General features: G+C 51.5%; 38 protein-coding genes (1 of these 38 running past the window's edge). 14 read left to right on the top strand and 24 right to left on the bottom strand.

The genetic code is table 11. The features are described 5' to 3' along the window. A protein-coding gene (locus tag Q1A69_RS06510; RefSeq protein ID WP_299582881.1) for a sulfite exporter TauE/SafE family protein crosses the window boundary here: on the top strand, positions 1 to 70 show its end. It extends 686 nt beyond the left edge of the window; only the last 70 of its 756 coding nucleotides appear in the window; the start codon falls outside the window, past its left edge; the stop codon is at positions 68 to 70. Positions 71 to 178: 108 nt separating this feature from the next. Here the strand turns inward: Q1A69_RS06510 and Q1A69_RS06505 are convergent, their stop codons facing one another. The 16 genes from Q1A69_RS06505 to Q1A69_RS06430 all read right to left on the bottom strand — a co-directional run bounded on the left by Q1A69_RS06505 (position 179) and on the right by Q1A69_RS06430 (position 34,625). Next, the gene (locus Q1A69_RS06505) at positions 179 to 604 is read right to left on the bottom strand and encodes a GTP pyrophosphokinase (protein WP_299582879.1); all 426 of its coding nucleotides are present in this window, start codon (positions 602 to 604) and stop codon (positions 179 to 181) included. Next, the gene (locus tag Q1A69_RS06500) at positions 604 to 2,157 is read right to left on the bottom strand and encodes a hypothetical protein (RefSeq protein WP_299582876.1); all 1,554 of its coding nucleotides are present in this window, start codon (positions 2,155 to 2,157) and stop codon (positions 604 to 606) included. The genes Q1A69_RS06505 and Q1A69_RS06500 overlap by 1 nt, the downstream gene beginning before the upstream one ends. Positions 2,158 to 2,674: 517 nt before the next feature. Continuing rightward, the gene (locus Q1A69_RS06495) at positions 2,675 to 2,938 is read right to left on the bottom strand and encodes a hypothetical protein (protein WP_299582874.1); all 264 of its coding nucleotides are present in this window, start codon (positions 2,936 to 2,938) and stop codon (positions 2,675 to 2,677) included. After that, on the bottom strand, positions 2,935 to 4,176 hold the full coding sequence (locus Q1A69_RS06490; protein WP_299582872.1) for a fibronectin type III domain-containing protein: 1,242 nt from the start codon (positions 4,174 to 4,176) through the stop codon (positions 2,935 to 2,937). The genes Q1A69_RS06495 and Q1A69_RS06490 overlap by 4 nt, the downstream gene beginning before the upstream one ends. 417 nt (positions 4,177 to 4,593) lie before the next feature. Continuing rightward, positions 4,594 to 9,837, bottom strand: coding sequence for an OmpA family protein (locus Q1A69_RS06485; protein WP_299582869.1), 5,244 nt, complete (start codon positions 9,835 to 9,837; stop codon positions 4,594 to 4,596). Next, positions 9,837 to 22,874 carry an isopeptide-forming domain-containing fimbrial protein gene (locus tag Q1A69_RS06480; protein ID WP_299582866.1) on the bottom strand — a complete coding sequence of 4,346 codons (13,038 nt, stop codon included), beginning with the start codon at positions 22,872 to 22,874 and terminating at the stop codon, positions 9,837 to 9,839. Before Q1A69_RS06480 ends, Q1A69_RS06485 begins: the two co-directional genes overlap by 1 nt. 308 nt (positions 22,875 to 23,182) lie before the next feature. After that, positions 23,183 to 24,562 carry an AgmX/PglI C-terminal domain-containing protein gene (locus Q1A69_RS06475; RefSeq protein ID WP_299582863.1) on the bottom strand — a complete coding sequence of 460 codons (1,380 nt, stop codon included), beginning with the start codon at positions 24,560 to 24,562 and terminating at the stop codon, positions 23,183 to 23,185. A 9-nt stretch (positions 24,563 to 24,571) separates the two neighbouring features. After that, positions 24,572 to 25,123 (bottom strand): biopolymer transporter ExbD, encoded by a 552-nt coding sequence (locus Q1A69_RS06470; RefSeq protein ID WP_299582860.1) that lies wholly within the window; start codon positions 25,121 to 25,123, stop codon positions 24,572 to 24,574. Continuing rightward, the gene (locus Q1A69_RS06465; RefSeq protein ID WP_299582857.1) at positions 25,120 to 25,725 is read right to left on the bottom strand and encodes a biopolymer transporter ExbD; all 606 of its coding nucleotides are present in this window, start codon (positions 25,723 to 25,725) and stop codon (positions 25,120 to 25,122) included. The genes Q1A69_RS06470 and Q1A69_RS06465 overlap by 4 nt, the downstream gene beginning before the upstream one ends. Continuing rightward, a complete protein-coding gene (locus Q1A69_RS06460; protein WP_299582854.1) occupies positions 25,725 to 26,510 on the bottom strand; it encodes a MotA/TolQ/ExbB proton channel family protein in 786 nt (261 codons plus the stop codon). The genes Q1A69_RS06465 and Q1A69_RS06460 overlap by 1 nt, the downstream gene beginning before the upstream one ends. Positions 26,511 to 26,579: 69 nt before the next feature. Continuing rightward, positions 26,580 to 26,900 carry a hypothetical protein gene (locus Q1A69_RS06455; RefSeq protein WP_299583088.1) on the bottom strand — a complete coding sequence of 107 codons (321 nt, stop codon included), beginning with the start codon at positions 26,898 to 26,900 and terminating at the stop codon, positions 26,580 to 26,582. Next, positions 26,900 to 27,484 carry a tetratricopeptide repeat protein gene (locus Q1A69_RS06450; protein WP_299582851.1) on the bottom strand — a complete coding sequence of 195 codons (585 nt, stop codon included), beginning with the start codon at positions 27,482 to 27,484 and terminating at the stop codon, positions 26,900 to 26,902. Before Q1A69_RS06450 ends, Q1A69_RS06455 begins: the two co-directional genes overlap by 1 nt. 23 nt (positions 27,485 to 27,507) lie before the next feature. Continuing rightward, positions 27,508 to 30,651: a tetratricopeptide repeat protein gene (locus Q1A69_RS06445; RefSeq protein ID WP_299582849.1), complete on the bottom strand. Its 3,144-nt coding sequence runs from the start codon at positions 30,649 to 30,651 to the stop codon at positions 27,508 to 27,510. Next, complete coding sequence (locus tag Q1A69_RS06440; protein ID WP_299582847.1) at positions 30,648 to 32,672, bottom strand: hypothetical protein; 2,025 nt, start codon at positions 32,670 to 32,672, stop codon at positions 30,648 to 30,650. Before Q1A69_RS06440 ends, Q1A69_RS06445 begins: the two co-directional genes overlap by 4 nt. A gap of 2 nt (positions 32,673 to 32,674) precedes the next feature. Then, positions 32,675 to 33,184, bottom strand: coding sequence for a hypothetical protein (locus Q1A69_RS06435; RefSeq protein ID WP_299582844.1), 510 nt, complete (start codon positions 33,182 to 33,184; stop codon positions 32,675 to 32,677). Positions 33,185 to 33,611: 427 nt separating this feature from the next. Continuing rightward, on the bottom strand, positions 33,612 to 34,625 hold the full coding sequence (locus Q1A69_RS06430; protein ID WP_299582841.1) for an NADP-dependent oxidoreductase: 1,014 nt from the start codon (positions 34,623 to 34,625) through the stop codon (positions 33,612 to 33,614). Positions 34,626 to 34,771: 146 nt separating this feature from the next. Here Q1A69_RS06430 and Q1A69_RS06425 point away from each other — a divergent pair, with 146 nt between their 5' ends. The 5 genes from Q1A69_RS06425 to Q1A69_RS06405 all read left to right on the top strand — a co-directional run bounded on the left by Q1A69_RS06425 (position 34,772) and on the right by Q1A69_RS06405 (position 39,280). After that, the gene (locus Q1A69_RS06425) at positions 34,772 to 35,680 is read left to right on the top strand and encodes a LysR family transcriptional regulator (RefSeq protein WP_299582838.1); all 909 of its coding nucleotides are present in this window, start codon (positions 34,772 to 34,774) and stop codon (positions 35,678 to 35,680) included. A 243-nt stretch (positions 35,681 to 35,923) separates the two neighbouring features. After that, the gene (locus tag Q1A69_RS06420; RefSeq protein WP_299582835.1) at positions 35,924 to 36,550 is read left to right on the top strand and encodes a hypothetical protein; all 627 of its coding nucleotides are present in this window, start codon (positions 35,924 to 35,926) and stop codon (positions 36,548 to 36,550) included. Positions 36,551 to 37,440: 890 nt separating this feature from the next. Then, positions 37,441 to 37,767 carry a hypothetical protein gene (locus Q1A69_RS06415; protein ID WP_299582832.1) on the top strand — a complete coding sequence of 109 codons (327 nt, stop codon included), beginning with the start codon at positions 37,441 to 37,443 and terminating at the stop codon, positions 37,765 to 37,767. A 669-nt stretch (positions 37,768 to 38,436) separates the two neighbouring features. Further along, the gene (locus Q1A69_RS06410) at positions 38,437 to 38,742 is read left to right on the top strand and encodes a DUF1330 domain-containing protein (RefSeq protein ID WP_299582829.1); all 306 of its coding nucleotides are present in this window, start codon (positions 38,437 to 38,439) and stop codon (positions 38,740 to 38,742) included. Further along, the gene (locus tag Q1A69_RS06405) at positions 38,726 to 39,280 is read left to right on the top strand and encodes a M23 family metallopeptidase (protein ID WP_299582826.1); all 555 of its coding nucleotides are present in this window, start codon (positions 38,726 to 38,728) and stop codon (positions 39,278 to 39,280) included. Before Q1A69_RS06410 ends, Q1A69_RS06405 begins: the two co-directional genes overlap by 17 nt. A gap of 35 nt (positions 39,281 to 39,315) precedes the next feature. On the opposite strand, the gene Q1A69_RS06400 is transcribed toward Q1A69_RS06405, so the two are convergent. From Q1A69_RS06400 to Q1A69_RS06390, 3 genes are all read right to left on the bottom strand, one after another. Next, complete coding sequence (locus tag Q1A69_RS06400) at positions 39,316 to 40,701, bottom strand: MFS transporter (protein WP_299582823.1); 1,386 nt, start codon at positions 40,699 to 40,701, stop codon at positions 39,316 to 39,318. A 116-nt stretch (positions 40,702 to 40,817) separates the two neighbouring features. Beyond that, a complete protein-coding gene (locus Q1A69_RS06395; RefSeq protein WP_299582820.1) occupies positions 40,818 to 42,215 on the bottom strand; it encodes an MFS transporter in 1,398 nt (465 codons plus the stop codon). Positions 42,216 to 42,260: 45 nt separating this feature from the next. Next, the gene (locus Q1A69_RS06390; protein ID WP_299582817.1) at positions 42,261 to 43,649 is read right to left on the bottom strand and encodes an MFS transporter; all 1,389 of its coding nucleotides are present in this window, start codon (positions 43,647 to 43,649) and stop codon (positions 42,261 to 42,263) included. Positions 43,650 to 43,902: 253 nt separating this feature from the next. Between Q1A69_RS06390 and Q1A69_RS06385 the strand changes: the two genes are divergently transcribed. Beyond that, complete coding sequence (locus Q1A69_RS06385; RefSeq protein ID WP_299582814.1) at positions 43,903 to 44,337, top strand: DUF4174 domain-containing protein; 435 nt, start codon at positions 43,903 to 43,905, stop codon at positions 44,335 to 44,337. A gap of 3 nt (positions 44,338 to 44,340) precedes the next feature. On the opposite strand, the gene Q1A69_RS06380 is transcribed toward Q1A69_RS06385, so the two are convergent. Next, the gene (locus Q1A69_RS06380) at positions 44,341 to 45,912 is read right to left on the bottom strand and encodes a hypothetical protein (RefSeq protein ID WP_299582811.1); all 1,572 of its coding nucleotides are present in this window, start codon (positions 45,910 to 45,912) and stop codon (positions 44,341 to 44,343) included. A gap of 111 nt (positions 45,913 to 46,023) precedes the next feature. Then, positions 46,024 to 47,247, bottom strand: a complete 1,224-nt coding sequence (locus Q1A69_RS06375) for an alkylhydroperoxidase-related (seleno)protein (RefSeq protein ID WP_299582808.1) — start codon at positions 47,245 to 47,247, stop codon at positions 46,024 to 46,026. A gap of 440 nt (positions 47,248 to 47,687) precedes the next feature. Between Q1A69_RS06375 and Q1A69_RS06370 the strand changes: the two genes are divergently transcribed. Both Q1A69_RS06370 and Q1A69_RS06365 read left to right on the top strand, forming a co-directional pair. Further along, positions 47,688 to 48,338, top strand: a complete 651-nt coding sequence (locus tag Q1A69_RS06370) for an NAD(P)H-binding protein (RefSeq protein WP_299582805.1) — start codon at positions 47,688 to 47,690, stop codon at positions 48,336 to 48,338. 226 nt (positions 48,339 to 48,564) lie between these two features. Beyond that, positions 48,565 to 49,149: an exopolysaccharide biosynthesis protein gene (locus Q1A69_RS06365; protein WP_299582802.1), complete on the top strand. Its 585-nt coding sequence runs from the start codon at positions 48,565 to 48,567 to the stop codon at positions 49,147 to 49,149. A gap of 47 nt (positions 49,150 to 49,196) precedes the next feature. On the opposite strand, the gene Q1A69_RS06360 is transcribed toward Q1A69_RS06365, so the two are convergent. The 3 genes from Q1A69_RS06360 to Q1A69_RS06350 form a co-directional block, all read right to left on the bottom strand. Beyond that, positions 49,197 to 49,796, bottom strand: a complete 600-nt coding sequence (locus Q1A69_RS06360; protein ID WP_299582799.1) for a CPBP family intramembrane glutamic endopeptidase — start codon at positions 49,794 to 49,796, stop codon at positions 49,197 to 49,199. A gap of 71 nt (positions 49,797 to 49,867) precedes the next feature. Next, complete coding sequence (locus tag Q1A69_RS06355) at positions 49,868 to 50,389, bottom strand: GDYXXLXY domain-containing protein (protein ID WP_299582796.1); 522 nt, start codon at positions 50,387 to 50,389, stop codon at positions 49,868 to 49,870. After that, on the bottom strand, positions 50,386 to 51,702 hold the full coding sequence (locus tag Q1A69_RS06350) for a DUF2157 domain-containing protein (RefSeq protein ID WP_299582793.1): 1,317 nt from the start codon (positions 51,700 to 51,702) through the stop codon (positions 50,386 to 50,388). Before Q1A69_RS06350 ends, Q1A69_RS06355 begins: the two co-directional genes overlap by 4 nt. Before the next feature lie 276 nt (positions 51,703 to 51,978). On the opposite strand from Q1A69_RS06350, the gene ahpC reads away from it, so the two are divergent. The 5 genes from ahpC to Q1A69_RS06325 all read left to right on the top strand — a co-directional run bounded on the left by ahpC (position 51,979) and on the right by Q1A69_RS06325 (position 56,677). Then, positions 51,979 to 52,545 carry an alkyl hydroperoxide reductase subunit C gene (ahpC, locus tag Q1A69_RS06345; RefSeq protein WP_299582790.1) on the top strand — a complete coding sequence of 189 codons (567 nt, stop codon included), beginning with the start codon at positions 51,979 to 51,981 and terminating at the stop codon, positions 52,543 to 52,545. Between the two features lie 743 nt (positions 52,546 to 53,288). Further along, complete coding sequence (locus Q1A69_RS06340; RefSeq protein ID WP_299582787.1) at positions 53,289 to 53,516, top strand: hypothetical protein; 228 nt, start codon at positions 53,289 to 53,291, stop codon at positions 53,514 to 53,516. Between the two features lie 69 nt (positions 53,517 to 53,585). Continuing rightward, positions 53,586 to 53,744 carry an ATP-binding cassette domain-containing protein gene (locus Q1A69_RS20350; protein WP_366525555.1) on the top strand — a complete coding sequence of 53 codons (159 nt, stop codon included), beginning with the start codon at positions 53,586 to 53,588 and terminating at the stop codon, positions 53,742 to 53,744. A 213-nt stretch (positions 53,745 to 53,957) separates the two neighbouring features. Then, positions 53,958 to 55,283: a cytosine deaminase gene (locus tag Q1A69_RS06330; RefSeq protein WP_299582781.1), complete on the top strand. Its 1,326-nt coding sequence runs from the start codon at positions 53,958 to 53,960 to the stop codon at positions 55,281 to 55,283. Beyond that, complete coding sequence (locus Q1A69_RS06325; protein ID WP_299582778.1) at positions 55,280 to 56,677, top strand: FAD-binding oxidoreductase; 1,398 nt, start codon at positions 55,280 to 55,282, stop codon at positions 56,675 to 56,677. Before Q1A69_RS06330 ends, Q1A69_RS06325 begins: the two co-directional genes overlap by 4 nt. Positions 56,678 to 57,671 lie beyond the last annotated feature (994 nt).

Below are 57,671 nucleotides of genomic sequence, written 5' to 3'. Positions count from 1 at the left end.
TTTCTCAGGATTAATATTGATTTTTCGTGTTGGCGCGCAATTGCTGGAGACGGTTTCAGAATACCTCTAGCGTGATCAGTATCACACCCTAAAAACAATAGAAAGAAGGAATAACAGCGATCAATCGAAATTAAGCCACGCCCCCACCAACAAACAAATTTTTCCCGGCTGACCAGCCTTATCGAGAGGCTCTCAAGTAACTGAAGGCATCGTAATATTTTTTAACCCTACGTAGATCCGACTCCCCAAGCAGCTTCAACCTGGTTACATCTAGATTATCCTGAAGATCACACATCTTAATTTTAGCAGCAAGATTATTTCCTTTAATTTTTTCAATGTAATCCATATAACTCTCCCCATCTTGCTTGGTTAGACAAGCTAAAGCATCGACAACCCTGCGGGAAAAACCATAGCTTTTAAGATCCTCAACACCCGTACTGCTATCTTCTAATACATCGTGTAGCACAGCAACAATCTGTTCCTCTTGAGAAGACATTTTTAGTGCCAAGCGTAATGGGTGCAGTATATATGGCTTACCGGATTTATCTTTCTGACCAAAATGGGCTTTATTAGCAATCATAATTGCTGTATCTAAATCAGACATCAATTTCCCTCCCCTTTACCCTTTAAGTAAAGCTCCCTAGAGATCGCCTCCCCATATAACAGTGCATCATTGAATAAACGGTTATCATGCGGAACAAAATCTAAAGACTCACTTTCACCATAAAACTTTCTAAATATTTTTCTTTTTTTACCCCCCCTTCGAAACATAACAGACTCGTATGGATAGTCAATATAAATATCCTTAGCGTCTAAGTTACTACTCTTTTCAAATGGCATTACTATAGGCCTGATTTTGTTATAGTAATTTTTACTTTCAGATTCTATTTCTTTTCTGCGTGGATCATCCACCTCTAAAGACCGCCACCTTTCATAATATATATGTCCTTTTCCTCCTTTTACAGGGGCCCACTCTTCTATCGAATCATATGTAACTTCCCCCAACAAGATCCTTGCTATTTCTGGTGCTTCTTTTGCGTAGATCATCTCGGGTGAATTCACTTGTATTTCTCCGGTTAAACCAATCCTTGTTTCGATTTTTGAATTGATGCCACTGTAACCCAATGGATCTCGGGCTCCATCTATAACCTTTACACTGGCACCTTTAGATCGAAGCAGTGCAGCCACTGTTGGAATTTTATCCTGAGAAACGATAATTGTATTCCTCGCCAGATCACTTATACGCGTTGGATCACCACCATAGTCATTAATTATTTTATTTTGGGCTCTCTCTAGCGACTTAATTGGCACTTTAGCAACTAGGCCATTCGTCCTGGCGGCTATTTCATCCGCTAAAATATCAATTTCCATTTTTGCCGCTGGTGCCTTTGCATATATCTCATCAAAACCCTCAATCCCATTACAATCTAACCCCGGTGGATGAGCACAAGTAACCAGATTAGACATAGAGCGACTTTTATTTTCCCTATCCCATAACCTATTCAGATGCGGCTGGCTACTCCCTCCGTATTGTCGGCTATAGTACTTGGGTTGTTTATAATACAGCCTGACTTCTTCATCGGACCACAGACTCTGAAAGGGAGCAGGCTGGTCCACTCGAATACTATCGAACGCGATAATATTGTCATAAGGCTTATAATCATGGCGCCATGACGATTGTGCTTCCTGGCTGGTGAGGTTTTTACATCTATCACCACGGCAGGTAAGGAAACCGACTTTTACATAGGTGGCATGTTCCCCTTGCTTGAAATCAGCTGTGGAAACGAATGAAGTACGAGCATTGAAGGCGGGAGGGGATACAAATGGTTTGGCATTACGACCCTCTACCTGAGTCAACTGATCATAGATACCGTAATTGGCACTATTAATCACTTTGCAGTGCCCGGTGAAATTTTTTCTGGTGATATTAAAAGTTAAGAGGATGCTGGGCTGTACACCAACGCGCAACCACCGTTTTGCCCCATCAACATCAAGGGCTCTTGGTAATGCCTGAGACGGTAAATGCCACGCACCTATAACCAGTCGGTTTTGTGAGCCTCCAGACTCAGCAACAGCATGTGACGGTACCAATAGGGCTTGGATTGAATAAATGACAAGTAGAAATACTCGGCAATAGAATACTGAACAGGTTCGCATTTACCAACTCCGCCAGCTAAAACTAAGTTTGTTTATAGTTTAGCTGGGCAGAGAATTGCACTGCTTGAAATATCCAGAATTACAATCACATAAAGCGTTTAACAAATTAAAGAATCGACATATTACGTCGACTAGTAGTAGCTAGTCAGTCAGATGGCCAAATCCGGCCGGAAAGGTTGATTGCGATAGCTACTCACCCAGAAATGTTAGACAAGGGATATATCAACAATGGCGCCTCATAATAACCAGTCAATTGACGCAATGTTTAAACGGACAATCCGGTTGTGCCGATAGCTCTAGAAGTACCAGAGGTGTCAAACATAAGACACACAAAAACTATGCATAGTCAAGATGGCAGTGTAAGAGCTTCTCGATCATATTAATCACCTCCAGAGCACAGACTGTAACTTGTATTTAGCATGAGGTAAGCTGTCAGTCTTTTTTTGAGTATTCGGAGTTAAGAGAAAGATATTTCCTCCGAAATTAAACAGCGAAGTCATTGAACTGCAGATAACCACTACTCATAGATTCTGGCAGCATAGATAATTTCAGCAAAAATTTTCCAAGGGACATCCTGAGGAACATCTCTACCTAGATTTATATAATAACCATCCATATCTTTGGACCAGGCTGCCATCGCCTCAAGAAAGCTTTCTAAATCCGTATTCTCCCAATTTGAAGCATTTTCTTTATAATCATCAAGGATATCCATGACAAATTCAGAAAAATCGCTTTTTGATCCAATCTTTTGAAGGCTTTCATCTAAATTGAATTCTTTCATAAATCATCCTCTCGTATATGAATGGATGTACCATCATTGCGACTCGTAAATTTAAATGATCGTGTTGCAATCTCTAATGGTGTGGCAGGCCTTACGCGTATCGGACTTCCAGCTTCCTGGAAAGCTTTGAGCCTTCGGTTATCTAAAGAGTAAATTTTCCCAGCACGGATCAACACCCGTATCGGAGGTACATCATCTGCTGTTAATTTTCCACTTTTAAGATCATATGATAAGTCTCTAACTTTCTGGCCATTTTTAAAGGTTGACTTAATGCTATCCTGAGTAAATCTGATCGCCTTAGGGTTCATCAATCCCTCTCGAATTACTCCAACTCTTGTAGTTGTTACCCAGTCGCTATAGACCCTAGAATTATTGCTTTTGAAGTAGGCTCGGATACGATATTGGTAAGAACCACTTGCCAATGGTGTACCCCCCTCACCTGTCAGGGTTATTGGGCCAACACTTGTTCCCGAATAAATGCTGGTCCAAGTTGAGCAGTCATCTTTACATTGCTCAATTTCATACCCTGTAACTTTTTCAGCAGAATTGGGAGTATCCCACCGAAGACTGATAGTCCCCTCTGATTGCGAATTGTCAGTGGGCGTGATTAAGGTTAAAGGTATTGGTTGCAGAAGCGGCAATACTATTTGCTCTCGCTCCTCCCCTCCTCCATAGGCGATAACATTAATTGGTGCGGGAGGAGAGTTTATTTCATTATTTTGCCTACCCTTTGAGCAGCCACCACAACCAGAGCTACTAATGAACGCAGCTTTAGAACCCAAAAATTCTATAGATTGCCTTTTATAATAAGGCAAGCGCTGCGAAATTTTAATGGATCTCAACCAAGAGTTAGCAAGTCCTCCTGCTTGGCTTATTGTTGTAGCACTTGCGGCACTTGGATCCCCTAAAATAGAGAAGCATATTGTCACTGACTTAGTATCGATCTTGTCGAAGATCGTATTGAGATGTCTATAGCAACACCGGCTTATATCGATTGTGTATATATAAATCGCACTGTTAGTAAGATAACCGGCCCTTAAACAAGTACTATCTTTGCTGCCTTGTGCCTCCCTCCTAAGAGCATCAATACCACCCCCTACATCTAGTGCATGGGCAGACACTTTAATCTCATATTCACCTGATTTTGAGATTATAAATTCAGAGTGGCTGCTGGCAAAGACTAGAGAAGAATGAAGAAAAAAGAATAAACACAGAATAAAACGTAAACTTAAAGACACAACAACCACCAAAAATTCTGCATTAGTGAAGGTGTATGGTTGAGAAACGCTCTTAAGCTACCCAAAGCCTATTTTCTAAACGGGAATTATAGGTTAAACCGGAAGGGAAATAGTGAAGCAGAAGGAATATACAGTCAGATTCCAAACAGGCTTATTTATAGACCATGCAGCTCGATCCACATGAATTATGATTAACAAACTGAAAAGTGCGTATTTTTCACTCTATGCAAAAGCTGAATAGTAATAACGGTGTTATTGCGGAATGATAATTGAAGGCGTAGCCAGGGGAAGAGTGTAGCAGGCTCCCCATTTTAAATAGAGAGCCTTAACGTTATGCGATGGAAAATAATTCGTGAAAGTCATTTCGATTTTTCGAAAACTAAAATGGGAAAGCCCGGCTTCCGCCGGGCCCCATCATCACAACTTCCCTACAATATTCACAAACACCCCCTGGCTGTCGTAATCCAGCTGGGTGAGATCATCAGAGAAGTCGGTAAAGTTATAGCCCACCCCCAGCTTGAGGTGATCGCCGATATGGCGATATAGGCCAATTAATGCACCGCTCTTACTATCCTGGGCATCGGGTAAGTCGAGCAAGCGGCCTTCAATTAAGAGGTCCCAGCGTTTTACAAAATGCCAGTCGGCACGCAGCACGTAGAGGCTGGCACGGCTGTCGAAGAACTCTGGATCTTCTCGGTCGAGGCTGAGCTGGCCGAGGCGATAGGCGTACTTGGCACCCAGAGTCCAGCGGTGGGTAAGATCATAGCTGGCGTCTGCGGAGAAAATATGGCTCTTTTGGATAAACTCCGCCGAGGTGTTCTCTACCGTAACCTGATCTTGTGTGGGTACGTTATAGAAATAGGTGTATTTCAATAGCGTATTGAGGCGGTCGTGATTGACCGGGCGGTAGGCATAGCCCATAACGGCTTCGGTAAACTTGCCATCGTAAAACTCGCCCTGGGAACTTTTACTATCGGAGTAATTGAATTTTCCGACCAAACGCCAGTCGGGATTGAGTTGATAACTCAGGGTATTTTTCAGCAGCCAGGTATCACGCTCAGATTCCAACACGGTGTTTTCGTCCAGTGCGGTTTCCATGGCATCGGTGCGGTATTCCACAGCAGAGGCGAGACGGATTTCGTCCAGACTGTAGCCCATATTAAAGCCAAGGGCGTTGCGCTCGGTTTCAGCACCGGTACGCGGGTCTTCCAAGGTGCCCGCTTCTACCGTGGTGCCGTAGGTCCAGCGGTCGTTGGGCGCCAGGTCCATACCCAGGGCGTGGGTCAGACCAGTGGATACGTCACCGTGGCTGTAGCGCTCTTCGCCGTACATGCTCAGTGTATCGGAGTAGCGGCTGCGGAAACCGGTACTCATATTACCCTTGCGCGCGCGTACGCCGGTATCACTGCGCTCGTTATCGAGAGTGTAATTCATGTAAAGACTGGTTCGGTCACTCACCAGGAAATCCGTTCCCAGGCGCGCGGCCATGCCGGTATCGCCACTGGAGACTTCGCTATCCATGGTGAGACGATCGCTCACCCGGTAGGCGCCACCCAATCCCACACGATTATTTTCCTCACGGGTGCCCGTCACCTCCATGGTGCCCTGCACAAAACCGAAGGCGCTCCAGTTTTCACCAGAATCGTAACTGGCCTCCACGGCCATATCCGTGCGGTCACCCTGAGTTTGCGTAGCGGCAACCACCGTGGAATAGTCCTCGCGACTGTCGGTGCGCACCCCGGAGCTGAGTCGCCAGTGGTCATTGAGGCGATAGCCGAGCATCAGGTCTGTGGCACTGGTGTGCAGCCCAAATTCCTCTTCTTTGTTATCCGCCTTGAGTCCTACATCAAAGCTTTCACCGAGAGGCAGGTTAAAACCCGCTCCGAACTGAGTAGTTTCGCCCTGGGCGAATTGACCGGGGCCGGAAAATCCCGCTTCGCGCAGCTGGTGATAGAAATTACCGGAACCACGCAGGCTTTCGAAAAAGTCACTGAGCTGAAAACTGCCTTCTACCTTGCTTGCCCCCGCTGAGGCCTCAGGGTCGAAGATTTGACCATTGTCAAAAGTGAAGCCGCCATCCAGAGAGCTTGTGCTATCGAGGTTGCCGCCTTCGCTGTTGGCCACTTCAACTTTTAGCCAGCTGCCGGCGGTTTTGCGCAGGGTCAGATCAAAGCCCTGCAGAGCGGTTTCGCTGTCATCCTCATCCTGTTGCGTACCGCTGATACCCAGTTTTACATGGTCACCAAACCAGTAGTGGGCGCGCCCACCAAAGGCCAAGGTGTCCATATCCTCAAAACCGGGCGTGTATTCGTAGCGGGCCACCAGGTATTGGGGGTTGCCGTTATAGGAGCCATCCTGAATCAACAAATTATCGTTAGCCAGGGCGGACAGAGGCTTGTTCAGCAGTACCCGGCCTTGAATATAATCAACATCGTAATCAATTACCGGGGAGAGATTTTTTACGGCCAGTACCAGGCCGGAGTCTTTATCCCGCACTTCAACACGCAGACGCTCGGAGCCGTTGAGAATATCCTGGTGGCGCAGGAAATACAGCGAGCCGCCAGTTCCACGGTATTCATCGCGACCGGCAATGGTACCGGGCTCAGCGCCGAAGGCATCCACCTGCAAACGCTTTTCTCCGAAGCTGGTCATGGCATCACTTTCGAAGTGGCCGTTGGCTCCATAGAGCGCACGGTCTATCTGCGCCAGTTCATTATCGGCATAGGTGGCTTTGAAGTTACCCCATAGACCGTAGTCATCGTACTTGGACAACTTTACATAAAACTTGCCAGAGGTGGGGGCGTCTTCAACGACGGTGGAGTCATCGCCGAAAGTGGGGTAGTAGAGGTCGCTGTCTAATCGACGGAAAAGTGCCTCAGGGGACTTTTCCATAAAGTTGGAAAAAAGATCATCGACCGGCCCCTCTTCGGTATCGGCACTGGCGGCAAGACGCCAACCCTCACCGAAACCACCACTGGTGTAAAACGCCAGGCGGCCATCGTAGCTTACGGAATTGTCGTAGTGGGTTTCATCGCCGGTCACCAAGGCTGCGGGGCCATTGGTTTTATCGTAGCCGATTGTGAGGTCGGCAATACCCACGGTGAACCAGTCGTTTTTGGCAAATTCCAAATCGCGCAGGAACAATTCACCGTTGCCCTCGTCATCCAGAATGGCCACTTCAACAGTGTGCACACCGGGGTCAAAAATCTGCTCGGCCACAAATTGCCCCTGGTCATTGACCGGCACCGGATTACCCGCCAGCCATACCGTATGGTTCGACGGCACCTGAGCGCCGTTGACCAGCACACTGTTGCCATCCAGGGGAATATTTCGACGCGCTAAGCGATTCTCGCCGTAGCCCACCAAAAGCTCTTCGGCAACATCCACGTCCTCAGGGGATTTCTCTACATTGTCCACCAGCCACAAAGTCTGCTCGGCGGTTTCATCAAAGCGGCCTTTTTTATCGTATACGCGCAACACGTAGTGCAGTTTTTTCAGCGGAGCTTGAAATTCGGTAAATTCCGCAAACCACTCTCCTTCTCCGTGCTGATCCAGAGGCACCACGGCAACAGGGGTATCGCGCAGGGATTGCCCATCCTCGAACAGGCGCACCTCGGCCCAACCAATAAAGGAGGGGTAATTGGTATAGCTGCGAAATACTACGCGGTTATCGGCCACCTCGGTGTTCGGGTTATCCGCATAGCGTATGGTGTTGGGCCAGGCGGTAATATTCAGGCGCGGCTGCATTTTTTTGTTATCGAAGCGGAACTGGATATTGGCATTATCCAGGGCCACATCGGTACAGCGCTGTAGGTCGGCGGAATTTTTATAGGGATCGTATTCCGGGCTGCCATCCACGGTGATACGCATTAAATTGAGTGCGTAGGGATTATTGGCGATGGCCTCGCGGTTAATGCGCTCAATTTCCAGGCGGTCGCTCTCTGCCAGGATCGCCAGCTCATCGTAGAGCACCTGCACTTCCACTCGCGCGCCTTCATCCAGGGTAAAGCCGTTGGCCACTACATCGTCGGATTGCACATAGCCGCGCCCCTCGAATTCCACCTGGGCATCTTCGAGATCGAGAAGGTCTTTTACTTGCTCCATTGCGCGACGGGCGCGAGCGCCGGACAGGCCGACATCATCGCCGTAGACCATGGCCTCGCGGCGTTCCATACGCTTGTTTTCGCTGTAGCCGATAAAGCTCAAACGCACATTGGTCTTGCTGGCAATTTCCCCCATAGCGGCACGGATTTGGGTTAACTGTGCCTGGGTAATAATCGGATCGCCGTTATCAAAACGGATCGGAGCAATATCTCCACGCAAAGATTCATGCGCGATGGTAATGGTTTCCGCAGCCGCCGCCTCCGGGCAGGCCTGCACGCCATCTACCGCCACCTCAAGTGGATCGTCGTACCAGAATTCCACTTCCACACGGCGGTTAAGAGCGCGGCCCTTGGGGGTATCATTGGCGGCAATAGGCTGGCTGGCCCCCTTGCCGCTGCTCGTAAGCATGACATCCGGCAGGGCCAAAGCATCGCGCACCGCCAGAGCCACACGGCGGGCTTCGCGGTGGGATTTTTCCAGATAAGTATTGTGCTGCGCTTCAGAGCTTTCGCCTACCTGCAGCGGCAACGCATCGGTATGACCGACAAAGTGCACAACCAGATTATTTTTGTTCGCCAAATTGGCACGCACTTCGCGGATGCGCCGTATAAACGCTTCCGGCAGTTGCGCCTGCCCCGCCTGCCAGCGCAGGGGTGTCACCAGGTTTTTTAGGCGCGCACGCTGCTCGCTGCCGGCGGTATAGTTGAGCCGGCACACCGTTTCCTGACGGCACACTTTCACGCGGTTGAGTGCCAATGCCTCGACGCGGGCGCGAGCGGCCATGGCCGCTTCATCCAGCGCATCGTAGATCACCTGCACCTGCACTCGACGGTTCAACGCTCGCCCGGTTGTGGTGATATTGTCGACCATCGGCTCTACATCGCCACGGCCCTCCACCGCAATCATGTCCTCTGGAAGATCCAGGGCCTGCTGAAAAAAGTCCGCCACCCACTGAGCGCGCGCCCGAGTAAAGTCTTCTTTACTCTCAAAGCCCTCCATAAGCTCTTTTTTTATCGGGTCGGAATCGGTATGGCCGATAAAGTGCAACTTGAAATTGGGCGTTTCACCCAGCTCGTTCAGTTTCTCCCGCAATACTTCAATGGCTTCCGGGGACACTTCATCATCCACAGCGGAAAACTGCAGTGGTTCGATAAAATCTTCCACCACAATCGGGTCTAGCGGGGCAATAAAAGACCCCGCATCCTGTAACCACTGTTTTGCAGGCGTACCCAGTAACATGGTTTCTGTGTTACTACCGATGGGCATTTCTTCAAATCCCGCCTGGGGCTCCTCCACTTCTGGAGACAAACCGGGAATTTTTTGCCACACCTGCCACCAGCTGGTTTCCGGGGGCTCGCCAATATCCGCATCGGCTTGCTGCTGCGCCTGAACGGGCAGCGTCAGGGCCAGAGCGATCGCTGTGGCGAGACAGCGATCGCGACGGCGAAAAATACGGACCATTTTTTCCATTGAAGTCATGGAGCCATTGGTGTCGGATCTGCGTGCATCAGGCCGACCCAATGTATTGCGCTCTTTCTTGCACTCTGCAAAGGACATTACTCCCAGCCTCCTTTGCTGGGCGGCGCTCCGCGCCGCCAGAACACTTCAGTTTCAATAGTCAATTCGTAGTCGCCATAACTGCGCGCCCACTGCTCGGCAATATCGGCCTTAATTGTCTGCAAACGCTCTTCCACCAAATCCGGGTCTTCATTTTCCGCGAGGTAAGACAGGCGCAATACCGAGGGAGCCTCACTGAGTTTCTCCAACAACAGCTCTACACGGGACTGCCACTGGGGACGCATCTCGGTAGTGCCCGGCTCGAATACCGCCTCGGCCATATCCAGGCGCACCACCCGATGCAGGCTGGCCCCAAAGTTAAACTTCACCATCTTGCCTCGGGTCGCACGCACAACACGCGGGTTTTCTGTGGTGAGACGATAGCCGCTGGGCAGGCTGCGGTCGTCGAGCTTGAGCACAAAATTGGAACCGCGATCCGCATTCGGCACCACCGCACAGGTAATGTGGAAGCGACCGTGGGCGTCGGCGGTGGCATTCAGGCCGGTTGCGCTAACCACTCGCGCACCGGGTAGGCCGCCTTCACCGGCATCCTGGTAGCCGTTCATATTTTTATCGTCGAAGACTTTGCCGATCACATCGGTACAGTCGAAAGTGGGATCCGGCACCACACGCACAGTAGCCGAGGCTTCACCGGAAGCCACCTGGCCGGAGAGCTGGTTATACATGCGCGCGCGGTTAACATATTTGCCCTCGCCCACACCGGAGCCCACCACCAACAGCAGTTTCAGCTCGCGGGTCTGATCGGCTTCCACGCGCAGGTCAGACCAGATCAACTGCAGCCCATTCATCACCGGCTCCACCGGTTCACCATCGAGGCGTGCCGAGCCAGCCACGTACTTAAAGCCCGCGGGGAAGAAATCCACCAGCTGCAAATCCGTGAGTGGTATCGGCAGGGTGTTGCCAAAGGTGATGGTATAGGGCACCAGCTGGCTGCGTGTCACATTCAGCATGGCCGCAGTTTTGGTAATAGAGAGCGCACCTTCGATGTGCGGGTCCATAGCGATATGGTTATTGAACAGCTGGCTGTCTCCCGGAATCTGCTGATCATCCAGGGTCAAGCGCAGGTAGTAGTCCGTAGCCGCATCGCGTGCTTCAATATCCAGCGGTGGGTGCCAGGGGGACTGCTGCACTTCACAGTGCTGCGCGGTGCCCGGCACCATGTCGGCATTACTACCCAAACAGGCGCCCACATCGAAACCTGCCGTTTCTTTATTGGTCTGTGCCGGAATAATCAGAGATTCCCCGCCGACAAAATTGTCATCGGCGATTTCCACCTGAATCAGGTAATCGGCGTTGGCCGGACAAGCCGCATCATCGAAATTGATATCGAACTTGTAGTAGCCGCCGGCACGGGTCACCTGGCCTTGCTGTTTTTCGTCATCAAAACAGCGAGCTGGCAATTCCTGACCAGAGCTGGCTCGCAGCATCGTCAGAGCGGCGCCGCTCATGGCTTCACGCAGTACCGAGTTATACACTACGCCGTTGGGGGTAAGCGGCAGATTGAGGTTCTGCGGATTGGCTCCAGAGCCCACAAAGATCTCGCGGATACGCTGCGGACCATTGCTGAAGTCGGAAACCGGGTTACCCAAAGAAGCGCTGGTTTCCGTGGCGTCCGGTGCGGTGTAGCGCATCTCATAACTGGAACCGCCGGTACCATTGGGCATAAGCCCCTGGAACTGGAAGTAACCTTTTTCATCGGTTTGAATGGTTTCCAGCAGCGCATCGTTGAAATACAGATCCACGGCCCAGTTCAACAACAGGCGTTCGTCCGTATCCGCCCGATTATTGAAATTCACATCGTGCCACAGGTAACCCGCCAAATTGGCGATACCCGGCGTGCCCCCCACATCGATGGCAACACTGGCTTTCTCACTGGAGAAAGGTGTACCCCACTGTACTTCGGCGGTGTTCACCACTGTGTGGCCGATGGCCAGATCTTTGTTGAGCGTGGCGTGGAAGCGCAGAGTGACGGCGGCTCCCGGTGCTAAATCGCCATATTGGTCAGAATACGCCGCTTTGAGTTCAGTGCCGTTAACGGCAACGCCCTGGGGGCGGCCATTGAGCAGAGCGGAGCTGTCCACATAGCGGAGGGCCGTGCCGGCAGTGGCCAGGTCATCGATGATAAGGACATCGGATGCGGGTACCGCACCGATGTTTTCCACGGTGACCAGATACTCCAGCTGTGTGCCGGCCTCGGCGGCACCGCCACCGACGACCGCGACTTCCTTCACGATCGACAGCAACTGTGCATCCCCAACAACCACCTGGGTGGGCTGAGTACCATTGGTCGGGTTGCCATCGGCATCGGTTAGGGTCAGCGGTAAATCTTCTGCGGCAACGCTGCCCTGGTTGCTGATTACGGTACCGCGCGCTGTACCGGCATCCACCTGTACATCGAAAGTCACGGTAGCGGTGCGCCCAGTGGTAATCACCCCTTTATTCGCTGCAGGCAGGGGTGGCGTCAGGTCACTGGAGGAAACTGCCAGACCAGCGGATAGCGGTGAGCTGCCATCGGCGAGGTCTGTCAACACAATACCGTTCAACTTGGTACTGCCAGCCACATAAGTGGTGTTCGCCGGCACCTGATCGGTCAGTGCTACCTGCAGAGCATCGACACCGCCCGCGTTGCTGATAGCAATGGTGTAACGCAACACATCACCGGGATCGACCAGCCCGGCCGAGGTGTTGTCCACGGCGATCGCCACGGTTTTGTGCGCGTTCAATAGCGGCACATCGCCGACGATATCGATCGTGGGATCGTTGGCGGCCGGGGTTGCCGGATCATCCGAAGGTGCCTCTGCGGCGGGACCGCTACCGGCACCATCGGCATTGACGAAGCCCTGGTTGGAAATCACCGTGCCGTCTTTGACGTTATTGATGGTCACGTCAAACGTGACTTCGAGGGCTGCGGCGCCGGCACCGACAAAACCAGCGGCTTCACCGGCGGTATTAATCTCCATACCGGCGGCCAGGGGCGAAGCACCAGCCACATCGGCAATAGCTGTACCATTCAAGGTGGTAGAGCCGGCTACATAAGTGGTGTTGGCCGGCAGCTGGTCACGCAGGGTTGCGTTAACCATGTTTTCGTTACCGGTATTTTCCACCCGCAGGGTGTAGCGCAGGATGTCCCCAGCCATCAGCAGGTCGGCATCACCGGTTCTATCGGCAGAGGTTTTCTGTACCAACAGTACAGGCTCAGATTCGATCACAATCTGGGTGGGATCTTCATCGCCACTCACATCGGCATCATCAACACCGTTGATATTGGGATCGTCACTATCCTGCAAGAGCTGCCCCGGCAGTTGCGCCTGGGCCTGGTTTAGCACCGCCGTGCCGCTATCGATCACCTCGGCCAGAGTGACTTCGTACACCAGCTGTATCGCGTCACCAGCATTGCCATTGGCGGCCAGATCCAGATTCTTCACCTGCAGCAGGCCACTGCCGTGTGTGCCGGCCGAGGCATTGGTGCCACTGCTGTCACTGCCCGCCGGCGCCGTCACCAATTGCAGTGAGCCCGATTGGAACAGCGGCAAGTTGTTGAGGCGACCCAGATCATCAGTAATTTCTATACCGCTGACATCCACACCACTGATATTTTTCAGCGTGAGGGTGTAGCGCAGCACTTCTGCCGGGCTGGCCGCAGTGGCCGGGTTCTGTCCACGGCTTATATTTTCCACGGTTTTGTAGAAAGTTACCTTGGGCACGGAGGCATTTACACTGAACACATCCTCGTGATCCAGCACGGCCGGAGTGCCATCGGTGGGCGCCGGGCGTGTGTACTGGCGCGCTTGCGGTGCACTGCTATCCCAGCTGTGCCAGAGCTCTACCCCAGCGATATTAGTGAGCGTGTCACCATCGCGGGTATCCGCATCCAAAGTGGCATCGTAGCTCAGCCGTAGGTGATGGTCCGCAGCCAGCATTGCCCCAGCACCCATAGAGGTCAGGCTGAGGGTACAGTTGGTCCCATCAAAGGTCGCATTAAAGTCGGTGCCTTCGGTCAGCGTGGCCACCGCGGTACCCGCCCCATCAATAATTTGCGCGGCGAAATTATTGGGTGGCGTTTCACACATACCACCGGGATTATTGTCCGGCAGAATATCGGTCACCGTAATATCCCAGGCCGGACCCGTACCAATATTGTGTAAATCCAAGGTGAAGGTACCGGGCAAACCAGACTGCACACTGGCGGGACCGGTTTTGCTCAGAGTGATTGCCGTGGGTTCCACCACCTGCATATCCAGAGTGGTATTCCCGGCACCGGCACCCTGCCCCTGGGCCGGGTTGTCATTGTCGTAGTTGTAGCTGTAACTGGCGCTGTTACTAAACGTCAGGCCATCCACATTGGGCGGGTTGCTGTCGCGCAGACGCAGGGTGACATCAATCACCACCTGCTCACCCGCCGGTACATCAATACCGTTAGAGCTATCGGCAATAACTAATGCCGTCGCAGAGCCTGTATTTTGCGGAGTAAACGCATTTTTCCCGGACACTTTATCCGCGCGGATAAATTCCAGCTCCGCCGCCGAAGCACTCAGATCGAGCAGCACACTGACATCGTGCAAAGCCGCTGGCTGTGGCGTTTCTGGGATGGTGATGCGGTAATTAAACGGCTCGCCAATGGAGGCCGTTGTCTGAGCATTTTCAATCAACAGCGGAGCGGCGTTGGGGGTATTGAACCGCACACCCACTGGCGCCGTGGGGCCATAGTCCTCACGCATATCCACGCTAACCGCAGTCGCGCCCATAGATGGCAAATTATCGTTATCCAGGGAGTAATAGGTTTCGATATAGGCGGCATTTTGCAGATTGAGACCCGCCCCCAGATTGGCGTCCGCCTGTACGCGGTACACCATCTGCAGAGTTTGGCCGGGATTAATGGCATAACCCGAGCCGGCAGAGAAATCCCAAACCGCCGCGCCGGTGCCACTATCGAAAGTCAGCCCTGGTGCAGCGACCGCGGCACCGTTCACACTAATGGACTGTACGCTGACACCGCCCTGGCGCAGGCCGAGGGGAATCAAATCTTTCAAGACCGAATCGTAGGCCGGCGCTGAGCCATTGTTCGTAATGGTAATGGTGTAATCGACAAGATCCCCGGCAGACAAGGTGGTACCGCCGACGGGATTAGCCGTAATCGCGACCGCGAGATCCGGCTGTAACAGGTCCAGGGTTTCATTGTCATTGCGCGTTTCAACACCCGTAGCGGCATCGAAACTAAAAGCCACAGCGTTCGTCAGCGCCGTATTATTGGCCGGCCAGGGGTGTACATCGCGGTTTAAGACCCGCGCGCGGTAGCGCAGTACAAATTCATCGTTAGCCGCATTGTTGTCTCCCGTATTGAGCAGGCTGGCGATATTCCAGCTGAGCGTGGTCGGGCCCACGGCGGGATCACCTGCCTGAACCGGCTCGGCGACATCGCTGTGTACAAAGGGCGCTGAAGCTGCGAAAGGTGCGCTGGTATCGCCATTCATCGACAGAGTGCCCGCGAATACCATGCCCTGCGGCAGGGTATCGACGAACTGTGCATTCGGGGCTGTCCCTTCGGGGAGCGATAAACGCAGCTCGTATTCCACCAAATCACCGACACGCAACTGCGCATCCCCACTGCCGTAACTGTCGTCGACACGGGTTTTGCTCAGGGTACTGTCATTGGCAGCATTCAACTGTGCAGCGATATTTTCCAGCACATAATCATTTAAACCACCGACACCATCAGCACCGTTGCGCTCGTGAGGACTGCTGTTGTCTTCATCTAGGCTGGTCCACTCGATACGGGCATCGGCGGATAGCGTGGCCGCGGCCAACACCTCGTCCAGAACCACGGCATCAAAGACCAGCAGGCTGTTGTTACCGGCAGCGATATCCAGGTCGCTATTGACTCGATCCCAGACCAGGGTCTGCGCGGTATTGATCCCGTCGCCAGTCACCGCCGGATCGGCTTGGGCGGCACCGGCAACAGTCACGCTGCCGGGCACAAATTGCAGACCGAGAGAGAGTTGCTCACTGATAGCCAAATCGAAAGCCGCGGAATTCTGCGGGTTGCCCGCAGCGGCGAGATCCAGCGTAAAGCGCAGAATATCCCCCGCATCCGGATCGTTTCCGGGGTTGGTTTGGTTGGCCACCGTATTGGTCGCGGACAACTCCGGCTCGACAATGGTCAGGGTTGCTGCGCTACCGACACCGCCGGCCTGTGCAGCTCCACCTTTGGTTGCGGCATAGGTATAACTCGCTTCATTGTCGAAGTTATGGCCCGCTTGAGCGGTGGCATTATTCGCCACCCGCGCACGCACTTCAAAAATGGCGACGTCGCCGGCCGGAATCATATCCAAGCTCAGGGCGATATTGTTATTACTGGTGTTATCGGTAAATACGCGACCGTTAATTTCCTGTAACTGCACCAATGTCAGGCTGGGGTCCAGCACATCAGTGATGGCTACATCGTGAATTGCCGCAGTGGTCGCACTGCCAGGTACTTGGATGCGATAGACCACTTCTTCGCCTACGGCGGCCGTTTGTGCCGTCTGCAAGGTTTTCTGTGGCGGAGTGACCGCAGTGGCAACGGTGCCCATCGGATAAGGCGTAGGCAGGGGAACCGCCGCGTACTGCTCGGCGCTTTTTGCCGGAAGCGACCAAAATTCATTGAGCGTAAAGGTGTTGACCCAGTTTTCACCGCCGCCGATATCTGTGTAAAAACCAATATCGTAATGAATATCCAAACAGGCGCCCGCTTCGATCGGCACCTGCAAAACAAACTGCATAGCGTCACCGCGATTGGCCGGCGCGGTATAACCGTAGTCGGTGCCCTGGATCAGCGCTGTCCCATCCAGGGAAACCCGCAAATTGGCGATGGAGCCCTCATCCATCTGGGTAGCCAAAGCATCGGTCAGAGACAGATCGTAGGCTGGGGCCAAACCGGAGTTGCAGGCGTGCAGGGTAAACTGCATAACGTCATTGGCCGGGTCCACATTCATATGGGAGCTGGGCCAGGTAGCATCACTTTTCTGGAGGCTGTCAATTACCGGCTGCAACACGGTAATGCTGGCGCTGTCCTGCAGTGTACTGGCAGCACCGGTGTAATTGAGTTCAGCGGTATTGGTCAGGGTTGCGGTGGGTGCGGCAATACCCGCTCCAGCAACAACCTTGGCCGTGTACTCGATGACAAAGTGATTGAGATTGCCGAAATTACTGCGGATATCCCCCAGATTCCAAGTCACCGTGCCGGTGTCTCCCGCCGCCGGTATCGCAATCGCCGAGTAAGAATAATCGTTGAGGTTATCATCGTAGGGCGCAGCGGTATCGCCATTCACGCTGACAATAGAGTCGAACGCCAAGCCGCTCGGCAGCGTATCGGTAACCGCCACTGCGGGCGTGGTGCCCGCCTGCAGGTTTAGCGTCAATTGATAGGTGACCGTATCACCTACACGCAGTGTGCCCACCGGCGTGGCGGTATCGGAATCCGCGATCACCGTTTTACTCAGGTTGGTGTTATCCACCGTATCGATACTGGCGTTGGCAGGGCCCACACAGTAATCATCTGGTGCCGAAGTCGCCGGACAACCGGCGCCATCGCGCTCGTAGGCCCGATCATTAATGCTGCTGTTGTCGAGGGAGGTCCAATCCAGCATCACGCTGTTGCTGATGGGGGAACCGAAGACCCCATTTACCTGGGTGCGATAGGTGATTACCAGGGTTTCACCCAGTTGCAGATCCAGGCTGTTATCACCGTTATCGCGGCCCCATACCAGCGGACCGTTGGGCGCTGCCGCCGGTGTGGCGACAAAGCCCGGTACCCCAGCACCGTTAATTTGTGCGGTTGGAGTAAAGCCGGTATCCAACTGCAGCTCCGGCGGCAGTGTATCAACCAGGTTCAAATCAAACGCGGCGGCACTGGAGGCCCGATCGTGGGCCACGGTAATTTCGTATTCCAACACGTCGCCACCCACAGGCAGATTGCCGGGGTTGGTTGCATTGCTGACGGCCTTACTTACCGTCAGCAGCGGTTCCACGACCGTAACCGCTGCGGTGTTGTCATTGAGGTTTTCTGCCGCTCCGGTTTCACCATTGCTGTACGCCACCCCTGCACTGTTACGACGGGAATCACCGTCATTGGTGGCTAGGTCATTGGCAATACGGGCGAAATAGGTAATTCGAATCCGCGGTTCCAGAGTACCGCCGGCGCTGTCATTTTCACTGGCGGTATCCACGCTGCCGATATCCCAGCTGGCATTGCCGGCAGTATTATCGGCGGGGAAGCTTTTAAACGACGCTTCACTGGGCGCACTGCCATTAATCGTTTCAATACCGACAAAATCGTAGGTGATATCGTAGTCACTATTGTGGCTAAGCACATAGCCTTCGGGACTGCCCAGTTGGTCGGTTACCACTACATTCTGGCTGATACCTTCCGGCAGACGAATTTCCAACTGGAATTTCTTGTGGGCGCCAATGGTATTCACCACAGCCGGCTGCAAATCGGTTTTATTAAATTGCAGCGGCAACACCTCTGTCTGGGCGCTGGCATTGGTTTCGTAATCGTTGATTGCGTCGCCGCCATTGGGCAATACGCCGATACGCATACCGTCGGCGGCACCATCGTTGCCAATGGTATTGCTGCTGTTGAGTGCAACATCTTTACCCGGCAGGGACTGCCAGCGAGCCTGGATAGTGTTATCCAGAATTTCATGGGGCTCTACGCCCGGCTCTACGCGTACATCAAAGGTAAACGTCTTGGTATCGCCCACGGCAATCGTGTAATCCGCATTGTTGCGATTCCAGCTAAAAATCGGTGCATTGGCACCCACAGAAGTGACATCGACATTTTGCGGCGGATCATTACCACCGACATTGCGCACGTAAACCAACTTGGTACCGGTCAGGTCATCCAGCACCTGCAGGTTATAAGCCGCCGCAGTGCCGGTATTTTCCGCGGTAACAGTTACCGTGAGAATATCGTCCGCATCGCTATGGGTTACGGCGAAGGATTTGCTGAGCTGTATCTTCGGCTCCAGCACGGTAATTTCATGGGAGTCGAAAGGCACTACGATGTTTCCACCAGCCTCATCCACATAACTCACCTGGGCGGAGGTATAGCCACCACCATTACCCAGTAGATCGCCATCGTCGGTATTGCCGCTGTTTTCAATTCGCGCAATAAATTCCACTGGGAAATCAAACAGACTGCCGGTTACCGTGGTGAGTTCCTGATCACCAAAATCCCATTCCACATAATCCGCGGTACCGGTGCTGGTACAGGTCGCACTAAATGTACCACCGGGAATAAAACCGGCCGCATCATAGGGCGATGCGTTGAGGTTGACGGTTTGCCCCTCAATACAGCGCATACCCGCCGGCAGTTCATCGCGAATCACAAAATTGCGCAATTTAGCCGCCGGTATTTTCGCCGTTAACTGATAGCGAATTTCTTCACCCACAACCGCGGTATCAGCATTAGTGCCACTGGCAGTACCATTAGAAAACTCTAGGGCCTGCTTCGGTTCCGCTTTTACTTCAATAATCTGCATACGCGCTTCGGCATCGGCCGTTTTATAATGACGCGCGCGGCCTGAATCGGGTTTGCCATCGCCGATTCCATCATTATCCGCATCACTATCGATTTGCGTGGCAGTCTGGTGCCCGAAATCCCCTTCCAGGCTGTCGTAGCGGGCATAAAAGGTATTAAGGAATGTTTGCAACGGCGCTACGGAACGATGCGGCTTAACCCGATAATAAAGCGTGACCGAATCACCGGGATTAATTCGCTCCAGTGCTGTGGAATGCTCGTAGGAAAAAGTAATAATGGCTGGCGTACCGCCATCGCTACAATGGCTCGCCTCGGAATAGTTATTTGCACCAGTAGTGGTACCCACTAGACCGTCATCGCCGCTATTGGTCTCAGAGGAACCATCACCATCATTATCCAGGCTATCGCTGTCCAGAGCCTGTACACACATTTGTCCAGTGGGATCGAGGGTATCGGTTACCACTAGATCGTAGGCTGGTGCCCGGTTTACACCGCTATCGGAAGCACGATTCGTCAGAGTCAGGCGGAAAATATAGGTTTGGTCACGGTGGCCTTCGTTGGTGAAGTCCACAAAGTTGGTACAGCTGGCACCGAGGCCATACAAGCTTTCGTTACAAACTTTTTTATCGATTTCGATATGGGGTTCGGAAACCGTGACGGACTCTGACCACTCAGTAATATCCGGGAAACCCGGCACGGTGGTCGGTACGCCATCAATATTGGTCAGAATACCGCTGGTATTATAGTTGTCCACCACAATCGTTTCGGTATCGAATACCGCGGTAAATTGTGCACGCGCATAGTCGGTACTAATGTTCGCATGCTGGTTGGGATCTGTGTTCTCGGTATCCACCGGGTCATTCAGCAATCGCGTGGTCATGTCTGCAAGAAACCAACGGTTGCGCAAGGTTATTTTAGAGGTAACCTCCCAGAGGAAATCGGTCTCACTCAGGGGAATATTCAGCCCCCCGCTTTCCACAATATCGCCGCTGGGAATAACAACACAGTTCGCCTGGGAGATTGGGTGCGGCAAAGTAACATCCGCACAATTCAGTGACGCGTCGGCAATATAACCCTGGCCATCCGGCAGATCATCGTGCATATCGATATCACGCACTTCGATCAGGGTGAATCCGGGTGTGTCAAAACCAAACCAGCCACCGGCCTGGATTTCGAATCGACACTCTTCACCGATCAGAACGCTACTATTGGGAAACCCTGCTTCTGCCGTGAGTTCGTTACATTCATCCGAGCGCTCCTTCACCAGGTTAAAGCCCATCACCCGCGCACGCATACCGTCGAGGGTGTAGTTATTAGCAAGCTGCTCCTTGGGTGTTGTTTCAGTCAGCTCTACTGGATCGGGGGTACCCAGAGGGGTGCCATCAGATAGGGTAATTTCCCCCACTACATCGGCACGGAAAGTAAGATCGTCGTCAGTGGCTGAGTGGTTTTTCTCCACTTGGAAGACAATCCGCTCCGTCTTGCTGGGCTCAATCACGCCATCCAGGTTGGAGCAACGGTAAACCATGCCCGAAGCCGGCAGAAAATCCGGCTGATTCCACAGAGGGTGTTTCGGCACTGTGCCGGGATTGGGTTTACCGACAAGTGTACATGCCCGGTCATTGGACAGTACACGCATGGCTTCACCAAAGGTGACATACACATCGTAATTATCCGCATCATGACCACCATTATTGGTCACATCTACGGTCAACGCGGAGCTACCCACATCCCGCACAATATACAGGGGGTGAACGGTACTGATATCCAGGTCTTCTGGATCCGGTGTTACCGACTGGTTTTCAACCTGTGTAGGCGGATTAGTGCTGGGGCAGAAATCCTCATAGTCAATGGTTAATACATTGTCAGTAAGGCGAATATTGCTATTTGGGTCTTTGCCATTGCCTGCCGACTCCTCCTCCACATCAAGATCAGCCGCCTTGTCGAAAAAGCTGGGTTCCGTAGTAACAATTCGAAAACGAATTTGTATTTCATCTCCCTGACGCATCATATGCTGCTGATCCGGATAATTCGGATGTACAGTGCTACTCAATAGCCGAAACTCCGGCTTGTTGGTCAGAAGGGAATCGGGATCCCACTTCGTTTCCTCCCATTGATTATTCCTGTCGACACGCCACTGTAGAGTATCTACTTTACCTGGATATGTAGCGCTGTAATTCGCTCCATGACCGTCAATGCCGCGGCGCTCGCGGGTAATTTGCGGCAAATAAGTGGTATCGACCACATACTCATCCGGTAAGTCGCTGACGAACTGGATATCCTTGACCGATCCACGGGTCTGGTTATTGATAGTAATGGTTACAAAGCCGGCGGAACCCAGAGGTTGGCTCAAGTTGGTGCCGGTAATAACCTGGGTGATATCTAAAACATCATTAACTCGCGCATACATCGCTTCGGTATCAGACCCTGGTCCAGATCCCACAGCCGGGGAGGAAATCCCCCCCACACCAGTATCATCATCAATTTCACAACCCCACTGCACATCAGACACTGTATTAGTGCCATCGCTACAGGAGGTATTTACTTTACCCACCAAATAGATATTCAGGGTTGAGTTCGCCGGGATATCGGTTCGCCCAGAACCGCCAGAGAAGCTGCCGTTAAGCTCAAAATTATTAATATTATTACTGGCAGAAACACAGCCAGTAGCACCGGGATTATTCCCATTATTATTGGCAATAGATAATGCCGCAGTTTGACTTGAGCAAGCATAATTGATGTCCATATTCGGATTGGTCATCAAATCATCGAAGCGCACATCCTGCATATCTGCAGCACCACCATTCGAAATAGCGATACGCCAGATCACATCGTCATTGATATTGCCGTAAACATTATTGGTGTAATTGGTCTGACCCGCATCGATATTGCGCCCGCGCTTATCGATAGAAGGCAGCGGCTCACGGATAGCCAGCTCCATGCTGTCAGTATCTATGGCTGAATCGCCACAATAATCAAAAGAGGCCGTTGCATTGATAGTGCGATTGTTATTGACCAGATCCTCTTCACGATCAGCCCTACTGCGCACACCGAAAGTAATTCTCAAGCTCGTATTTTCATTGCGCGCGGCAAGTGCGGAAAGATCATTTTGATCCCAACGAAGTGTGGTACCGCTGATGGTAGGTTCGCTCAAAATAGCGCCAGAGCTCACCCAGGTGGAACCGGGAATATATTCCAGTTGCGAAGTCCCCAGATTTTCGGTGACTACAATATTCTCAATATGCTGAGTCCCATTAAAGCCACTGCGGATACCGGGTACATCAATTTCAATCGTAACCTGGCCATCACCACAGAGTTCACACCAGCTATTACTGTAACTATGATCAAGAATATTGAAAAAACTAGGATTGTCAGGCGACGAGGGGCAATTGTGATCCGCTCTGGCCTGCGACGAAAATAAAACAGCCCATATGCACAGCAGCACTAAACCAACAAGTGCATTACTCCAGGATTTCCGTCCAATTACTTCCGACATCATCGTCACTTATCAGCCGCCGCTTTTTTGTTTGCAAAATCCTTGACAGGGCCCAAAGGCACCGCCACCGCACAGGGTTTACCCGGTGCGCGAACTTTACTTGGAGGAAGAAAAAGTGGCCGTGAAGCAGGTCATAAATACCGCTCAGATAAGGGAACTTTTTTGGGGGTTGCCAAGTGGTTCTCAAGAGACCCCTGGGGAGCTGAGGGCAGGAAAAAGTAGCAGGAGGATTCCAACAAACGCCGCAAATCCAATTTAGTGAAGCCAAAATGACCCCTTCCCGCTGGCGCAGGAAGGGGGAACCCAGGTTAGCTCTGAGGCAAGAAATCGATCGGATAGAGAATGGTGATTGTTGGCACACCAGCCTTTTCACCGAAGTTAAACCGCTTGACCCGTGCAACAATTTTGGCATTGAGCGCCGGCGAATCCATATCGCTGGACTCCACTTGTGCAAGGGAAACGGAACCATCGGGTTCGATGGTGATCTTCAGGACCATCTTACCCTGCAGGGCCGGATTGTTTCGCAGCTCGCGGTTGTAGATACGATACAAAGCACTCTTGTAGCGATCGAAGACAATCTGGATTTCCTCGTCGGTACGCGATGGACCCACACCGTCGCTCAGCGGACGATCCTCACCAGCGAAGTCACCCTCGTTACCAATCGAACTCTCCGCACGGGTAAACTCAACACCGCCGAGGGAGGAACCAGTTCCAGCTACATTGCGACTCACATTCGAAGTGTTAATACCACCGCTGCCCTTGGCTGCCGCTGAAGCAATCAGAGAGCGCTGGCTGCGATCTTCTTTCTTACCCGCCGTACTCAACTGGGTCTGCTGGCCGAGGCGGTTATCCAGATCATCCTGGATAAGATCCTGGAAGTTATCCTTAAAGGCCAGAACGCCTGCGCGCTCCGCTTTCTTGCGTGCCTGCTTCTTCTCAGTTTTGGTGGGCTTAGGCTCTTGCTTAGCCACCTTCTGCTCAGGCTTGGTCTCGGGTTTCTTCTCCTCTTTTTTGGGCTTGGCCTTCTCCGGTTCGGGCGGAGGCTTCGGCTTGGTTTTCTTTTCGATAACCAGCTTGGCTAGGCGTTCAGGAATCTCAACCACCTGACTCTCGGGCTCCGGCAACGTGTAGAGCGGTACCAGATACCCCAGTAAAGCAGCCATAAACAATGAAGCAAAGACGCAGAGACGGAAACGTTTCTCGTCCTCACCTTGGGTATGCCAGGGCATAACCATCGGACGAAAATCCGGCTGTTCGAATTCACGGGTGACCTCAAATTCGTAGCGGGACTCCTCTTCCTCGCGGCGCAACTCATCGGCGCGCTCATCCAGGGCAAAAATTTCCTCATTGCTGTATTCAATTTTATCGAGGACATCGCGGCGACTTTGATGCAAGCGGTCGAGGTTGTCATTGAAGCTGCGGGTAGATTTCCCGACTCGCTCAATAACCTGCTCGGTGACGCCTTCCCGGTAGTCGTCAGCCCAGAACATTTCCCCGGCGCCAACCTCTTCGAGTTGGCGCAGGCGTTCAGAAATTTCATCGAGCAACTGGTACTTGGTGCCGTGGGCCTGTAATTCGGCCAGCTGCGCTTCGATCTGCTGCCGCTCATCCTCGAGCAGGTGCATGCGCTGGCGGACCGCCTCGAGCGAATCGCTGAGCGCCTGCTGTTGTTGAAGAAAATTATTCACAAACTTCCATTAACCCTGAGATGCTTTCTGAATAACCGCCAGTGATACCTTGGTGTAACCCGCTTCTGTACAGCTGGACATCACCTTCTTAAGCAAACTGAACGGGATACCTCGGTCCGCGAGAATATTGACTTCCGGTAGTTCCGGCTCAATGTCACCCTCGACCGCGCCCTCTTCTGTCTCGGCAGATGCCTGGGCAGTGGCCTGGGCCACGCCAATCGCCTTACCCATCTCTGCAATCATGGCCTGTTTGATGGCTTCGATAATGATTCCCTCACTCTCGAGCACCTCACTGGTAGCAATCACAGAATTGGATTCCACCAAGATCTCCTCATCCGTCACCATCAAGGTCACGGTTTCCCTGGGTTTAGTCTCTACAACCGAATCCGGCAGAGTGATCACCTTGGGCGGCTCCAACGCTTCATTACTGGAAGTGTTGGTTAAGAGGAAGAACACCAAAATGGTGAATACATCCATCAATGAGGTGAGGTTCATCCCCGTGGTTTTTTTGCGCTTATGGCTGCGCGCCATACGCTTCATACGTCGGCTTTCATGTTTCACGGCGCATCTCCTATGGAAATATCGGGAAACAACTCCACCCTCTCCACGGCATCCGGATCGCTGGAGTCACTACCCTCTACGCGCACTTCGGCTCCGCGTACAGTATCCATGACACCAACCAGATGCTCATAGGCAATATCCGCCTCCATCAGGAGGATGGAATCGGTTTTCTCCGGGTAGCTGGCTTTTACCTGTAACAAAAACTCAGTGAGTTTTTTCAGGTCGTACACCTCTGCCGTTGGTAGCAGCGCTAAAGCCTCGCCCTCTTCGGTCGCCTCTCCCGCCGAGGTTTCCCCAGCGGTAGCTACCGCCTGAGCAGGCTCTCCCTCCTCGCTGGCATTCAAGTTGGGGAAGCGCGCAATTACCTTCTCGCCGTCGCTGATTTCCAGTGCCTCCGTGCGCACAACAACTTCCACCGTGACCGCGGGATCATCCGGTGCTCCACCGCCGGCCCCACTGGGCATATTCAACTCCAGAATTGTGACCCGTGAGAACACGGCCGATACCAGCAGGAACGGCACCAGCACCACCATCAGGTTCAAGAAGGCGGTGATGTCCAGCTCCGGGGCTTCTTTATCTCTCCCGTGGCGCCGCCTTCTCATTACGCAGTTTCCGTTTGCAGTTCTTCGGTATTGGCCTCAGCCGCTGGCTGCGCTTCGGCTTGTTTGTCAGACTTACTTTCCGCCTTGCTTTTAGATTTGCTTTTATTTGCAGGCTTACTTTCTGTGCTGGGTGCATCGATTTCGAAACGGCGGCGGGTTGAGCTGTCGATCAGGTTGGAGGCTTTAACGGAAACCATTTCCAGGCTATCGATAATTTCACCGGTGAGGGAGTTGAGCAGTGCATGCACAATCAACAGGGGAATACCGGTCATCAAACCAAATGCAGTGGTGTTCATCGCTACCGAAATACTGGCAGAGAGCAAATCGGCCTTCTCTGCCGGGTTGGCGTTGGCTACCGCGGTAAAGGCCTCGATCAGACCCATAATGGTACCGAGCAGACCCAAGAGTGTGGCGATATTAGAAAACAGCGCTACGTAGGGAGTACGCTTTTCCAGCTGAGGAGTAATTTCCATCATGCTCTCTTCCATCGCGATTTCGATATCTTCGCGACGGCGTACCGCACCCTGACGGGCCAGGCCCATAGAAAGCAGTTTGGCCACACTGGAGTTATCCTGCTTGACCAGATTACGCGCGCGATCGAAATCTCCACTGGAAAGAATCGGCTGTAATTTATCCCACATGGCTCGGTTGGTGTGACGCTCGTAGTGCAGGCGAATAAATCGCTCAATGGCCACGGCGCCACCCAGGGCAGCCACCACAAGAATCGGGTACATAAAAGTACCGCCCGTCTGGAAAAAATCGATGACGCTATTGAAAAAGTCCATTACAAACCCTCTTGAGAAATACTGCAGTAATTGGTTGCTGCTCTGGCTTCCGCCAGAGAAAGGACGGCGTTAGTCGCCGGACAGGCTGAGCTGGTAGAACTCCAGCTCACGCATGAAAACTTCCTTGTCGAGCGGCTTGAGCTTGTCGTCCATCAAACTGGAAACAAGATCACTTTCGACACCCACCTCGGAACTTTTCCAGGGGACAATATAAAGAGACTTGGGCGCTTCCTTGTTACCAATAATGGAGATGCCCGACAGTTCCTTTACTTTTGAGTCCACTTTTTTTTCAGTGGATTGTGTTTCTTCTCCATCTTGTGACTGGGCTTGCGCCATAGGAAAGGCGGCGAAAGTAAAAATTAATGGCAAAACCCATTTAGACTGCACCATCACTTGTCCGCCCTCCGCTTAAGATCCGCCAGCCAAATGGATACATCCTGATCCTCTGGCTCCAGTTGCACATATTGCTGGAATTGTGCCAGAGCGCACTGGAGATCTTGCAGATAGAGATCACACAATATGCCTAGATTTTTAATTAAAGGCAGGTATTCGGGGTTTTCTGCCAAGGCATTCACATAAATTTTACGCGCATCGGCAAAGCGGCCCTGCTTGCGGTAAAGCACGGCCAGTTCATTGGTGGCAACCGGGTGCTCGGCATCGAGCGTCAAGGCTTTGAGAAAAGCCTCTTCTGCTTTTTTTTCATTGCCAACCTGATAGTGGGCAATCCCTAAATTAATAAAGGGCGCCGGCAGGCGCTGCTCCCGCTGCACCACCGTTTCCAGTAATTCGATCGCCTTGACAAACTCCTTATTGGCGATAAATTCCAGGGATCGCTCAAAATCCCGATTTACACTGCCGGACACCCGCACCGAAGAATAATCGGTGATTTTGCCATTAGCCCCCTGATTGCCCGCACAGCCACTCAAGAACAGCGCGACACTCAACAGGAATACGATTGGTAATCTTGCTTGCATAACCCTCAACTCCATTCTTGTTGTTACTGACCGGAAACTGCTTCACCGGCATCCATCTGCTCCGGTTGCGGCGGTAAAGGCACAATGTTTTGCAGATACCGACCAGCTTCCTCAGCCCGTGCATAACGGGCCGGCACCAGCCCAGCCAGCTTGCCGATACTCTTGTCGACCCAGGGGTTGTAAATACCCACCCCGAGTAACTCAACATTTTTCTCGTGCACGGAAATCGCTTTTTCCTCGAAGGGGTATATCTGGTCTTCCAGGGCCAACTCGTACTCTTCCAGCTCCAACGCACTCAAATTACCGGGACGCTCGGACTCTTTCAGGGAGACACTAAAATGCAGATAGATTTCCGCGAGGTAATAAGTCGCCGCAGCGGTCACGTCCGCCACCTGATAATCAATCAAGGCCGAAAAATCGCTGATCGCTTTTTTCATACGCTTGCGCTTCAAATTCAGGTTTTGCTCGATAGGCTTCACCAACGCCACCTGGGCAAAGGCCTTATAGCTGGGCTCAGCCAACTGCAGGGCGGCGCTACCAGCCAGGTAGCGGGTACGATCACTGCGCTGTGAACCGCCGCGCAACTCTATACGCACCATCTCGCGCAGCTCGCGCATATAGCGTTTTTGCTCTCCGGCCGTTTTATAGAGATCGGCAATTTTCTGCCGCGTCTCAAGCGCCGGTTCCATGGGGTTGGGGAACAGCTTCACGTAGCGACGCAATACCGCCAGAGCCTTGCCGCTATCCTTCGCCGCACTGTAGAGATCTGCCGCCTGGCTCAGGGCCTCACGGCGAATGTCTTCGTCCTCGGACTCGCGTTCAATTCGCTCAAATTCCGCAGCCGCCAACAAGAGTTCGCCACTCTCTTGGTAGACCACGGCCAGTTTCTTGGTGACATCTTTTGCCAACTCATGCTCGGGGAAATTCCTGCGGAAACTGTTCAATACCGAGGCGGCTTGACTCCAATCTTTCAGCACAATCAGGGAGGCGGCAGCATCGTACTCTGCCGTGGCCAGCAAAGTCGCACCGGGAGCTGCTGCGCGAATACGCAGGAAGTGCGCGGCCGCTGTAACATGGTCCTCTTGCTGACGCGCCATATCCCCCTGCTGATAAATAGACGCAGCCAGGTTATCGACAAGGTTTGCACGATCTTTGGCATCCGCCGCCGTGAGATTCAGAGTTTCCCCATAGGCCACTTCTGCATCGGCAAATGCCTGGGTATCAAAGGAGCCGTGGGCCACCAACATCCAGGCGGAGCGACGTATCTCCTGCTCTGCAGCGGGGAATTTTTCTAGCAACTGGCGGCCATTTTCTATGGCCGGTGCGTAGTCTTTGAGCCCGTATAGATCCTCGACCGCCCCCAACATCACCTGTGGCGCCTTGCCATGCTGCGCAAAGGTATCGGCAAAAGTCAGGGACGAGCGAATAATCTCGCGCAGCAGGGGTGCGCGCAGATCGACACCGGCATCTTTCAGTTTGTTGCCCAAATGCTCGCGATAAGCGTATACCGCCGCATAACCCGCCTCACTGGAATCCTTGTGGGCCGGATATTCGTAGGCGGTGCGCTCGTATTCCAGGGCGGCGCCGTGGAAGTCGCGATTTTCCAGCATCAGGCCAGCGAGCTGGTAGTTGATTTCCGGCGCGCGCTCAGTCTCACGGAAGGATTGCAGGTAGCTGCGATACCAGTGAATGGCCTCGCGGTAGTGCTCGCCTTTTTTATCCTTCAGCTTTTTATTCTGATAAGCCGCATGGTAGTGGCTGGCCAGATCAATCAGGTTAGCCTGTAGGAACTCGACCACTTCCCCATATTCATTAATATCAAATACGTTCCAGTACTCAGCACTGAGTGCGTAGGTGTTGGCGAAGGATTTCTTCGCATCAAGCACCAGCCGGGGAAACCCACCTTTGCCATAAATTTCAATAACACGAATGGAAAAGTCCGCGGAAACCCGGTGCAACGGATTGCGTTCAACAAAGGCGGTATAGGATTTTGCCGAATCCTGATAGCGACGCTTATCCAGGTAGTACTCACCCAGCTGGCTGTACACTAGGTATTCATACTCGCGCGCGCCCTTACGTGAAAAATAATCAACGATGGAATCCGGGCCTTCCATATAAGAGAAGCTCAAACTCACCACGCGGAAGGTATCCTCCACGTGCTTGCGCTCAACATTGTTGCTCTGCTGATCGAAATCGTAGCCCTGAGAAACTTTGTAATCGAGCATGGCGATATAATCGTCCAGTGCCATCTCGTACATATCTTGCTTGAATAGGGACCAGCCGCGCTTGTACAAAGCCAGCTCGTAGAAACTCGATACAGGCCCCATATCGATCACCCTGCCGTAAGATTCTTCGGCATCCAGGTATTTTTTACGGGTAAAGTTGTATTCGCCCAGACGAAACCAGGCCTCATCGATATGGCGGGAGCCGGGATACTTTGCTACCAGCTGACGCAACACATCGACCGCTGCATCAATTTGGCCGGCTTCCTCATAGGCGCGAGAGAGCTGGTACATCACCTGGTCATTGCGATCGTACAGAGGATATTTTTTCAGCAGATCGAGATACAGCTTGATGGCCTCACGGGCATTCGCCGACATGAGCGCATCGGGGTCCTCCGCAGGAGACTCCAGCGGTGCCGTATCTGCGGCCACATCCACACTCCCACTGGCGCGCGCCTCAAATTCTGCATCCGACTCCGCTCCGCCACGCTCCTCTGGCGTTACGGTTTTCGCCTGCGTAACGGTCGCCGCAACTTCAGCGGGCGCATCCAGCGTATTTTCCGCGGTCACTTGCGCGGCATCGATGGCCACAACAACACCACTGCTTGTCGTGGCGGTGGCAATACCATCGATGGCTTCATCTTCCGCGCGGTGTGCCTGCTTGATTTTCAGGTCGGCAATTCGGCGCATTGCCTCGGGAGTAAGGTTGGATTCCGGGGTTTCCTGCAGGTAGCGCTGATAACTGGCCAGAGCCTTCTCCAGGCTTCCGTCGATATACTCCTCTTCAATCTCGATATCGACTTTTTGCAAGCTGCCAATGGTCTTACCACTGTTTACCGCACAGGCATTGAGCAGCAGTACGGCAACGGCCAGTACGCAGCGATACAGGGCAAGGGAACGCCCCTGTTTAGCAAACGGTTTCACGTGTTTGGTTAAGGCTTTCACCCTTCACTCCCTGCGTTGTCCTGCACTTCCATTTCGGGCGGGTTGCCCTCGGGCAGCGCTTCCGGCTGGGCCTCGCGGAGCTGCTCAATCTTGCGTTCATCTTCGCGCTGCTCCTGCAATTCATTGGCACGGTCGAAACTGTCGGCCAGAGCAAAGCGCGCTTTAATCTGGTAACTCTCCAACTGAGTGCGCCGGCGTTCCAGCTCTTGAATAGCGAGCGCTTCAAGCATGCTGCCCTGGCGCGCCATCAACGTCTCAAGACGCCGCTGGGTAGCGCGAATCTGTGCGCGCAAACGCTGAATATCTTTGTTATACCCGGTGTAACTGTGGGTAGCGGCCTGGCGACTGCGCACATAGGAGCGGTAAACCGTTTGCAGTTTTTCAATCTCTGTATTTAGTGCCTGTAGGTGCTTATACGCTTCCGTTAGGCGCTCGTGATACTCGGTCGAGAGACGCAACGCCAAAATACCCTGGAGGCGCTCCAAGCGGCTGCGGGTCTCCTCGGTAAAACCCCGCGGGTTGCGCGCAATTTGCTTGTGTAACTGCAGTAGCTGCAGGCGGGCCTCCTGCTCTTCGGCGGTGGCAAGATATTCCGGGCGGCGGGAGACCAGCATCTGCTCAATACGACTGGAAAATTGATCCCGCTGCTCCATACGCAACTTGATGCGCGCATCCAGGGTGCGGAATTGATCGTCGAGCTGCGGCAATAGGGGTTCATAGTAAGCTCGGCGCACGCTGATAATATCTTCGTAAGCCGTGAGATTCTTAAGCCACTCTTTATTGCGTTCGAAAAGTTCGTTCAGATCGCGGTAATTGCGCAGGAACTCCTGATAATCATTGGAGGCCATCAGGTCGAGGAGATAGTGTGTCTCCGGCGCCTCGGGCAGATTGCGCAGGGCTACCACCCAGTTTTGCACCTGGGTGGCTTCTTTCCGACGCAGGGCTTCGAGAAATTTACCCTCGCGAATACTATCGATCGATGCCGTCAGCGTATCGATTTCACGGCCGAAGGCATCCAGGGCGCGACCGTAATTAATCGCTGCGGTACTGTGTACGTCCAGCTTGCCGTAGGCATAAGGCACTGCGAGCATGGCTTCTTGCGCAGCTTCATTGGTGCCCTTGCGGTTCTGCAACATTTTCCAGGGCACCAATGCACGATCGTAACGCCCCGCGCGGGCCTCAACCCAGCCGGCACCGAGTAGAGCCCTATTGGAAAATGGACCCTCGAGATTCACCCGGTCAAAATAGGGACGCGCCAACTGCAATTCGCCGGCCTCCATCAGGTGGGAACCGAGTAGCAAATTGGTTTTGTCGTACAGCGCCTGATCGGCGGGGTCGCTGCTGCGGCGCTTGCCCAGAGCCGTTAACTCCAATACACCGCGCGCCTCTTCACCGGATTTCAGCTGGGCAATACCCAGGTTGAATTCCACAAAGCCATCCAGGGATTCCTCACCTTTCAGATCTTTGAGCAGCTCCACGGCTTCTTTAAGACGCCCAAGCTCCATAAATACCCGAGCGCGCAGAAATTGTTCATCCGCACGCACACGTAGGGGTACCCGCCCTTCGATCATTTCCAGTGCATGCAGAGCATTGAGGGGTTGTTGCTTGTGATAGTGAATCTTGGCCAGGCGGTAGGCCGCCTCATTGCGCACTTCCTGGGAGACATTGCCTTTGAGCACCGCCTCAATCGCGCGGCCCGCTTCCCGGTGCATACGGTAGGAGAGCTCCAGGTCGCCGACGGAAAATTCCGCCTGCCCCAGATGTGTACTGAATGGGTCCAACTCCGGCTCATCCAGGCGATGGAACTGGGCCAACTCGGAATCCAGGGCCACAATCGCATCGAAGTATTTATCTTGGTGCGCGTAATACATAGCCGCACCAAAGAACAGGTCCTGCAGCGCCTCGCTATTGTCGGCATCAGCCGCATTGGAGACGAGTGGCAGACCACACAGGGTAAAACCGATAACGCGCAGGCCTGTCCCGACCGCGCCGGACAATACCGAAAGCAGAGATGTGCGCATGATTACCAGTCCTTGAAGTTAATCTCGGACTCAGTTCCGGAAATTCTGATCTCGACAAATTTTGGCCCCACAGCCTTGTCCACTTGGTAGGAGGCATTGGCCCGGTACTTTTTACCGGAGGGTGTCTTGCCAATAAAGCGCACCTGGAGCGGGTGCGCGCCGGCCTGCACGTTACCGGTGTAAATTTTTTGTACCCCACCTTTTTGCAGGGACTCAATTTCGCGATAGGTGTAGAGATGGTGCGCGACAATTTCACCATTGAGTTTGACCTCAACCGACTCAAGCTCAAAAGGCTTCTCATCGGCAATAGAGACAAACAGGGCTACCTGGGTATTAGAGGGAAAAAGCAGCTTTTCTTCTAACTGCGCCAGAGTCGCGGTTAGGTCGATCACGTCTTTTTTCACATCCTGGATTTGCTCATCCAGCCCGCGAATATCATCGCGACTGACACTCTGTGCGTTCACAGTGCATGCCAACACAAGAAGAAGTATTACCTGTAAAATTCTGAACATGTGGCCTACCTCTAACCCTACCCTTATCAATGAATAACAGCGATGTGCACGACCCTTGCGAGCCACATTGAAGTGCCTGTAAACAGGGACCTTTCAGCCAGCGGCATTGTAGTGAATAGAGGAATGGGGGGATGTGAGGGAGGTCAAATCTAGCAAAACCGACAATCGCTAATTTTTCGCACTGAAAAACCACACCACCGGCCAATATGTGAAGCATGTCGTACATTATTCACCCTAAAAGCCGCTCCGCTCTCACAGGATGTTTCCAAACTGACGGGGGTGGAGGCTTGTGTGGATGCCGCTTGAACGTCTCGCGAGGCCCATTGCCCACAGCCGCCAAGAGTATGTATCGCTACCGAAAGCCGCGACAGCCGCCTAGAATTTTTCCGGCGGCTACCGTCTTAGCGACCCAGCGTGCGCTGGAAGGTTACGTGGAGCCCCCCACAGAAATGACCACCTTGCCTTTTGCTCGCTTGGTGTTCAAATGGGAAAACGCCGCTATGCTCTGCTCAAACGGATATATCTTATCGATCACAGGGGATAAAATTTTATCCTGGTACAACGCTGCCAACTCACGAAGCTGATCGCCATTGGGCTGCATAATGACCATTCGATAAAGCGCATTTTTTTGCTTGGCGAGCTTTAAAATTGGTCCAGACCTAAGCCGGATCAATTTACGCAGCAACCAATTGATGCCAAGCTCTCTCGCCGACTGCGGATCCAGCACACCAGCAATAGAGACAACCCTGCCACCCTGCTTTAAAACTTTGAAGGCCTCTTTTGTGTACTGATTTCCCAGGGTGTCATAAACCACATCGATACCCGAGAGAAGCTCAAGGTAGTTTTCTTTCTTGTAATCGATCACCTGATCCGCGCCCAGTTTGCGCACCCACTCCACATTGTCACTGCTGGTTGTAGTAATCACATAGGCCCCATAGGCCTTTGCCAGCTGAATCGCCACAGAGCCGATGCCACCGGAACCCGCATGGATCAATACTTTCTCACCCTTCTTTAAACCAGCCACCTGAATCAGAGCCTGGTAGGAAGTCAAACCCACCAGAGGGACACTCGCGGACTCCTCGTGCGAGAGGTTCTCAGGCTTCTTCGCCAGATGTGAAGCATCAACAACCAAACTCTGAGCAACGGTCCCCACATGATCCTCACCAACTCTGGCAAAAACTGCATCACCGGTCTGGTACTCGGAAACTCCGCTCCCCACAGACACCACCTCCCCGCTCAAATCGCGGCCAATGCCCACCGGCAGGTTGAGCTTTTTTACGGCTTTCAAATCACCGCGCATCACCATCAAATCCACGGGGTTGATCGCGGCGGCGTGAATCTTGATCAGCACCTCGCCGGCACCCGGCTCAAGTACATCCACCTCCTGAAAAGCCAGACTGCTGTCGATATCCCCGTACTGGGTAATTTGGAGTGCTTTCATTAGTTTCTCTGCTTATCTGTTCACGAATGCGGGCGATTGTGCCCCCCGCCCCACACAGAAAACAGACAACATTCAATGGAAGTCTTTTGTCTTTTTGACAATAATAAATAGAAATTTCGAACTAAAACCCAAATAGAAGAGGGTTTATGGACAAAATCAGGGCTTTATGCTATTTCAAGCGTGTGGCGGAACTGTGCAGTTTTACCGCGGTAGCCGAGGAGTTCGATGTACCCGCCTCTTCCATCTCGCGACGGGTGAGGGACCTGGAGCAGTCCCTCGGCATTGCGCTACTACAGCGCAGCACCCGCAAAGTGGAAGTTACCGAGCTGGGTAAACTCTACTACTCCATGACCAGCGAAGCCATTCGCCAACTGGAGCAGGCCGACGAACTGGTAAGCCAGACCTTTGAAGCCCCCAGCGGTTTAATCCGCATTAGCTGTCTGCCCTTATACGGAGAGCAACACCTAACCCCTGTACTGGAGCAGTTCGCCCAACAGTACCCCAATATTATTTTTGACCTACACTACAGCGACGAACTAACCCATCTGGGCCAAGACCCGGTAGATATCGCCATACGCGGTGGCTTTGCACCCGATGAACATGTCATCGCCAAGCGCCTGGCCAAGAACGAATTCTCCCTGACCGCCTCGCCCGAATACCTAAATGCCCTGCAGCAAACATTACCCCTGAACAAACAGGCCATAGAATCCATTCAGGCCCTGCAATACCGAGGACCCAAAGGGCCCATAGACTGGCACTATTACAACGGCGAACGGTGGGAGCCGCTGAAACTAGTCACCCACCTGATCAGCAACAACGGCAAAGCCCTACTAGCCGCGGCACTCAATCACCGCGGTATGTTCTGCGTACCCACCTGGAGTATTTGCGAACACTTGGAATCCGGGGAGTTGGTACAAGTCCCAACCGCAGGCAAAGTCTCTGTCAGCCCAGGGGGTGATATCGGGATTTTCCTACTCTACGAACGCAGCAAATATCAAATTCCCAAAATAAAATTATGCGTGGATTTTATTTGTGCGCATTTGCAGGAACTCTAAAACCGAGAGAACAATCGCAGCCAACCCATAAGTTGGACATAAGTGTCAACTAACCGGTATTAATATTCACTGGGCACTACAATACTCTATGCATCTAGCGTTAAACCGATTACCCACCCCTTAACACAAGCACTTTATCGGAAGTATCTATTGAGCTCCCAGAGAAACAGGTCACTTTGGTCGCACATGCCAGGATGATATATCCTAGAATCTCAAATTCCATTGGCTAGCAAGGAAGAATCTATGGGTCTTGATTGGAACCCCGCCAATAAGGCAAAACCTGGACACGAAGAGGAGTTCAGAAAAATCACTAAAATGCTCTTAGGACGAGTTTGGTGGGGAAGAAAAAAACTAGAGCAAAGATTTTCTGAAATATCAATTCCGGCTTTAGAAACACTAAAAGTGCCTCAAGTAGGTATTGACAAAGCCGCCACCGAGTGGGCTAAAGAGAAGTACAGGGAATCAGCTCAAGAAATTACTGAAGATGAATTTGTATCCCAATTAATAGGATATTATGTCCTAGAGTTATCCCCACCAAGCGATGGCATACCCGATTACAGCAATAGTGCCTTTGGTTACGTTGATGCCTATTCATTCAGAGCTCAGTTTTTAAAAGAGTGCGAAGACATTATCGGGAAAGACCTACTGAATAAAGCATTTGAATACCAACAGCCCGCTGCACTGGTCAACTACGGCGATCAACTTATTGAATCAGCAAATAAATACTCTGCAACACATAGGCTTCAGATTCCAGAGCAGGCTCCAGATGAAATTGATACCCCTACTTTTTATCTGCATATCGTGGTCTCTGCTGGCCGATGGTGTAAATTTTGGGGGAGCAGGGGTCATATGTTAGAGCCATACTTTTAAGAGTGCGCGTAGAACCAGGAACATACCCAAGAAAAAAGTAAGCAAACTACCGGCGAAGTGCATAGATTGCCGTTATTGATACAAGCATCGAACAGTGACCAGCCCTCTTCATCATACCTTTTATAGTGGAATTGATGCAGATCAACTTCTCAGAGAGGAGAACACGTACCCAGCAAACTTTAGAGCCCTTAAGTGGCCAACTGAAAAACTCAAACAAACAGGGCACAGCAGAAATTAAGAACCACCATCAATAAAAACTCGATCTAACCTCCAAAGGAGTCAACCTTGAAATATAAACTTATAGGATTCAACCTTGTGGCAATTGCTTTAAGTGGCTGCTCTTCACTGATGGAGGAAAGCGTTTTGAAGCGGGCCCCCTTCGATTTAAATTGCAACACAAAATCCATGACCATTCATCAATTGGATAGACGTACCTATGGTGCTTCTGGTTGCGACAAGCGTGCCACATATATCATACAGGGCCCCTGTGCTGGCCCGGGAAGTCCATGCACAGCCATAATGAACACCGCCACTGAAAATCAACAATAGTCATTATTAATTTTTCTGGATAAAATCCTGCGAAACCAAGGCCAGCAAGGCACTACTTCGCAGGATAGCCCTGACCTATAGTTATTACCCAAATCACACCAAGAAGAAACTTCGAGCCAATCCAGCTACCGAGCAAACAACTTTAAAAATCTTTAATTGGCATCACTGTTCGCAAGCCTGCACAAAGTAGCCGTGACTCACAGGCACTTACGCGCGACACCAATAAAGTCGGGACATGAATGATCTCTAGCCTTAGAACAACTTCCAGCCTATACTGAATTCCTTCGCCGTGAAAATAGCGAGAAAACCACATAATCTTACATGTAAAATTGAACACTTCCATGAAAAATGGTCTTCGCTTAATACTCGGCACAACCGCGCTAATCCTATCATTGCTATCATTTATTTTAGGCTCCGCACCGTTTACTCCTGCTTTAATCCTAGTTTTTATTGCTGTACCGCTAGCTGCACTATCAGCAGCGCTCGGCTCATGGAGACTCGCCATACTCACCCTTTATTACTCCACCGCGGCCTGGTTCTCTATCCCCATCTCAAAGGCGCTATCTTTTAGAGTTGATTATCTGCTTTTAGGTCTGTTTATTTTTGGTGTAGCTTTTGGCGCCTATTTATATATAGGCTACAACCGCACCACCCACACCCCTAAATAATATTAGAAAGGCTAAGGATTTAGATTTCACTTTGACCCGATTAAAAATCTAGCCGCTTGACCTGAATCTTGGAAGTACCCCCCCCAAATACCTGCTTAATCTCCGATCTAAATATCGACCTACACCATGGCGCACTTACCCACGCTACGGGTACATCCGAATAAAGTTTTAGTGCATATATTATCTGCACGTATTTGTTAGTAGATACAATCCCTTTCAAAGGGTATATATTTCCGGGTTTTATAATTTTCAGGTAACCCTTAACCATGCTGGCCTTATCACTGATTACGGGCCCACCGCCAGAGAGAGCCTCTACTTAAGAGCACTGCTAATACCCATCATTCGCCCTACTGGCGCAACCGTCACGCTTAAGAATTCCATCACTTTGTACTAACTGGCTGCTAATGGCATTACTCAGGTATAAATTCCATACGCCAAATCAAAGGTTTTCCTATAGACCGACTAAAATAAGCGTCTATGAAGTTGCCCTTACTCTCCACTTTTCGCTATGATGACTAGGCATTCAATTATGCTACTTTGTCGAGAACCCTCAAAGCCTGAGACTCTTGCAATGTTGCTCTAAACAAGGTATTTCATAGGGGGCGAATTCGCAGACTATCATTTTCGCCAGCGTGTACTGCGCTAACTATTAATCAGGATAAGTTAGATATGTTATTTGAAATGTTAGTTGGACTAGAAGTTATTGATGATGATGCTTACCAGGCCTATAGAAGCGCGATGAAGCCCGTATTAGCAGGCTATGGAGGCTCCTTTGGCTATGACTTCAAAATAGCGGAGACACTTCTCTCTGAGACCCCCGATAACATCAACCGGGTTTTTACCATTCAATTCCCCAGCATGAAAATTATGGATCAGTTCTTCTCGGATCCAGATTACCTTTCGGCAAAAACAAAATATTTCGAATCTTCTGTTCGCAGCACAACGATTCTTGCCAGCTATGAAAAAAATATTTAATAAGGAAAACTCAAAAAAACACAGCCGGAATAAAGTCATTATTGTTATTTTCACTCTCTTCGGACTTGGCTTCCTAATCCCGGAAGAACCTCAAATACCGGTTTTAGGAGCAAGTCCAAGCGATTGGAACAAAGATACTTTCTGGTACGAGCCTTGGGGCCCCTCTGGTGTACACAAAGGCATAGATATTTTTGCCAGGAAGGGAAGTCCAGCTATGAGCGCCACCAACATGCTTATCCTATATAAAGGCAATACTTCCAGGGGTGGAAATATTGTCGTTGGTCTGGGACCAAAGTGGCGTATTCACTATTTTGCGCACCTGGAGAATGTATCAAAGGAAAGTAGGGTTTTCATTAGTGCCGGATCGATAATTGGCAGTATCGGAAATACAGGAAATACATCGGGGAAACCCGCCCACCTGCATTACTCAATAGTTAGCCTTTTTCCATTTATTTGGAAAATAGACAACACTACCCAGGGCTGGAAAAAAGCATTTTACTTAAACCCAATGGAGGTATTAAAAACTTCAAAGGGGTAACAAGTATCAGCTCCATCAAGATATATTGGTACTACTTACTCTGGCACTTCTTTCGATCTGTCGCGTACAAAGAATAGGCAGCCAATCAGACCGGCCAAAGCGAGATACGCATTCACAGTAAAAGCCCGGTCAATACCCACGGCAATACTTGGGGAATAGGCAACAATTGTTGCATTCATACCAAGGCCAACCGCACCACCCGACAGTTTAAACATATAGATAATAGCTCCGGCAAGGCTAGCATGGCTTGATGACACGGCCGTAATCCCCGCAGTTGTAATTGAAGGGTTGAACATACCCAAGCCCACCCCAACCACGATGAGTCCAGGTAGCAGCTGTAGAAAAGTTGTACTTTCTTTAAGGTGGGATAACATAAACATACCCACACACATGCAGAATATCCCAATACTCGCCAGTGACCTGGCACCTAAAAAATCATACAGAAGCCCAGATAGGTAGGCGAATATACTCGCTATTATCATTAAGGGAATCAAAGACATCCCGGCCTCCATAGCAGTATACCCCTGAGACTTGATCAGGAATTGGGGTATATACAATAGAGCCGAAAAATAGCTTGTTGCCATCAATAGAGTGACAACGGCAGTAGGGAGAAATCTTTTGTTTCCTATTACCACACCCGGAATCAAGGCATAACTACCCATCCTATGCTCAAACATGGTGAATGCACATATCGAAAGCAGAAAAATCGCCAAGAGTATAATAACGAAAGGCTGCTTAAAGCCGACTTGTGCTGAAATATCCATTGCGAAAAGCAGACAAAACAAAGCGAGGGAAAGCGTTAAAACGCCCCGGTAATCTATCTGCTCATCCGTTTGTTCGGGAACCTCAAAGGGCACGGCCTTCAAGCACATCAATAAAGCAATTGCAGCGATAGGAATATTGATAAAAAATATCCAGCGCCAGCTTAACAGTTCAGCCAATGTGCCGCCAAGTACTGGTCCTACGGCATTGGCAAGTGCGCCTACCGTCATAATTAAGCCACCAGCTTGGCCAGAACGATCATCGGGCATCAGATCGTAGGTCATCCCCAAAATGGACGGCCACATCATTGCTGCTCCAATGCCCATTAGGGCGCGGGAAACCAACAACATGCGCACATCCATAGCCAAGCCGCCGAGCAGTGAGAAGAATACAAAAACCAGGGTCCCATAAATAAACAAGCGGCGCCGGCCATAGAGATCCGCTAAACGGCCCCCAGTGATCACTAGCACACCGAACACCAATGCGTAACCATTGATTATCCATTGTGAGGTAGTAATATCCGCATTAAACTCCTCCTCAATAGCAGGCAGTGCGGGGGCAAAAGCCGTTAAATCATTCGCAACCAGAAATATAGCCATAGATAAAGCAATCAAGCCCAAATATTGCTTTCTGGTGAGAGATTCTTTGGATTTGACCATGAATCTACCCCTTCGTACCCAGCATGGATCGCTTAAAAGCTAAAAAATTGACACTTCATCTGACTTAATATCTCATATCAAGCTATCCATTCCACAATACATATAATGACCTTTCATCACTTTTCTTTCCCTCTGGAAAATATTGGCGGGATTGGTCCGGGTATAAAAAATACGGCAATAACAAAAGCGCTTAAGGCAAAATAGGCATTCACCGTATAAGCCCGACCAATACCACCTACAATATCTGGCGCAAAGGCTACGATAGCGGCATTAACCCCCACCCCCAGAGCGCCACCAGCAATTTTGAACATGTAGAGTATTGCACTGGCAAGACTAGAGCGGCCTGAGTCAACGACCGAAACAACAGCCGTAGTCGCCGCTGGGTTGAATAAACCGATACCAATACCAAGAAAGACCAACCCTGGTATAAGCTCCAGATACTCAGTATCTTGACGCAGATAAGAAAGGGAAAATATTCCGGCGCCCTTACAAAGAAGGCCCGAACAAATGAGCACTTTTGCCCCTAAACTTTTATGTAAACTACCGGAGAGATATGAAGTCAGGGCAAAGGTAGCCATCAAAGGTATTAAAGCCATGCCGGCTTGCAGCGATGAAAATCCACGGTATTCAACAAGAAACTGTGGCAGGAATAAAATAATTGAAAAGAATATCATCGCCGACAACAATGTCACCAGACCTACCAAAAAGAATGTTTTATTCATGAAAATACTCACAGGAATTAACGCTAAATCCTGATTATTCCGCTCCAGTAAAATAAAAATACAGATAAACACCAGAAAAGACATCAATAAATAGACAATCAAGGGATGTCTAAAGCCAATTTCAGAGGCCTGATTCAAGGCAATTAATAGACTAAATAATGCGGCGCTTAGTGTTATAACACCCAAATAATCAATTTTTTCCCGAGTATCCTGAGCCACATCCTCAGGTACCGCTCTCCAACATAAACCGATAGCGGCAAGCGCAATAGGAAGGTTGATAAAAAAAATCCAGCGCCAGCTCGCAAAATCCGAGAGTATCCCTCCTGCAATAGGCCCCACTATGTTGGCCAGACCGAGTATCGCCATCAAGCCACCACCCACCTGCCCTGCACGTTCTTGAGATACAAGGCTATAGGCCATCCCGATAATAGATGGCCACATCAGTGCCGCTCCGACTCCCATCAAACAACGGACCACCAACAACATGGCCATATCGACTGAAAGCCCCCCAACTAAAGAACAAAGTGCAAAAATCCCTGTACCCACTATAAATACACGCTTCTTCCCATAGATATCGGCTAAGCGCCCGCCCGTAACCACTAAAATGCCAAACACCAGGGCATATCCATTAATCACCCACTGGGAGGTAGTGATACCAAAGCCAAACTCACGCTCTATGGCTGGTAACGCAGGGGCAAACGCGGTCATATCAATCGCAATCAGGAAAAGCGCCAGGGCAACTGCACAGAGCCCATAGACTTGGGGCTTAGTAAGGGACAATGGACTTACCATTGCACACCTCTCCGAGTGCGGGAAGGGACCGCCCAAGCACAGTTTTCACCTCTCCCCCTCTTTTCGCTCTGGTATCCGAGGAGCACTCATATACAAAAAAGCAATAACGAATCCTACAAAGGCAAAACAGGCATTAACCTCAAAAGCCCGGCTAATCCCCATTGCGATCGTTGGGGAAAAACCAACGATCGCGGCATTAATACCCAGACCCATTGCTCCACCAGTTATTTTGAGCATGTAAATAATGGCGCTCGCCAGGCTGGCACGGTTAGGGTTCACTACCGATATCACCATTGTGGTTGTAGAAGGGTTAAACAGCCCCAGTCCAGCACCCAAAATAATTAACCCGTAAATATAGTCTGAATCCTCACTCAACCTGGACAAATAGAACATGCCCAGACTCATAGCCAAAGTACCAAGGCACACTAATATTTTCCCCCCACACTTTAGGTATAACTTTCCCGCAACAAAAGACATCAAACCGAAAGAAACCATCATAGGGACTAGGGTCAGCCCCGACTGTATGATGGTAAATCCACGGACGTTAGTTAAAAATTGCGGCAAATACAAAATAACAGAAAAGAAAGTGACCGAAGTGAATAAAGTGACCATCCCCGCAGCCAAAAAGCGTTTATTTCTAACAATATCTTTTGGAATTAAGGCAATATCCCGCTCTCGTATTTCGATAGCAACAAATGCAACGCTGAACACAAGAAACATAAGCAGAAGAATCACGACCAATGGATGCCAGGCACCGTGGTTAGATGCGTAACTCAAAGCCAAAAGAAAGCTGAACAACGAGCCCGTCAGAGTGATAACCCCAAAGTAGTCGATTTTTTCATTTGGGTCACAGGGAATATCTAGCGGTATATATTTCCAGCACAGATACACAGCCGTTGTGGCAATAGGTATATTTATAAAAAATATCCAACGCCAGCTAAGTAAATCAGTTAACAAGCCACCAACAATTGGCCCGAGCGTGTTGGCTAAACCACAGACCGCCATAATCAACCCACCGGTTTCCCCGGCACGCTCCTCCGGCATCAGACTGTAGGCCATTCCTAGGATTGAAGGCCACATTAGAGCGGCGCCAATTCCCATCACCGCTCTACTGGCCAATAACATTGGGACATTAGCTGACAGCCCCCCGAGCAGGCAAAACAGCAGGAAAATACTGGCTCCGGTGATAAATGTACGGCGTCGCCCAAAGATATCCGCGATACGCCCCCCCGTGACTACCAGTACTCCAAAGACCAGTCCATAGCCATTAATCACCCACTGAGAAGTGGTAATATTCATTTTCATCTCCCTTTCGATCGCGGGAATCGCTGGGGAGAAAGCACTGATATCAATAGCAATAATAAAAAGGGCAACAAATATTGCCAGTAGACCTAAATGTCTTGATGGAGAATTGGGCTCCTGTGCATAGGCCATGAACGATACCAGCTAAAGAGGCTGAAATGAGATAACCTGCTAGGCAGGGCCATCCCCTGCTTTTGGCTCACTATCGCCCGAAGCACACTCCCAACGTTAAGAGCATTTTGAAATAGAGAAACTATCCAGCCACTTTGCTTGGGTTGACAAACCTCTAGCAGTTGACAGATTTATACACTGACTCCTGAAGTTTAGTAGAACGGCTCAGCTAAACTTAAACGTATTTGACAACCCAAAAAGCAGAGTCTCAACTATGCGCTTACTATTTTCATTGCTACTCCCCCTCCTGGCGTTACAGGCTTCTGCCGAGGAAAATCCCATAAATAATCTAAATAATTTTCAGTGGAAGAATCGTATTTTACTGCTAGCCAATCCCCCCAAGACACCTGACACCCTGCAGACTCTACTAAAATTGGGACCACAATTTGCCGAGCGAAAATTACTCTGGTTTTTGTTTGTCAACGGTAAGATTGAAACCAATTATCCAGGTGAAATCACCATTGATTTTTCTAAAAACATTCGCGAAAAATACCTGCGAGGCAATGGGGAGCAGGTTGTACTCATCGGTAAAGACGGCGGAGTGAAATATCGCTCGGTAACATTCTCTCCAGTGGAAATTTTCCAGCGGATTGACCGCATGCCCATGCGTCGTCAGGAAAGACAAGACAACGCCCCAACTCGCCAATAAGGGCTAAGGCAGCCGGCTGTAACTGCCAGAGCACTGGCTGTTTTTCTCAGGATGGCTTGCGGACTGAGCATTGAGCAACAAAAAACTCATCACATGTAGGTCTTCAAATCTCTCTTCGTAGGGTGGAAAGCTGGTCACCCCCTGGGGAAAGGCGTTTAAGTGGCAGCGGGCACAGCTGAACCCTCTCTGGGTATAAGTCTCGAGTGTGGTATTCACCAGATTTTGGGTGCTAGACGTCTGCGGCCCGGAAATACCGGGCCCCAGGTGTGGATTCGGGTTTTTTAGATTTTTATTTTGGGCCCCAATCAGTTGGTAATAAGACCAAACACTATCTCTGAGTAGTGTTTGGTATTTCCAATTCACCCGCTGTACTTCAAAGGGGATCGCTGTCACCCTCGAGACATTGACCTGCTCCCGTTGATCAATAGGAATCAACGGCTCACCCGCTTTGTAGGCCAGCGGTATCACTCCAGCCACACCGCTCTCTCCATTCACCTCATAGCCGTTATCGTAGCGCACCGGGCGCCCATTGAAGTCGCCCGGATTCAGTGAAGGCTGCTTGGGTTTTGGTAGCGGATCAAACAATCTTTTACCAATATGGACATTGTCCACCTGCTCAAAAGTGGATGGCAGATGCCCAAAGGGGGTGACCCTATGGATATGGAAGCCCACTAACCCCATCAACATAGGCTCACTCAATGAACCATCGGGCAAAGGAAATCGCATCAACCGGCGGAAGTATCGGCCTGGAACATCCGGATTGTCCCCGTTGAGCTTCAGTACCTTCCACGCGGCCTTTACCTCTGTGAGCCCCTGACGAGCATAGAGCGGCAGCTGCTTAAGATAAAACTCAAGCCCGGTTGGCACAGGTTGAAAACGGCTCGCATTATCCGAGGGCATCTGGGCAGGCGGTGGGGCCCGCCCTTTTTTATTGGCGTAGCGAATATATTTCCTAACCGCCTGCTCCTGGGCATCAGAATCGTAATAACCAAACTGCTTGATATAGTCGAAATAGGAGCGCCCCAGGGTGACCTCGACCCGCAAGTACTCCTTATTCTGATCCACCACGGGCCCCGTCGGCACATTGGCATCGGTGTAGGGCTGATTGATGCCCGGCGCAAATGGCGTGCCGTACTGGTAATTGCCGCTATAGCAGGGCGGTGTACTGATCCTCACCAGACCGCTGGTGTCCGGCTTGCCCCAGTAGACGGGCCATTGCTGGGGCGGCACAAAGACCGTCTCGGGAGACATATAAGTTTCCCACACGACCAAGTCATCGGGCACCGGCAGGTTTGAGATCGGCGCCAACCTGGCGTGAGGGTTCGGCTGACCTCTCAGCCCATTTTCTTGATAGGGCCAGTTCAACGCGATAAAACTGCGCCAGGCGAATTCGTAAATATCCTGCTGACTGGGTTGTGAATTCGTGCCCCGATGGACCGCGGGAGGAGGGAAACGCTGGCTCACATCGAAGGGCATGATCCAGGGCTTTCCCGGCAATGGCGGATAGGCGTGCGATGCGGGAAGGCCAAACAGTAAGACCAGCGCAATACCTACGGTCAATTTGGAAATGTCCATTTCTGCTACTCCATGGTTTCCCTACCGCTCAACCATGCCTTAAGCGTAGACTTTCCCTAACTGCTATTCATTGTTCAGTGTAATAGCGCAAGCAAACTCTCCCGCTATTGCCTAGGTCCGGTCCTTAGCTCTCTTTCCCACCATTTTGAACAACATGGGGCGAACCTTGCCCACCAACCAACCCAGTGCCTTGCCGCCCGCGGTGGTCTCTGTTGCCTGGGCATAGGTATCCAGTGTCAGCTGACTTTGCGCCTGCTGGCTCAACAGGTCGACTTCTTTATCCAGTTCAATCCCTGTAGCGCTGGCGATGCGGTTCATCCTTTCGAAGCTGCCGATCAGTGCCGCCACATCCACCAGCGCGGAACTGCCGTGTTTGCTCTGAAGGTGTTCACGAGTCGAGCGAACTAACGCGATATCCTCTCCCATCACAGCATCGACAAAAGCGAGCAGTGCCGTATTATCGCCGGTTACCTGGGCGTTGCCATTCCCCGGCGAATCTTCAGAAGAAAGTAGGCTGGTAATATCCTGCGGCTTGCCCTGCACTTCACCACTCACCTGCAGCAGCATCGCGTGAGAGGCGGAACAGTAGAAGCACTCATTATTCATCGATACCCTGGTGGCAACCAGCTCTATCTCTGTGCGTGACAGTGCGCGATCATGGTTCTCCCCCACCTGCATAACCTGAGAGGGCAAAAAGTAGTAACGGTTTTCCATATAGCGCTGACAACGCACAGCATCCGGCACCAGGCTTAGTGCTCTGAGCACGTTGGTGGGTTTGGGAATGTCCGTGTATAAATCCTGTTCGCTCTCGGCGCATTGTCCCTGGCCTATCATCGGCACCCAGGCGGCGCCCTCTTGTAAACCTTTGGGCATATATTGCGAGGGGTGGTCATCTCCTAAAAATTCCAGAGCCGGAAGTTCCTCCAAGGCGAATCCCAATGCCCGGTGAAAGGTATCCACGTTCATTAAAAATACAACCACGGCCACCAACTCCACATACTGGCCGATGGAAATATCTGCCGACAGAATTTTTTTCAGCCAATCCTCACTCAGACGGGAAGTATCGGTCACTATACGGTGAATAGTATCGATAACCTCTTCGGGAAGATTTGAATTGCTGTCGTGTCGGCCCTCTACCTGATAGGGTGAAAGCGCCTTTTTTCTTTCCCGGCAAAAAGCGCAGGCATAAGCGGCGCGGACTTCTTGCGCAATTGCAAGGTGTTGCTGAGCAGACCACCAACTTCCAGTTTTTCCAATAAACTGCCAGGCCTTTAAGTTTGCATCGCGCAAATCTTCGCGAATAGGATATGGAGATTTCGAATAATCAAATAGCATTGCTCAAATACGCTCTTGTGATTAATTAATTAGACAACTTTAAAACGGGCCCCGCGAGAGAATATTATGTAACGCCACAGTAATGCCACTCTTAAAATAGAAATTATTTTTTTAAATAAAACGAACTTTTATTTAAAAAAATCTGGCAAAGCATTCAAAAACCACTTGCGTTATTCAGACGCCACCAAAGAATTACGCATTACCACTGACTGCCAGGGCAGATCCCAACCCCGGCTAATCCTCCAGGATTTTTAAAATCTGACACACCGAGTGTGGTTCGCTCTAAAAGCCACACAGGGCGGGGTCCTAGAAAATCCACAAACTGCCTCCAATGTGGATAAAACCATTAGGAAATTACTCAGGGTATTTTTAATACTTGACAGTCATACCCCTTCTCGGGAGATCATCCTTCAACATCCTAAATAGATTGATTTAAGACCATGGCTAAAAAGGCAATTATTCTTGGCGCTACAGGGCTCATCGGCGGCCATCTGATTGAGCAACTGGTGCGGGAGGCCTCTATCGATCAAATCATCACCCTAACCCGCCGCCCAGCTCCGGCTTCTCACGACAAGGTATCGAATGTGGTTGTGGACTTTGACCGCCTTGAGGAGTACGCAAATCTATTCCAGGGTGACTTGCTTTTCTCATGTTTGGGTACTACCAAGAAGCAGGCTGGCGGCCTTGAACAGCAGTATAAAGTGGATGTGGAATATCAATTTCACGCGGCGCAACTGGCTGCAGATAACGGGGTACCCCACTACCTGCTGGTTTCCTCCAGTGGCGCCAATGCTAAAAGCAGCAGCGCTTATCTGCGTATGAAAGGGGAGCTAGAACAGAAAATCCTGGCTCTGCCCTTTACCCGTGTCAGTATTTTCCGGCCCTCACTGTTGATGGGTGAGCGCCATGATTCCCGCCCCGCAGAGAAGCTTGGCGCCATCCTTATGCCCTGGATCTGCAAACTCCCTGGACTGCGCCGCTACCGTCCGATTAGCGGCGCGCAGGTGGCGGCCAAAATGATCGGTGTGAGCCAAAAGGCCGGCCAAGGCGTGGAAACCTTTACCTTGGATGAGTTATTTTCCAGCGAGTAATAGATACTGGGCTGGCGCTCAGCGCTCCGGCAGCACAGACTATCTCTATAGGTTTCCCCTTTCCGGTGAACACCATGCTGATTTCTGCGCAATATTTACCTGCAACACTATTTCGCCCGCTGTCATTCGCTGTCACAGCTGAGTACCGGCAAGTTCGTCCGTATTTCAAGCACTGGGGCCCCAACTGGCGCAAACGGCGCCTTTCCTCAAATTGAGCCCCAGCGCTATGCCTCAAGAGTTTACCGGCCTGGGCCAACTGCTGGAGCAAATCGAAGCCAGCTGCCAACACTCTGAGCGGGTCTCTCTGCTACTGGTCATTGAGGTCATTGGGCTCCGTTCTTACGCACCCTTTTTGCTGGTGGTTGGGTTGATCCTGTTTTCGCCCCTGAGTGGTGTGCCCGGTGTATCTACGGCCATGGCAGTGTTGTTGCTCCTGGTCGCCATTCAATTGCTGCTGGGGCGCAGGCATGTGTGGTTGCCCCAGTGGTTATTAAATCGCTCCATTTCCAAGAAAAAACTTATCGGGGCTCTGCACTGGTTGCGGCGACCCGCAGAACTTGCCGACCATTGGATACAGCCCCGCCTGGACTTCCTGGTGAGGCGCAGTGGAACCTATGCAATCGCCACTACCTGCTCGCTGATTGCCCTGGCCATGCCACTGATGGAACTAGTGCCTCTTTCCGCGACCACAGCGGGCTTAGCCCTTACCATTTTCGGACTGGCCCTGGTAGCGCACGACGGCCTGCTGGCCCTCATTGCTTTTACCATCACCGCCCTGCTCTCTCTGCTATTGGCCCATACCCTGCTGTGAAGCGGGCCCCAGGTGAAACCAACCCGCGGGGAACAACCTGCCTCTGCCTATTTGGCCACCCACTGATCCGCATGCAGCAGTTGCGGGTAATAGGCGAGAGCAGCCAGGGCGAAAAAATCGTAGAGGGCATGCCAGACAATCACCCCCAGCAGGCTGCCGCTCACCTGATAGGCGAGACCGAGAATCAGTCCAAAAAAGAAAATCAGCAATACATAAATAAGTGAAGCCCAGTGCAACAGCGCGAATACCAGCGAAGCACCCAATAGGCCCAGAACCGGAGAACTCAGCTGTGATAACCAGGTCTGCAGGAAGCCGCGGAATAGAAGCTCCTCACACACGCCTGCCGCGATAGACAACAGCACTATCTGCACAAGGGACACCTTGGAGAAAATTGGGGCCAATTGGGCACAGTACCATCGCAAAGTGCGGCCCAACCGATTGTGGGCGCGAGTCAGGCCCAAAACGACAACAAAGCTGAGCGTAGCCCCCAGAATCCCCCAAACAATCGAGTGCCAGGTGGTGGCCCCCATCAGGTGAATGGTCACCCCCGAGAGGTGGATTCCGACCAATGCCAGCAACAGGCAGGCAGCCTGAACCCCCATCATGGTAGAGAAAATATTGACTCGCCGGCCTTTCCCTTGCGACATGAAACGTGGCTCCCTGAATGCGATAATTAACTGGGCGATTCTAATACCTGATGAATCATTGGTTGGCGGGATCAATCATGGCCCACCACATTCCTGAGACGTACCTGACCACTGGGCGCCACCATCAATTCAGCAATTCCGCTATCGCGCAATTCACGCTCTAGTTGCAAGGCTTTTTCCTTGGGGGCGAAATAGGCCTCTATGCCGTACTTGATTCGGTATGCCTGCTCATTGCGCCAGCGATTGCCAGAGGCGATTCGCCCCTTTAGAAATACACCTTCTGTTGGTTTTTTTAAGCTCGCAGCGGAATACACATAGAGTCCCGTGGTCGATTTTTTCAGAGAAACATACACCACCTCGCCCTCACGCAAGCGCTTGCTCCCGGTCAGGTCCGACGCTTTAACCCGGGAAAAATCGTAATTCAAACGCGCATAGTTGCCGCGAAATAGGGAGCGCGGGTCAACCGGAATTGTTTTCACCCGAATAGGCTCCCCGTTCCAGAGCGGTATCTGTGCCTGCACATACATCCCTACAAGTAGTAAAAACTGCATTGCAATGGCTGCCCCCAGGGCAAACGTTACTCCCCTCTTCATGGTGTATCCCCCCTGTCCAGGTGGTACTTCCAGTACTTGGCCGCGCCCAACAACAGGCCCGCAAAAAGAATAAAAATCAGGGCCGCACCCAGGTAATCGCCAATCAGATCGATATAGCGCAGCAATCCGGTAATCAGTATCGACATCACCCCCAGGAAGAAGTAATGGGAAATGCCATCGTGAATCCCCCGGTAGATCAACCAACCACCGACGCCCACCAGGGCAAAATTAGTCGCCACTTGCAGGTTGACCGCCAGATCCTGGTTCTCACTGGTACTGACCGTAATCAACGCGGCAGCGAAGCAGAAAAATAGTATCCCAGTCGATAACAGGCGCCGCGTGGCCAGTGCCAGAAACAGAGTGACCGTGGCCAACGCGGTGACCACCACCCACATGGACAAGCGGTGATCCCACTCAGCTTTGATCAATGACTCCCAGGGCTGCGCAAAACTGAATACCAGCAGGCTGATCAAAGCAAAACGCAGGCACCACACAGAAATCACCGCCGCGTAATCTTTGGCCACCGGCGAGTTCTTCAGCGCTAACCAATGGCCGAAAAGGTAAAGCATGGCAAACAGGGAGATCGCCACTGCCAGATTCTCTGGCTGGAATTCCAACCCCGCGCCCGGCTGCTCAATTCGCCAGAATTGCAACAGGGAGTACTCAACCCAAAAACCGATGCTCACCAGCAGCAACAACAGCAGAGTGACACTGGCGCGCCCGCGCAAGAGCACATAGAGGGAAGCCGCAATGAACAGAGGGAAGAGCATCGGGTAATAACCCATGCTCACTTGCAAAATGAACCAGAGCAGTGCCAAAGCACCGCTCTGGAGGGCGAGCCAGGGGCTCCTGGTAATCAGCGCAAACGGCAGGCAGCCCAGCGCCCACCAAAAGATGCCATCGGGCATATGCTCACCCAGATGGTAGATCTGAGCGATCAGGATAATCGATGCACCGAAGAAGAAATTCCCCAGTAGGAAAAGTCCCTCACCCGCACGTGGATCACCCTTTAGATACACGCGCAGCGCCGCGCATTGGGTCCCCACCGTCAGAGCAACCAATCCTCCCATTCGCAAGGCGCGAGGAATCTCCTCCCAATTGGCCCCAATCAAAGTAATAAGGGCCAGGGCGATAAACAGATAGCCAAGCCCCACCAGCACGTTGTAGCCCAGTGAGCGCCGCTGCGCTCGGTGGTAATCCACCTCATAGCGGGCGCAGATTAACTCTGCCTGCGCCTCACTGATCACTCCGTCATCCACCCAATCCCCGGTCTCGCGTGCCAGGTCGTACTTCAATAACCGAATCAATCGCATACCACTATCCTGCGGCAAATATCCATCACCGGTGCACCGCACCACACGCACCCCGAGTTTCCAGGAGTATCTCTAAAGTCGTCCCTTCCTACAATCCAGTGGCGACGATCGAATATCCACTCGTTGGCAACACCATTGGGCAGCTAGAGCGTCTCAAGATAGCGGGAGGCTATCTGAGAGATTTAAATTGTTAATTTTTATTAGATACCCTATCGCAATAGGATTAATCCCATAGAAGTTACAGACACAACGCGGAATACCTCAAAGGAGCTCTTCATGTCCCGTTATATCGAATCCGAACTCAAACCATTTACCGCCAAGACTTACCAAAATGGCGAGTTTCACGAGATCAGCGACACAGACGTCAAAGGCAAGTGGGCCGTATTCTTCTTCTACCCCGCTGACTTCACCTTTGTTTGCCCCACCGAACTGGGTGACCTGGCCGACAACTATGAAGAATTTAAGAAGCTGGGCGTGGAGATCTACTCCGTATCCACCGATACCCATTTTACGCACAAAGCGTGGCACGATTCCTCCGATACGATCGGCAAAATCGAATATCCAATGATCGGCGATCCCACCGGCACCATCACCCGCAACTTCGGCGTGATGATTGAGGAAGAAGGCATCGCAGACCGCGGCACTTTTGTAATCGACCCGGAAGGCCGTATTCAGATTGTCGAGATCACTGCAGGTGGCATTGGCCGCGACGCCAGCGAGCTACTGCGCAAAATCAAAGCCGCTCAATACATCGCCGCACATCCCGGCGAAGTTTGCCCGGCCAAGTGGAAAGAAGGTGAAGAAACACTGGCACCATCTCTCGACCTGGTTGGTAAGATTTAAGATTTCCCAAGCCCTCACAGGATTGGAATTGGCTTTGCCCACCGCTTGGTGGGCATTGTCATTTGTGAAACCTTTACAACCAAATAAACCACTGCTGCTATCTAATCTGAATTACCACACATTTTCACCCTTTCTAGCAGTTCGGCTTTTTTTTCCGCCAAGGGCAGGAGTAAGTCTGCAAGCGGCAAGAGTGTCCGCTATCACTCAAGGGATTCTTTTTGGGGCAATCCACGCTTAATAATAGAATCACAATCTAACCGTATTGCCATGGCCTTTTTATATAAGACTTTAGCCAATTTATAATTGAAACCAAGGAGCTTAAATCAACCACTGACACCTCTAACATACTTACCGATATTTAAAGTGCTCGCCCCTCTAGTGTTGAGAGATTCTTATTCTTTATTTAGTGATTACATTGTAATTCCTCAACACGCAAGAACCAGCAGATCTTATCGAAAAATACTTTGACCCTCTAACTCCACATACCAAGCTAACACACGCTCTCCATTCTTTGCTCTTTACAATTCACCTACATTTGTGTGATTTATCAAGCCGAGCAACCCTCGTCAAAGGTATCGAAAGTATTAATCGAACATTCCACCCTACTCATTTTCCATAGAGTCAAATGCCTGCTCAATTCGCTTTGGAACTTTGCCTTCCCTGATTTCTTTGTTTTCTTCTCGACGATTCCGTTATTTCGGTGCTGATCGGAGAAAGGCAATCCGGGCATAACGGGTAGCCAGTTGGCCTATTCCATCGATAAATTGAAATCCGAAGGCATTGTCAACAGTGGCGATGCACTCACCCCAGGCATTGGGGTGGTGGCAGATGCTCGACAGAAATCCTTCTTCAACAACATGGTTGAGGCCGGGGTTGTCGATGTGGATTTTGACTTTAAAAAGGCCTATACACAGGAATTCGTGGACAAGGTTGTTGGGCTGGATTTAATGCAGGAATTGATCGGCAACTAACGCAGACTATATTTACTGTTCAAGCAGGTTCATGAGCTTTAAACGCCACCTTCGGAGGATAGTAAAAGCATGGCCGTGGTCCAAACCAGGACGCAATCTGGCACTTCTTCCAGTTCCTCGATTGTTTCGCTGAACACTCTATCGATCGATATCAGCCAGGGAGAGTTCGTGTCTTTGCCGGGGCCGTCGGGATGTGGAAAATCCACCGCGCTGGCGGCCTGTGTCTGATCGGCGCCATCGCAGTCGAGTTCGTTGCGGGCACAGTCGGTTCCCGGTCCAGCCCTGCCACCCCGGACAGGGTATCGGCTGAACAGGCCCCGCATATTTGCCACAGTCGTATTGGTATCCATCGTGGGCATTTTGATATTTCTGCCCATACTTTTCCTTTGTCGCATGCTGTTGCGCAAGTGGTATGAGAGTGCGCTTAAACGGGAGGCGTAGATGCAAGCAGATTGGGGCGCCGGGTTTAAAGGCACCGGCATCATCAGGAAGGCAAGGGTCCCCGCCTGTGTCTTGCGCGACCCGGGCAATTCTGACCCATCGGATCTTGTTTCCTGCGATCTGCTGTTTCGGGATGGAACGCTGATCCAGATTGCCCCGGCTGCAAGTCTGCCGGCGGAGGCGGGCGGGCTCGACCTGGATAATGGTCTGGTCTTGCCGGTATTTGCCGATCTGCATACCCATCTGGACAAGGGGCATATCTGGCCGCGCAAACCCAATCCGGACGGTTCTTTCATGGGAGCGCTACAAGCGGCCGGCAAGGACCGGACAAAACATTGGTCAAGAGAAGATGTCCGGGCGCGTATGGAGTTTGGGCTGCGCTGCGCCTATGCCCATGGCACGGCCGTGATCCGGACGCATCTCGACAGTGTGCCGCCGCAAGATGAGATCACCTGGCCGCTCTTTTGCGAGATTCGCGACGAATGGGCGGGCCGTGTCGAGCTTCAAGGCGTGTGTTTGTTCGGCATCGATCACCTTGCCACAGACAATGCGTATTTGGGGCGTATTGCAGCCAGGGTTCAGGCTGCCGGCGGCCTCTTAGGAACAGCGACTTACATGGTGCCCGATCTGGACCTACATCTTGAAGCGGTGTTCCGCGCGGCCATGGACCATGCGCTGGACCTCGACTTTCACGTCGATGAGACGCTCGACCCATCCGCGGTGTCGTTGCGCCACATCGCGGAAACAGCGCTGCGTCTTGGCTTTCAAGGGAAAATCGTGTGCGGGCATTGTTGCGCCTTGTCGGTACAGCCCGATGACGAGGTAGCCCGGACGCTGGACCTTGTGGCCAAGGCGGGAATCGCGGTCGCTGCGCTGCCCATGTGCAACCTCTATCTTCTGGACCGGGCATTGGGCCGGACCCCGCGCCGCCGGGGCGTAACCCTGCTGCATGAAATGCGCGCCCGCGGAATTGATGTTGTCGTTGCTTCAGATAACACGAGGGATCCCTTCTGCCCCTACGGCGATCTTGATCTGATCGAGACCTACACTCAGGCGACCCGCATTCTGCACCTGGATCATCCTATTGGAGACTGGATCCGCTCAATAACAACCACTCCGGCGCATATTATGGGGATTTCTGCCAGTTGGATTGGGGCTGGTGAGCCGGCGGATCTGGTCCTCTTTCGTGCGCGCAACTGGAACGAGCTCCTGTCCCGCCCAGGCGGTCCGCGGCGTGTGCTGCGTGCAGGGGTTAGTATTGACAAGGCCTTGCCGGATTACCGCGAACTGGATGATTACATGCACATAGGAGGGCAGCGTCCATGACTGATATCCCAGCTTTGAAAGCTAATCTCGAGGGTATTAAGGTCGAGGACAATCCTCGAATTGTGAGGCGTAAGAGCCGGGATTACTTCTGGTTTTCCCCGGTTCTCAAGGAACAGCTTGATGGCGTGACCGGTGACCTGCTTGTCAGCCCCAAAAACGTTGCCGAGATCATTCGCGTTCACAAGGCGTGTTATGCGGCGGACATTCCGGTCACAGCTCGGGGGGCGGGGACCGGCAATTATGGTCAGGCCATGCCACTTTTTGGTGGCGTTATCCTGGACCTGTCGGAAATGGCCGCCGTGAAGGACATTAAGTCAGGCGTTGTCGTTGCCGAACCTGGAGCCGTCATGGCGGACATCGATGCGCTGACGAGATCCCGTACCGGTCTTGAGCTCCGCGTGCATCCCTCCATCTACCGTACCGCGACTATCGGAGGCTTTCTGGGGGGTGGGTCTGTGGGGAACGGCTCGGTGAATTGGGGGGGGCTCTGGGATCTGGGCAACGTCATCCGCCTGCGATTAGTGACCATGGAATCGGAGCCGCAAGTTGTGGAGCTGACAGGAAGCGATGTACAAAAGGCTCTACACGCGTATGGCACGACGGGCATCATAACCGAGATCGAAGTACCGCTGACCGCAGCTTATGACTGGGTCGATGTGCTCGTCGGGTTCGATGATTTTTTGGATGCGATCCGTTTTTCCGAAGAGCTGGCCAACATGGATGGCCTTTTGACAAAAAACATCGCTCCGATCGAAGCGCCGTTGCCCCATGACTATTTCCAGCGGTACAAAAAGTTCATCCACAAAGAACAGTCCGTTGTGGTTCTCATGGTTGCAGCGTTTGCCATGGGGGCATTGGACGGACTCCTACGCCGATCGCCAGTTGGTGAGGTACTGTATCGCTCTGACAGGGCCACCGCTGAAGATATCGAACATTTGCCCCCCGCTTATGAACTCACCTGGAGCCACACAACCTGGTACTGCTTGAGGGGCGACCCGTCGATGACCTATCTTCAGGTCCGTTATCCTGACGTAAATCCGCTCGAGACGGTCGGCACGTTGCAGAATATATTTGCAGAGGAGCTACCCGGCCACCTGGAGTTTATCCGCTACAACGGGCGTATGATCCCCATCGGTCTACCAATTGTTCGTTTCACGGACAAATCCCGGCTTGATGAAATCATCCAGCGGCATGAGGCGCTGGGGTGTACGATCTTCAATCCGCACCGCTACACGCTGGAAGAAGGCGGCTCAAAGCCAGTCGACGCGGCTCTACTGGCATTCAAAAGGCAGACGGATCCCAAAGGTCTGCTCAATCCGGGCAAGCTGATCGCCTGGGACCATCCGGACTACAAATTTGATCGTGATCAGAAGTTTCTGTTTCCAGGCTTGTAGCGTTCGTAATTCTGCGTCATTCACTTGGGTATGAGTGAGTATGCTGAATTATCGGCTCTCTTTAAGGCTTGAAGGGCACAGCGCATAGGTTAACGATTGGCACAACGAGCCCAGCAAGCGACACCCCAAACTGAAGCCAGTATCTATGTCGGAAAGGCCCTTGGGCATCCTCACAAGAACTGGTTATTTAGGGATGCTGCCAAAGTCAGCGCCGTATTATACGATTTAATCAAAACTACCCAAATCAATGGTCTTGCGCTGTAGGATTGCTTGCGCCAGATTTACATCGACTTACCGCATGCACAGGCCGTTGAAGAAATTGAAGCTTTATTACCTTGAGGTCTTCAGGTTAAACAGTTGGAGGCCATTCCTATGAGTCAAAAGGCAAGCTGAGCTGATCACCCGTCCATTTCAGGTAGCGCTGAAATAAGACTGATTGAAAAATTACACTCAGCGCAATATATCTCTGTATCTAATCTATATAAGCTCTTCTCAATAGAGAAAGCTTATAACGGCACGCCAAAATTGCTACTCGCCGGCGAATAAAAATTCGCATTGGATTTCCATAAGAGTACTGCTTTAGCCTTAAAACTTGGAGTATTATCCCACTTTGATACTCCTCCCCAAAAACAACCAGTACACTAGTGCTACTTTACGGAATTTTGCGTGATCTACTTAAAACCCATTTTCTTACTGGCAATATTCGCATTAACTGCCTGTTCATCCAATCAGAGTCAATATATAGTACCCGGTGTATCCCTGAACAAGACCGACAAGTACTACGTTATTAGAGATAATAGTGACGAGCGCAACTTAGACAACCTCATTGTCGAAGCGCTTAGCGATAGGGGCTATACAGTATCCAGCGGACCTAAAATAGACATACCAGAAAATATTAATTATCTTATCTATTATGGATCGTAAGCGGTACATGAACCACATTATTCTACTTGCTTTGACTGACTGGCATGATGCCCCCTCCATCAACTTCGGA

Source organism: uncultured Microbulbifer sp. (assembly GCF_947498635.1).
Classification (GTDB): Bacteria; Pseudomonadota; Gammaproteobacteria; order Pseudomonadales; family Cellvibrionaceae; genus Microbulbifer; species Microbulbifer echini.
This window is presented reverse-complemented; position numbering and strand designations above follow the sequence as displayed.

Excerpts from the sequence above, each read along its gene's own strand:
- Q1A69_RS06455 (WP_299583088.1), bottom strand. The coding sequence starts at position 26,900 with ATGGTGCAGTCTAAATGGGTTTTGCCATTAATTTTTACTTTCGCCGCC.
- ahpC (WP_299582790.1), top strand. The coding sequence starts at position 51,979 with ATGTCCCGTTATATCGAATCCGAACTCAAACCATTTACCGCCAAGACT.
- Q1A69_RS06405 (WP_299582826.1), top strand. The coding sequence starts at position 38,726 with ATGAAAAAAATATTTAATAAGGAAAACTCAAAAAAACACAGCCGGAAT.
- Q1A69_RS06330 (WP_299582781.1), top strand. The coding sequence starts at position 53,958 with ATGCAAGCAGATTGGGGCGCCGGGTTTAAAGGCACCGGCATCATCAGG.
- Q1A69_RS06430 (WP_299582841.1), bottom strand. The coding sequence starts at position 34,625 with ATGAAAGCACTCCAAATTACCCAGTACGGGGATATCGACAGCAGTCTG.
- Q1A69_RS06495 (WP_299582874.1), bottom strand. The coding sequence starts at position 2,938 with ATGAAAGAATTCAATTTAGATGAAAGCCTTCAAAAGATTGGATCAAAA.
- Q1A69_RS20350 (WP_366525555.1), top strand. The coding sequence starts at position 53,586 with ATGGCCGTGGTCCAAACCAGGACGCAATCTGGCACTTCTTCCAGTTCC.
- Q1A69_RS06415 (WP_299582832.1), top strand. The coding sequence starts at position 37,441 with ATGAAAAATGGTCTTCGCTTAATACTCGGCACAACCGCGCTAATCCTA.
- Q1A69_RS06350 (WP_299582793.1), bottom strand. The coding sequence starts at position 51,702 with ATGCGATTGATTCGGTTATTGAAGTACGACCTGGCACGCGAGACCGGG.
- Q1A69_RS06435 (WP_299582844.1), bottom strand. The coding sequence starts at position 33,184 with ATGTTCAGAATTTTACAGGTAATACTTCTTCTTGTGTTGGCATGCACT.
- Q1A69_RS06465 (WP_299582857.1), bottom strand. The coding sequence starts at position 25,725 with ATGAGAAGGCGGCGCCACGGGAGAGATAAAGAAGCCCCGGAGCTGGAC.
- Q1A69_RS06480 (WP_299582866.1), bottom strand. The coding sequence starts at position 22,874 with ATGTCGGAAGTAATTGGACGGAAATCCTGGAGTAATGCACTTGTTGGT.
- Q1A69_RS06505 (WP_299582879.1), bottom strand. The coding sequence starts at position 604 with ATGTCTGATTTAGATACAGCAATTATGATTGCTAATAAAGCCCATTTT.
- Q1A69_RS06450 (WP_299582851.1), bottom strand. The coding sequence starts at position 27,484 with ATGCAAGCAAGATTACCAATCGTATTCCTGTTGAGTGTCGCGCTGTTC.
- Q1A69_RS06500 (WP_299582876.1), bottom strand. The coding sequence starts at position 2,157 with ATGCGAACCTGTTCAGTATTCTATTGCCGAGTATTTCTACTTGTCATT.
- Q1A69_RS06420 (WP_299582835.1), top strand. The coding sequence starts at position 35,924 with ATGGGTCTTGATTGGAACCCCGCCAATAAGGCAAAACCTGGACACGAA.
- Q1A69_RS06425 (WP_299582838.1), top strand. The coding sequence starts at position 34,772 with ATGGACAAAATCAGGGCTTTATGCTATTTCAAGCGTGTGGCGGAACTG.
- Q1A69_RS06325 (WP_299582778.1), top strand. The coding sequence starts at position 55,280 with ATGACTGATATCCCAGCTTTGAAAGCTAATCTCGAGGGTATTAAGGTC.
- Q1A69_RS06385 (WP_299582814.1), top strand. The coding sequence starts at position 43,903 with ATGCGCTTACTATTTTCATTGCTACTCCCCCTCCTGGCGTTACAGGCT.
- Q1A69_RS06410 (WP_299582829.1), top strand. The coding sequence starts at position 38,437 with ATGTTATTTGAAATGTTAGTTGGACTAGAAGTTATTGATGATGATGCT.
- Q1A69_RS06390 (WP_299582817.1), bottom strand. The coding sequence starts at position 43,649 with ATGGCCTATGCACAGGAGCCCAATTCTCCATCAAGACATTTAGGTCTA.
- Q1A69_RS06365 (WP_299582802.1), top strand. The coding sequence starts at position 48,565 with ATGCCTCAAGAGTTTACCGGCCTGGGCCAACTGCTGGAGCAAATCGAA.
- Q1A69_RS06370 (WP_299582805.1), top strand. The coding sequence starts at position 47,688 with ATGGCTAAAAAGGCAATTATTCTTGGCGCTACAGGGCTCATCGGCGGC.
- Q1A69_RS06460 (WP_299582854.1), bottom strand. The coding sequence starts at position 26,510 with ATGGACTTTTTCAATAGCGTCATCGATTTTTTCCAGACGGGCGGTACT.
- Q1A69_RS06485 (WP_299582869.1), bottom strand. The coding sequence starts at position 9,837 with ATGTCCTTTGCAGAGTGCAAGAAAGAGCGCAATACATTGGGTCGGCCT.
- Q1A69_RS06380 (WP_299582811.1), bottom strand. The coding sequence starts at position 45,912 with ATGGACATTTCCAAATTGACCGTAGGTATTGCGCTGGTCTTACTGTTT.
- Q1A69_RS06360 (WP_299582799.1), bottom strand. The coding sequence starts at position 49,796 with ATGTCGCAAGGGAAAGGCCGGCGAGTCAATATTTTCTCTACCATGATG.
- Q1A69_RS06375 (WP_299582808.1), bottom strand. The coding sequence starts at position 47,247 with ATGCTATTTGATTATTCGAAATCTCCATATCCTATTCGCGAAGATTTG.
- Q1A69_RS06395 (WP_299582820.1), bottom strand. The coding sequence starts at position 42,215 with ATGGTAAGTCCATTGTCCCTTACTAAGCCCCAAGTCTATGGGCTCTGT.
- Q1A69_RS06440 (WP_299582847.1), bottom strand. The coding sequence starts at position 32,672 with ATGCGCACATCTCTGCTTTCGGTATTGTCCGGCGCGGTCGGGACAGGC.
- Q1A69_RS06355 (WP_299582796.1), bottom strand. The coding sequence starts at position 50,389 with ATGAAGAGGGGAGTAACGTTTGCCCTGGGGGCAGCCATTGCAATGCAG.
- Q1A69_RS06400 (WP_299582823.1), bottom strand. The coding sequence starts at position 40,701 with ATGGTCAAATCCAAAGAATCTCTCACCAGAAAGCAATATTTGGGCTTG.